This window comes from Faecalicatena sp. (assembly GCF_058819085.1).
On the sequence record NZ_JBZUUL010000018.1, the window covers coordinates 1 to 57,671 of the forward strand.

At 43.9% G+C, this 57,671-nt stretch carries 48 protein-coding genes and 1 CRISPR repeat array (1 of these 49 running past the window's edge); of the genes, 5 read left to right on the forward strand and 43 right to left on the reverse strand.

Annotation, left to right across the window (positions count from 1 at the left end; all coding sequences use genetic code 11):
- Positions 1-278 precede the first annotated feature (278 nt).
- The 14 genes from AC4OGX_RS08255 to AC4OGX_RS08320 form a co-directional block, all read right to left on the reverse strand.
- Positions 279-722 carry an MOSC domain-containing protein gene (locus tag AC4OGX_RS08255; protein ID WP_493329722.1) on the reverse strand — a complete coding sequence of 148 codons (444 nt, stop codon included), beginning with the start codon at positions 720-722 and terminating at the stop codon, positions 279-281.
- A 2-nt stretch (positions 723-724) separates the two neighbouring features.
- Positions 725-1,690, reverse strand: a complete 966-nt coding sequence (moaA, locus tag AC4OGX_RS08260; protein ID WP_493329724.1) for a GTP 3',8-cyclase MoaA — start codon at positions 1,688-1,690, stop codon at positions 725-727.
- Between the two features lie 3 nt (positions 1,691-1,693).
- Positions 1,694-2,722 (reverse strand): molybdopterin-binding protein, encoded by a 1,029-nt coding sequence (locus tag AC4OGX_RS08265; protein ID WP_493329725.1) that lies wholly within the window; start codon positions 2,720-2,722, stop codon positions 1,694-1,696.
- Positions 2,723-2,795: 73 nt separating this feature from the next.
- The gene (locus tag AC4OGX_RS08270; protein WP_493329726.1) at positions 2,796-3,884 is read right to left on the reverse strand and encodes a DVU_1551 family NTP transferase; all 1,089 of its coding nucleotides are present in this window, start codon (positions 3,882-3,884) and stop codon (positions 2,796-2,798) included.
- A gap of 72 nt (positions 3,885-3,956) precedes the next feature.
- The gene (locus tag AC4OGX_RS08275; RefSeq protein ID WP_493329727.1) at positions 3,957-4,469 is read right to left on the reverse strand and encodes a DUF1097 domain-containing protein; all 513 of its coding nucleotides are present in this window, start codon (positions 4,467-4,469) and stop codon (positions 3,957-3,959) included.
- 12 nt (positions 4,470-4,481) lie between these two features.
- Positions 4,482-5,720, reverse strand: coding sequence for a Tm-1-like ATP-binding domain-containing protein (locus tag AC4OGX_RS08280; RefSeq protein ID WP_493329728.1), 1,239 nt, complete (start codon positions 5,718-5,720; stop codon positions 4,482-4,484).
- A 13-nt stretch (positions 5,721-5,733) separates the two neighbouring features.
- A complete protein-coding gene (locus AC4OGX_RS08285; protein ID WP_493329729.1) occupies positions 5,734-6,207 on the reverse strand; it encodes a (2Fe-2S)-binding protein in 474 nt (157 codons plus the stop codon).
- 1 nt (position 6,208) lies between these two features.
- On the reverse strand, positions 6,209-7,072 hold the full coding sequence (locus tag AC4OGX_RS08290) for an FAD binding domain-containing protein (protein WP_493329731.1): 864 nt from the start codon (positions 7,070-7,072) through the stop codon (positions 6,209-6,211).
- Positions 7,066-9,405, reverse strand: coding sequence for a xanthine dehydrogenase family protein molybdopterin-binding subunit (locus AC4OGX_RS08295; RefSeq protein ID WP_493329733.1), 2,340 nt, complete (start codon positions 9,403-9,405; stop codon positions 7,066-7,068). The genes AC4OGX_RS08290 and AC4OGX_RS08295 overlap by 7 nt, the downstream gene beginning before the upstream one ends.
- A 9-nt stretch (positions 9,406-9,414) precedes the next feature.
- Complete coding sequence (locus AC4OGX_RS08300; RefSeq protein WP_493329735.1) at positions 9,415-10,491, reverse strand: zinc-dependent alcohol dehydrogenase; 1,077 nt, start codon at positions 10,489-10,491, stop codon at positions 9,415-9,417.
- 26 nt (positions 10,492-10,517) lie between these two features.
- Positions 10,518-11,408 (reverse strand): hypothetical protein, encoded by an 891-nt coding sequence (locus AC4OGX_RS08305; RefSeq protein ID WP_493329736.1) that lies wholly within the window; start codon positions 11,406-11,408, stop codon positions 10,518-10,520.
- Positions 11,409-11,430: 22 nt separating this feature from the next.
- Positions 11,431-12,456: an SMP-30/gluconolactonase/LRE family protein gene (locus tag AC4OGX_RS08310; protein WP_493329738.1), complete on the reverse strand. Its 1,026-nt coding sequence runs from the start codon at positions 12,454-12,456 to the stop codon at positions 11,431-11,433.
- 312 nt (positions 12,457-12,768) lie between these two features.
- Positions 12,769-13,440, reverse strand: a complete 672-nt coding sequence (locus tag AC4OGX_RS08315) for a GntR family transcriptional regulator (protein WP_493329740.1) — start codon at positions 13,438-13,440, stop codon at positions 12,769-12,771.
- Positions 13,441-13,674: 234 nt separating this feature from the next.
- Entirely contained in the window at positions 13,675-15,264 is a 1,590-nt protein-coding gene (locus AC4OGX_RS08320) for an acyl CoA:acetate/3-ketoacid CoA transferase (RefSeq protein WP_493329742.1), read from the reverse strand.
- A 109-nt stretch (positions 15,265-15,373) separates the two neighbouring features.
- Between AC4OGX_RS08320 and AC4OGX_RS08325 the strand changes: the two genes are divergently transcribed.
- Positions 15,374-16,552: a thiolase family protein gene (locus tag AC4OGX_RS08325; RefSeq protein ID WP_493329744.1), complete on the forward strand. Its 1,179-nt coding sequence runs from the start codon at positions 15,374-15,376 to the stop codon at positions 16,550-16,552.
- Positions 16,553-16,816: 264 nt separating this feature from the next.
- Here AC4OGX_RS08325 and AC4OGX_RS08330 read toward each other — a convergent pair whose 3' ends face one another.
- The 14 genes from AC4OGX_RS08330 to AC4OGX_RS08395 form a co-directional block, all read right to left on the reverse strand.
- Positions 16,817-18,721 (reverse strand): FtsX-like permease family protein, encoded by a 1,905-nt coding sequence (locus tag AC4OGX_RS08330; protein WP_493329745.1) that lies wholly within the window; start codon positions 18,719-18,721, stop codon positions 16,817-16,819.
- Positions 18,718-19,473 (reverse strand): ABC transporter ATP-binding protein, encoded by a 756-nt coding sequence (locus AC4OGX_RS08335; RefSeq protein WP_493329747.1) that lies wholly within the window; start codon positions 19,471-19,473, stop codon positions 18,718-18,720. Before AC4OGX_RS08335 ends, AC4OGX_RS08330 begins: the two co-directional genes overlap by 4 nt.
- 85 nt (positions 19,474-19,558) lie before the next feature.
- Positions 19,559-20,563 (reverse strand): sensor histidine kinase, encoded by a 1,005-nt coding sequence (locus AC4OGX_RS08340; protein ID WP_493329749.1) that lies wholly within the window; start codon positions 20,561-20,563, stop codon positions 19,559-19,561.
- Positions 20,560-21,225 (reverse strand): response regulator transcription factor, encoded by a 666-nt coding sequence (locus tag AC4OGX_RS08345; protein WP_493329750.1) that lies wholly within the window; start codon positions 21,223-21,225, stop codon positions 20,560-20,562. Before AC4OGX_RS08345 ends, AC4OGX_RS08340 begins: the two co-directional genes overlap by 4 nt.
- Before the next feature lie 204 nt (positions 21,226-21,429).
- A complete protein-coding gene (locus AC4OGX_RS08350; RefSeq protein WP_493329751.1) occupies positions 21,430-22,212 on the reverse strand; it encodes a DeoR/GlpR family DNA-binding transcription regulator in 783 nt (260 codons plus the stop codon).
- Positions 22,213-22,364: 152 nt separating this feature from the next.
- Positions 22,365-23,021, reverse strand: a complete 657-nt coding sequence (locus AC4OGX_RS08355) for a class II aldolase/adducin family protein (protein WP_493329753.1) — start codon at positions 23,019-23,021, stop codon at positions 22,365-22,367.
- Between the two features lie 11 nt (positions 23,022-23,032).
- Complete coding sequence (locus AC4OGX_RS08360) at positions 23,033-24,565, reverse strand: FGGY-family carbohydrate kinase (protein ID WP_493329755.1); 1,533 nt, start codon at positions 24,563-24,565, stop codon at positions 23,033-23,035.
- Positions 24,565-25,563, reverse strand: a complete 999-nt coding sequence (locus tag AC4OGX_RS08365) for an ABC transporter permease (RefSeq protein WP_493329757.1) — start codon at positions 25,561-25,563, stop codon at positions 24,565-24,567. The genes AC4OGX_RS08360 and AC4OGX_RS08365 overlap by 1 nt, the downstream gene beginning before the upstream one ends.
- The gene (locus AC4OGX_RS08370) at positions 25,556-27,064 is read right to left on the reverse strand and encodes a sugar ABC transporter ATP-binding protein (RefSeq protein WP_493329758.1); all 1,509 of its coding nucleotides are present in this window, start codon (positions 27,062-27,064) and stop codon (positions 25,556-25,558) included. The genes AC4OGX_RS08365 and AC4OGX_RS08370 overlap by 8 nt, the downstream gene beginning before the upstream one ends.
- A gap of 80 nt (positions 27,065-27,144) precedes the next feature.
- Complete coding sequence (locus AC4OGX_RS08375; protein WP_493329759.1) at positions 27,145-28,161, reverse strand: substrate-binding domain-containing protein; 1,017 nt, start codon at positions 28,159-28,161, stop codon at positions 27,145-27,147.
- A gap of 453 nt (positions 28,162-28,614) precedes the next feature.
- The gene (locus AC4OGX_RS08380) at positions 28,615-29,526 is read right to left on the reverse strand and encodes a tocopherol cyclase family protein (RefSeq protein ID WP_493329760.1); all 912 of its coding nucleotides are present in this window, start codon (positions 29,524-29,526) and stop codon (positions 28,615-28,617) included.
- A complete protein-coding gene (locus tag AC4OGX_RS08385) occupies positions 29,527-30,987 on the reverse strand; it encodes an FAD-dependent oxidoreductase (protein WP_493329762.1) in 1,461 nt (486 codons plus the stop codon).
- A gap of 67 nt (positions 30,988-31,054) precedes the next feature.
- Positions 31,055-31,960, reverse strand: a complete 906-nt coding sequence (locus AC4OGX_RS08390; protein WP_493329763.1) for a DMT family transporter — start codon at positions 31,958-31,960, stop codon at positions 31,055-31,057.
- A gap of 87 nt (positions 31,961-32,047) precedes the next feature.
- Positions 32,048-32,647 (reverse strand): PucR family transcriptional regulator, encoded by a 600-nt coding sequence (locus AC4OGX_RS08395; protein ID WP_493329764.1) that lies wholly within the window; start codon positions 32,645-32,647, stop codon positions 32,048-32,050.
- A gap of 382 nt (positions 32,648-33,029) precedes the next feature.
- On the opposite strand from AC4OGX_RS08395, the gene AC4OGX_RS08400 reads away from it, so the two are divergent.
- Positions 33,030-33,638: an HAD family hydrolase gene (locus AC4OGX_RS08400; RefSeq protein WP_493329765.1), complete on the forward strand. Its 609-nt coding sequence runs from the start codon at positions 33,030-33,032 to the stop codon at positions 33,636-33,638.
- A 206-nt stretch (positions 33,639-33,844) separates the two neighbouring features.
- On the opposite strand, the gene AC4OGX_RS08405 is transcribed toward AC4OGX_RS08400, so the two are convergent.
- The 3 genes from AC4OGX_RS08405 to pflB form a co-directional block, all read right to left on the reverse strand.
- The gene (locus tag AC4OGX_RS08405) at positions 33,845-35,053 is read right to left on the reverse strand and encodes a COG1361 family protein (RefSeq protein WP_493329766.1); all 1,209 of its coding nucleotides are present in this window, start codon (positions 35,051-35,053) and stop codon (positions 33,845-33,847) included.
- 153 nt (positions 35,054-35,206) lie between these two features.
- Positions 35,207-35,956, reverse strand: a complete 750-nt coding sequence (gene pflA / locus AC4OGX_RS08410) for a pyruvate formate-lyase-activating protein (RefSeq protein ID WP_493329767.1) — start codon at positions 35,954-35,956, stop codon at positions 35,207-35,209.
- Between the two features lie 83 nt (positions 35,957-36,039).
- Positions 36,040-38,292, reverse strand: coding sequence for a formate C-acetyltransferase (pflB, locus tag AC4OGX_RS08415; RefSeq protein ID WP_493329769.1), 2,253 nt, complete (start codon positions 38,290-38,292; stop codon positions 36,040-36,042).
- A gap of 280 nt (positions 38,293-38,572) precedes the next feature.
- Between pflB and AC4OGX_RS08420 the strand changes: the two genes are divergently transcribed.
- Complete coding sequence (locus AC4OGX_RS08420; protein WP_493329770.1) at positions 38,573-39,511, forward strand: tyrosine-type recombinase/integrase; 939 nt, start codon at positions 38,573-38,575, stop codon at positions 39,509-39,511.
- A 58-nt stretch (positions 39,512-39,569) separates the two neighbouring features.
- Positions 39,570-40,526: an ATP-grasp domain-containing protein gene (locus AC4OGX_RS08425; protein WP_493329771.1), complete on the forward strand. Its 957-nt coding sequence runs from the start codon at positions 39,570-39,572 to the stop codon at positions 40,524-40,526.
- A gap of 70 nt (positions 40,527-40,596) precedes the next feature.
- On the opposite strand, the gene AC4OGX_RS08430 is transcribed toward AC4OGX_RS08425, so the two are convergent.
- Entirely contained in the window at positions 40,597-43,035 is a 2,439-nt protein-coding gene (locus AC4OGX_RS08430) for a hypothetical protein (RefSeq protein WP_493329772.1), read from the reverse strand.
- 166 nt (positions 43,036-43,201) lie between these two features.
- On the reverse strand, positions 43,202-44,599 hold the full coding sequence (locus AC4OGX_RS08435; protein ID WP_493329774.1) for a L,D-transpeptidase family protein: 1,398 nt from the start codon (positions 44,597-44,599) through the stop codon (positions 43,202-43,204).
- A 197-nt stretch (positions 44,600-44,796) separates the two neighbouring features.
- On the opposite strand from AC4OGX_RS08435, the gene AC4OGX_RS08440 reads away from it, so the two are divergent.
- Positions 44,797-45,306, forward strand: a complete 510-nt coding sequence (locus AC4OGX_RS08440; RefSeq protein ID WP_493329775.1) for a GNAT family protein — start codon at positions 44,797-44,799, stop codon at positions 45,304-45,306.
- A 161-nt stretch (positions 45,307-45,467) separates the two neighbouring features.
- Here the strand turns inward: AC4OGX_RS08440 and AC4OGX_RS08445 are convergent, their stop codons facing one another.
- From AC4OGX_RS08445 to cas8c, 10 genes are all read right to left on the reverse strand, one after another.
- The gene (locus tag AC4OGX_RS08445) at positions 45,468-47,750 is read right to left on the reverse strand and encodes a xanthine dehydrogenase family protein molybdopterin-binding subunit (protein WP_493329777.1); all 2,283 of its coding nucleotides are present in this window, start codon (positions 47,748-47,750) and stop codon (positions 45,468-45,470) included.
- Entirely contained in the window at positions 47,747-48,211 is a 465-nt protein-coding gene (locus tag AC4OGX_RS08450) for a (2Fe-2S)-binding protein (RefSeq protein ID WP_493329779.1), read from the reverse strand. The genes AC4OGX_RS08445 and AC4OGX_RS08450 overlap by 4 nt, the downstream gene beginning before the upstream one ends.
- Positions 48,212-49,015 (reverse strand): FAD binding domain-containing protein, encoded by an 804-nt coding sequence (locus tag AC4OGX_RS08455; protein WP_493329781.1) that lies wholly within the window; start codon positions 49,013-49,015, stop codon positions 48,212-48,214.
- Positions 49,016-49,599: 584 nt separating this feature from the next.
- Positions 49,600-51,000 (reverse strand): MFS transporter, encoded by a 1,401-nt coding sequence (locus AC4OGX_RS08460; protein WP_493329961.1) that lies wholly within the window; start codon positions 50,998-51,000, stop codon positions 49,600-49,602.
- 288 nt (positions 51,001-51,288) lie between these two features.
- On the reverse strand, positions 51,289-52,314 hold the full coding sequence (locus AC4OGX_RS08465) for a zinc-dependent alcohol dehydrogenase (protein ID WP_493329783.1): 1,026 nt from the start codon (positions 52,312-52,314) through the stop codon (positions 51,289-51,291).
- A 654-nt stretch (positions 52,315-52,968) separates the two neighbouring features.
- Positions 52,969-53,922: direct repeats of the CRISPR family, unit length 32 nt; unit sequence ATTTCAATCCACGTTCCCGCGAGGGGAACGAC.
- Between the two features lie 170 nt (positions 53,923-54,092).
- Entirely contained in the window at positions 54,093-54,383 is a 291-nt protein-coding gene (cas2, locus tag AC4OGX_RS08470; RefSeq protein WP_493329784.1) for a CRISPR-associated endonuclease Cas2, read from the reverse strand.
- 9 nt (positions 54,384-54,392) lie between these two features.
- Entirely contained in the window at positions 54,393-55,424 is a 1,032-nt protein-coding gene (gene cas1c / locus AC4OGX_RS08475; RefSeq protein ID WP_493329785.1) for a type I-C CRISPR-associated endonuclease Cas1c, read from the reverse strand.
- Positions 55,421-56,083, reverse strand: a complete 663-nt coding sequence (gene cas4 / locus AC4OGX_RS08480) for a CRISPR-associated protein Cas4 (RefSeq protein WP_493329786.1) — start codon at positions 56,081-56,083, stop codon at positions 55,421-55,423. The genes cas1c and cas4 overlap by 4 nt, the downstream gene beginning before the upstream one ends.
- Complete coding sequence (gene cas7c / locus AC4OGX_RS08485; protein WP_493329787.1) at positions 56,083-56,973, reverse strand: type I-C CRISPR-associated protein Cas7/Csd2; 891 nt, start codon at positions 56,971-56,973, stop codon at positions 56,083-56,085. Before cas7c ends, cas4 begins: the two co-directional genes overlap by 1 nt.
- Positions 56,974-57,671, reverse strand: the 3' portion of a protein-coding gene (cas8c, locus tag AC4OGX_RS08490; RefSeq protein ID WP_493329789.1) for a type I-C CRISPR-associated protein Cas8c/Csd1. It continues 1,051 nt past the right edge of the window; only the last 698 of its 1,749 coding nucleotides appear in the window; the start codon falls outside the window, past its right edge — the gene reads right to left on this strand; the stop codon is at positions 56,974-56,976.

Below are 57,671 nucleotides of genomic sequence, written 5' to 3' on the forward strand. Positions count from 1 at the left end.
TCTATAAGAAATTTTCAAGGGTTTGTTGTCTATTGTTTAATTATCAAGGTTCTTTTTGTCGTTTCTGCTGTCGGTTTTTGTCGTCAGTAGCAACTTTTATAGGTTATCATATCGTTTGCTGTTTGTCAAGAACTTTTTTCATTTTCTTTTTCGCTTTAAAACCCGGTTCTTTCTGTTTTCAACCACTCTCTCAAGCGACAGCTCGATTAGATTACCATATTTTACTGGCATTTGTCAACAACAAATTACAATTTTTTTATACTTTTTTACAATACTTTTTATGCTTCATCTGGCAGGATCAATTCTACTTCATCGCCCGGCTTGATATATCCGCCATGCAGTACTTTTGTGAACACTCCTTCCCGCGGCATGATACACTCTCCCATTTTCTTAAAGATTTCACAGTGGCTGTGGCATTCCTTCCCGATCTGTGTCAGTTCCAGCAAAGCCCCGCCGATCCTGAATTTACTTCCCAATGGAAGTGTACGAAGGTCATATCCCTCCACGATCAGATTCTCCCCAAAGGCCCCAAAATCGACATCTGCACCTTTTCTGCGGAATGCTTCTATTTTCTCGAACGAAAGAAGACTAATCTGACGATGCCAGTCACCGCCATGAGCATCGTTTTCTATTCCCCATCCTTCTACAATATACGCTCCCTCAACCATATGCTTCTGTGTACCCCGTTTCTCACTGATACAGATTCCTAATAACTTTCCCATTTCTATCCTCCTATTTTTACCATCTGTCTGCACTCTGTGACTGAATCCATGGTTTCGAAACAGTGCATCTCCGGTTTTTTACTGATTGTTAATTTAAGAAGTCTCCTGATTTCATTCTCATCGCTCTGTCTTGCCGCATCACGCAATGAAATACTATCCTGATAACACAGGCAGGCCTTAAGTTCTCCGGTGGAGGTCATCCTGATTCGATTGCAGCTATCACAGAACTTTCCATGAATTGCGCTGATAAAACCGATACTTCCCTCAAATCCAGGCACCTTATAATATACCGCCGGGCCATTTCCGTGTTTCACTTCATCAGCCTCTATCCCCGGATACAGCAGCTTCATCCTCAAAAGCAGTTCTCTGTTGGAAACCATCCTGCTCTTTTTTCCGAAACCGATCGGCATCATCTCTATAAAACGTACATCCAGGCGGTGATTTTCTGCCAGCTTCATAAGTTCCGGCCATTCTTTGTCATTCACTCCACTCTGCAGAACCGTATTCAATTTCACATTCACACCTTTATCCACTGCACTCTGAATAGAGGCTTTTACCCGATCCAGCATATCGAATCCCGTAATACACCGGAACTTTTCCGCATCCAAAGTATCAAGGCTTACATTCACCGCATCCACACCCGCCAGAATCAACCGATCCAGCTGTTCAGCCAGCAGAATTCCATTTGTGGTTATCGTCACCTGTTCCACACCCGGTATCTGCTTGATTCTACCGATCAGCTCAGGACAGCCCTTTCTCACAAGGGGTTCGCCTCCTGTAATTTTGAACTTGTTGATTCCAATAGAAACTGCTGAACGACAGACTGTTTCAATTTGCTCATAGGTCAGAATCTCCTCCATCGGCATCCAGCATAAGCCCGTGGGCATACAGTACCGGCAGCGCAGGTTGCAGCGGTCCGTGATCGAGATCCTCATATAATCAATTGTTCTCCCATAAAGATCCTTCATATTCTATGCCTCCGCTTTTCCAAATCCGCAGTTCGGGAATGTGCACACCGGACAGGACAGACATAATCCGCCTTCACCCAGACAGCTTAAATCCTCTACTTTTAACTTCTCTTCACACATCAGCCGCGGCAGGACCAGATCAAAAATCGTCCGTTTCGCATACATCACGCAGCCCGGCAGTCCCATAACCGGGATCTTCCCATCGTAATATGCCAGCAGGAACATCGCCCCAGGCAGTACCGGTGCCCCATAGGTGACAATCTCAGCCCCCGTATTCTTAATCGCCAGCGGTGTGCGGTCATCCGGGTCCACACTCATCCCGCCTGTACACACCACCATGTCACATCCCATTTCCAACAGTTTCATGATGGCCCCTGTGATTATCTCGTGGTCATCATTGCAGATCTCATGTCCCAGGATCTCGGTATCATATTCGGCCAGTTTTTCCTCGATCATCGGGGTAAATGTGTCCTCGATCCGATGATGGTACACCTCGCTTCCTGTTGTCACGATCCCCACCTTCCTGTGGCAAAAAGGCAGAACCTCAAATATGGGAGTCTCCCCTGATGTCTCCTTCGCCCTCTCCATCTTTTCCTTCTCGATCACAAGAGGGATCACGCGTGTCCCCGCAATCTTGTCCCCCTTTTTCACAGGAAAGTTTCCATGCCGGCTTGCAATCATCATCTCTCCTAAGCTGTTCACCTTTTTCATCCGCTTAGAATCTACTTTCAATAAGCCGTCGCAGTCTGCAATTAACTCAATCTTCCCCTCTTTTGCCTCTGTAGGATGCATATTAGCTCCCTGGCAGATTTCCCGCAGCACCTGGGCAGCCTCATTTTCATGCAGCATTCCTTCCTGCTTTTCCCACACGTATAAATGTTCTTTTCCTACGGAAAGCAGAACCGGAATATCCTCCTCTGTCACAACATGTCCTTTTCGAAATACCGCATCCTTGGTCACACCTCGGATGATCTGTGTAATATCATGGCATAGTATATGTCCCACTGCGTCCTGTGTCCTTATAAGCTTCATAGTCCTCTCTCCTCTATCATCTCAAGCAATACCCTTATCTGTCCTTTGCAGGCCATTCCCGGTTTGTTTATCCCTATAATAAGATTTTTTCTAATTTCACTGCGTTTTCCTTGTTCTTTTGAATCTTTTGATAAACTTCGGGGTTGTCTTCAAATTCCAGTAATCTTTTTTCAAAACGTTCATCTATGCTGACTGCCCGGTCTTCCTGAACCAGCTTATCCGCCAGAAATACAACAGCTCTTTCATCAATATGTTCCATTGCATCAGATGAAATAAACATATGCTCTTCTACGATCTCTGCTACCTGATCATATCCCAGTTTTCTTAGAAGCTGAGCACCCTTTTGTGCGTGATTCGGTTTTGCCCGCTCCACATCATGTAAAAGCGCGGCCGCACTGATCAGGCTAAGGTTCATCGGATATCCTTTTTTTCTTGCATGTTCGGCTATGAGAAGTGCAATTTTCTCAACAGCAAGTGAGTGATGAACCACCTCTATCGAAACCTGATTTCTATTTAAAATATCAAAGATTGCCATTTTCCTTGGTATTCTCTTTCTTTCATAAATCATTTTTATAAATTCAAAATCAGAAGGAGTATCCATATCCACCAGGACACTGCTTTCATGCCACCTGAGAACCTGTATGTCATCCTGAAAAGGCTTCAAAGCCCCCTTTAATCCTCTTCCGCCCCCGTAAGCCAGGATATGTTCCCTGTATTTTGCCGGGATCAGTATGGGATGTCCTCCGCTTTCCTGATATCTCACCTGTACGATTCCCGGATCTTTACTGCTCTCATACTTCGCCAGCATACACTGATAACATGCTTTTGAAACAAGCGGCATATCCCCCGGTATGATAAAAAAGCATTCGATATGATCACTCAGCTTACGAATCCCACATTTTATGGACGTGAGCATATCTGATGACTCAAAATCCCTGTTTTCTACTATTTTCACATTTTTATCTTTCAGTTTTTCTGCCAGCTTCTCTTTTTCCCTGCCGACAACAACAACTGTTTCTTCCATACCGTCAAATCTTGCATTATCGATCATGTGCTCGATAATTGTCTTATTTCCAAGCAGCAAAAGAGGCTTAAACTCCCCCATTCTACGTGATAATCCTGCTGCAGTGATAATCACACCGGTTCTTTTTCTCTCCCGCATAGAACCTCCTTTTATAAAAAGGCAAAGAAAACATGCGTTTTCCGCCATTTCTCTGCCTTTTCTAATATCATTTTACTTACGTACCTTCGAGCTGATGGCTACTGTTAAATATCCTGCAAGCAGCCCTAATGCTCCATATAATATTTCTCCTAAAGCAGCGATCACATAACCTTTTGATCCTGCTGAAGTTCCCATGATTGCAAAATACATTGCTGCTCCCATGAAAATTGCCGCCACATTATTGGCATAGGGAATTTTTTCTCCCAGGCACATTAAAACTACCCCTATGACAACGGCTGCTGGCAGGGCCAGATAGGATACATTCCAGCCCATGTCCGCAAATATGTTAGTAAATACATAGATAATAATTGCACAGACGAGCCCCACGATCATACTCGCTCCACCCTTAAGCGCCCCTTTTGGATCCGCACCATACAGGAAATATGATGCCCAGCATGCAAATGTTACAAAAGTAAGACCTGCATCCACGGATATAATGTCATTTGCCTGTAAAAGATCTGTAATCAGAGTCACAACGCCTGCCAGAATGGCAACTAATATTGAGTAAATAACCAGCTTTTTCATAAAACTCCTTTTCTATGATTCCTGATAAATCTCAAGAAACTTCTCTGCCACAGCAACTGCGAACGCTTCATCATTGATGTGGTTTTCCATCTCTGTTACAGAAACTTCTGAATTCAGATTTGTCTTAATTGCATCGAATAATGGAGTCAGATACTCTGGTCCAAACCATGGGCCGCCCTCTGCCATATAGCGGTCCAGTCCGAGTAATGGCAGATAAACTGCCTTTTTAGCCGGATTGGCATTTACATGTTCTGCTACATATTCGCCCAGCCAGACCATCTCTTCCGGAGTTGCAAGCAAAGACGTTATATTTGGATTATGCAGGATCACCCTGCGCTCTGGTGTGTTATAGCATTCTGGAATAGTGTCCGGCGCCCCAAAATTGAAGGCTTCCACTGCGCCCGGTACTACGACCTCCGGAATCCCCTTTCTTGATGCCGCATCCATTCTACCCTCGCCTGCCGCAAAGATTCCTCCCAGTTTCTGGTTCAGGATTTCCGGCAGTGCTGCATCGATTACACCATCTATAATCCCTGCATCGATCAGTTCTTCCATTGCTGCACCTTCTCCTACCGCATGGAAGATGACAACATCAAAGCCTCTTGTCTCCAGGATCTCACGCATCTTCATGACGAATGGTGTTGTAACACCCCACATGGTAATGGCGATGAGCGGATTGGATTTTTCTGTCATTTTCTTTGTTTCGGCATATCCCTGGGCCATTCCTGCCGCTGCATGGGCTGCCGTAGAAAGTACTACGCGGGAAATGCTGTTCAGACCTGCAATGTCAGTTACGGAATACATCATAATCATGTCGGAATTTCCAACATAAGGTTTCGTATTATTCGATGCCATTGTAGAAACCAGCATCTTCGGAAACTCGAGAGGAAGCTGTCTGAATGCTGCGCTCAAACTGTCTGTTCCACCGGTACCGCCCATACCCAGTACAGCATCAATTCTGCCTTCTTTTACAAGCTTTTTCAGAATAACAGCAAGGCCTGCACTCATTGCCCTGTTGGCACGTACACGGGTATCCCCTTCTACACGTGCAGCAAATTCTGCCAGATCTACGCCGCCTTCTTTTGCGACCTCTTCCTTTTTGATATCCGGTTCAAATGTTGCTTCTCCTAACACGCTGGTATCAATCACAAGCACATCGCAGCCTGATTTGATAATTTCCTCTTTTACAAATGCATACTCTACACTTTTGGTATCCAATGTTCCTGCTAAAGCTACGGTTGTTTTTCCCATAATAACCCTCCTGCTATTTCCTTCTATAATCGGCTGCGAGTGTAATTGCCTGGACAATTCTTTCATACCCTGTACAACGGCAGATATTTCCCTCAATTGCTGTGCGGATCTCTTCTTCTGTCGGTGCCGGGTTTACATCAAGCAGTGCTTTTGCACTTAAGATCATACCTGGTGTGCAATACCCGCACTGAACAGCACCTGCATCAATAAAAGCCTGCTGGATCAAATCCAGTTCATCCTCTTTCTGAAGTCCCTCGATCGTGATAATCTTTTTCCCATCGGCACTGACGGCCAGTGTGCAGCAGGAATGAATAGCCTGTCCGTCCATAATGACAGTACATGCTCCGCATTCCCCTTCGTCACATCCTTCTTTTACACCTGTCAGTCCGATATCTTCACGGATCATTTCCAACAGTGTGCGGTGTACCGGCACGGTAAGATTGATATGACGGTCATTAATGTCAAAACTAATTGCGCGGGTTTCCATATCAGCACGCTCCTTTCATACGGTTTAATGCGATCTCTGCTGCTCTTGGGATATAGACCTTTACCATATCCTTAGACCACTGTTCACTGTTTCGCCATGTCTTCGGAGATGCAGCCTCATATGCTGTTTCTGCCGCCTGAAGAATCGCCTCATCACTGATCTTCCCTCCGATCAGTGCTGATTCTGCCATATGCACGCGTATCGGGGTCGGTGCCACTGCTGAAAGTGTGACTCTGGCATCTGTGCACTGTCCATTCTCATCACAGATAAATCTGACTCCTGCACTCATAATTCCGATTTCCAGCGCACCGCGCTTCATTAGTTTCAGATAAGCACTGCCTTCCGTTTTCTGCGGCGGAGCTAATTGAACACTGAGAACAATCTCTCCCTGGTTCAATACGGTTTTCTTAACACCTGTAAAGAATTCTTCGATCGGAACCTGTCTGTTTCCCTGTATTCCTGCGATATTGACAACTGCATCATAAAGCAGAAGCGGTCCTGCTGTATCTGCTGCCGGAGAAGCGTTGCAGATATTTCCGCCGATTGTTCCCTTATTGCGGACCTGAACAGAGCCGATCTTGCAGCATCCGTCAGCCAGTGCCGGATAAAACTTTTTCACATATTCATTGTGCTCGATCTGGCTGTGGGTAACGCCTGCACCAATTGTCATGCCTTCTTTTTCATCATAAGAAATTATTTTCAGGCCTTCTAATTCGGAAATATCTACTAATGCCGGGTATTCTACCCCTTTATGCATCATTACGAAAACATCCGTCCCCCCGCAGACAACCTTATAACCCTGAACTGCACTCTGTAACGCTTCTTCCAGATTCCTAGCTGTAATTAATTTAAACGGTTTTAACATCTGTTTTCACACCTCTTTCCAAATTTAGCTTCCTTCAGCGCCAGGTATACCTGATCCGGTTTTAATGGAATTTTTGTCATTCTGACACCTGTTGCATCAAAAATCGCGTTTCCAACCGCTCCCGGTACTCCAGTTACACAACATTCGCCAATTCCTTTTGCACCATACGGTCCTTCCGGATGTGGAACTTCTACTAATGTAATATTCATCGGGAAACCTGCATCCTTTACCGTTGGCACCTTAAAGTCTGCCATATTCGGATTCATCATTGTCCCGTTCTCATCCCATTCCAGTTCCTCAAGAAGTGTATGTCCGAGTCCCTGGATGATTCCGCCTTCAATCTGACCGCGTACAGAATCTTCATTGATGACCTGACCGACATCATGAGCCGCTGAATATTTCTCTACTTCGACCTTTCCTGTCTTTGGATCCACCAATACCTGTGCCGCATGTGCTGTCCAGAACCACAGGACGGATACACGTGAAGACTTACCTGTCTCACGGTCCGGTTTATCCCAGATATCAACAGTATTATGGGCTGCTACTCCGATGATCGGATCCTGCTCAATCAATACACGTGCCTTACCAAGATCATTGATCGCCAGTTCTGTAGGATTTCCCTCTTTATCGTGTCCTCTGATAATTCCGTTTTTAATTACAACATCCTCTTTCGGGCATCCCCAATGATCCCCCATTCTCTTCTTTAACTGCTCATGGATACTCTGTGCTGCTTCAATCAGGACTCTTCCCATGTGAAATGTCAGTCTGGATCCTGTAGCAGATTTTTCGTAAGGTGTATACAAGGTATCAACAGGAGCTACATTTACCTTTTTGATATCGATCTGCATCGCTTCTGCAAAGAAAATACAAGCAACGGAATTGTTTCCCTGTCCCATATCAGTACCAGATTTCAGAAGGTCAACCGTACCGTCTTCATTCAGTTTGGCAATGGCAGCGGAACCGGATGGTGTTCCCGTAATCTTACATGTCAGACACAATCCACGGCCTCTAAGTCTTCCGTCGGCAGCCACTTTCTCAATCGGCACATCCCAGTCAAGCCCCTTAGCAGCAGCTTCCAGACATTCCTTAATACCTACACTGAATAATTTTTCTCCTGTGTGAGTAACATATCCGTCTTCCCAGAGGTTCTTCTCACGGAACTTATAGTTGTCCATTTTGATTTCCTTCGCAATATCATCCATATGGCATTCACATGCCCAGGATACTTCCTGGATGCCAAATCCTCTGTAAGCACTTGTCGGCAGCTTATTCGTAATGACTGTCAGCGTATCTACTTTTACATTTTTGATCTTATATGGTCCACAGCAGGCATATGTAGACAAATAATTCAGACGAGGTGCTCCGTTTACATAAGCACCGGAATCCTGAAGATTATAAACTTCTCTTGCTACGATCGTTCCGTCCTTCATAACTCCGGATTTGATCCTGATCTTCTGTGCTCCACGGGAATAAGCTCCCTTAAATTCGTCTTCTCTGGTAAATAAAAGTTTTACCGGGCGTCCTTTTGTTCTCTTTGCAAGAGCTGCAACCAGCGGTTCCGCACGAAGCTCCCACTTATTTCCGAATCCGCCCCCGATCGGCGGAAGGATCATGCGCACCTTATTCTGTGGAAGACCGAATGCTCTGGCCAGCTGGCCTCTCATAAAAAACGGTGACTGGGCACATGTCCATACAACAAGACCGTCCCTGTCAAATTTCGCAATTGCACCATGTCCTTCCAGACATACATGCTGAATTCCCGTTGTCTCGTATTCCCCTTCAATTACATAATCAGCCTCGGCAAATGCCTTCTCCATATCCCCTTCACGTACTTTTACGTGCTGACAGATATTAGTTCCCTGCTCATAATAAAGTTCATGATGTGTATTCAGTTTAGACCAGTCATGGAACACCACATCCCCCTTCAATGAGTCTTCCAGGGTAAGAACCGGCTTCTTAACATCATACTCTACCTTTACCTTCTCACAGGCCGCCTTTGCAATCTCTAATGTTTCGGCAGCAATCGCAACGACCGGTTCCCCCCAATACATAACTCTTTTATAGGCAAGTGTCGGCATCTCTGCGGCATAATGTCCGATTCCTGTATGTTCATCTTCCCCTGTGATGACTACTGCGACACCTTCCATTTTCGCTGCTTCACTGTAATCAATACTCTTAATATCGGCATAGGCATGTGGAGATCTTACCAAAGCAGCATACAACTGATGAGGCATATTCATGTCGGCGATATACTGTGTTTCCCCGGTAACCTTACCAACGGCATCCGGGCGTTCTACCCTTTTTCCTACATAGACAAACTGTTGTTCATGCATAATATTCTCCTATTCCTGGTTCGGCTTTACGATTACTTTTAATGAGTTATCTAACCTTCCTCTGAAAATTTCAAAAGCTTTCTCATATTCTGACATTGGAAATTCGTGGGTAATCAGCTGTTCTAATTCTTCATGGTGCTGGTTTGCCAGAACAATTGCCTTTTCAAGCGTATTCGGATTTGCTCTGTTTCCAATGAAATCAATTTCATCCAGAACAAGCTTTCTGACCGGTATCGGCACTTCCTCTTTTGGAAGACTGATCGTTGAGATGCAGCCACCTCTTGCAATGACTTCCCATGCCTGTTTAATTCCGCTTGCTGTTCCTGCACATTCCATGACCCGCTTAACACCAAGTCCGTTCGTGGCCTCCATGATTACTTCTGCAACATTATCTTCTTTATAGTTGATTGGAATTGCTCCTAATTTTGCTGCCTGCTCCAGACGTCTTCCGCTTCCTGTCACAAAAATACGTCCTGCCCCGAGACTCTTACAGCAGATGATTGCCATCAATCCCTGCGCTCCTGCGCCATTCACCAGCACGTCATCTCCTGCCTCGATCTTACTTCTTTCCACCATATGTAAAGCAATACTCAGCGGATCCATGCATGCCGCCAGATTGTAGTCCATATAATCCGGTATTTTTGCAATGCTCTTGATGGATACCTTGATATACTGTGCATAGGCTCCCGGTGTAATGTGTCCGTACATATTATGGATCTTATCTTTTCCATAATTCAGGCAGATGGTCCATCGGCCTTCCATACAGTTTTTACAGAAGCCGCATCCCATATTTGCAATGCCCGCCACGCGGTCACCGGCTTTCCAGCCGTAAAGCTCTGCATTCGGTCCCAGCTGAACAACTTCTCCTGCCCACTCATGTCCGGGAACCAATGGAAAATCCTTTGGCCAGAATCCCGGAAAATCACCATCTATAATATGGGGATCTGTGCCACAGATAGAGGTAGACTCTACTCTGCAGAGCACTTCGTTCAGCCCCGGCTTTGGAATCGGCATTTCACAGTATTCCAGCTGTTTTGGTGCATTCAGACGCAGTACTTTCATTTTCTTTACGATTTTTTCTCCCATTTTCTCTCCTATCTTTCCTGCCGCTATTATAATAATTTTTCGATCTCGTCAAAAAGGATCTGAGGTGATTTTGCCCGAATCATGTAATACGGGATCGGGTCACAGAACTTCTTTAAGAACTTCCCTCTTTTCTGCCTTCTTTCATCTGTATCGAGAATCGGCATAACCAATCCTGTTTTTCCGCAAAGCAGCTGATTAAGTCCAAAGAAGTTCATCAGTGAATGGAAGGACTGATAACACTTTTCAAAACTTTCCATCTTCGTAACCTGTGTATCAAAGTGTCCGTCAATCCCCGGCATTACTGCCAGATCGATCTTAAGCGGTCCTGAGATATATTTCATTTCCGGCTCTTTGTCCCAGAACTTTGCAACTCCTTCATCCTGGTTTGGCAGGTCGCTTCTCTCTGTTCCTTTTGCACGTTTCCTGATGTATACATTGGTAGATCCATACAGAGCAACTCCGTCCTCATCCGTAACCGTTGTCTCTGTGGAGAAGATAGCACCGCCTCTTCGGCAGCCTTCCAGCTGACTCATAGACTTACCGTGGTTATTCTCTCCGCCTACCAGAAGAATTGTCTTTCCCTTATATACAACACAGGAGGAATGGAATGGGTGAAGTCCACATTTATCCATTTCATTTGCGAGCATACTTACCATGATTTTATTCAGCTCGCCTTCTTCCCACTGTCCATCGAGTGTAAGTACTCCGTCTAAATAGCTGATATTTTTTGGCTGTTTATCTACATTCCAGACAATATCTGCTTTTTCCTTTGTAATCTCTTTGCTTATCTTTACATCCGCAAGACGATAGTTCAAAAAAGTATCATCCTCAACCAGGAAATCTCTCTTTTCCTCACTGAACACGTCGATGCGGATCACCGCTCTATTGCTGCTTATTTCTTCACTATAACAATTCATTCTTTCTACTCCTTCTATGTATTTATTTCCAATGAACCATTGGGAGGCCTGCAACCGGTGCCTCAAAGTATGGTATCGATGTTGCTCTTAAAGATCCGATATAGACATTACGGAGATTTTTTCCGCCAAAGGTGAGACTGGCAATCCACGGTGCTATACCCCTTCCTGTTTCAAACAGGATCTCATTTGTAACACACTTATTTTTAAACGCCTGATCCAAAGCTTTTACTTTTTCCGGATCACCGTCATCTAAAAGTACCCGGTATTCTCCATCCGGATCAATGACCCAGATTTTGTCCGAATATACACATGTTCCCCACAGATTTCCATATACATCGAATGCGATTCCATCCGGATACGCACCTGCTCCCATATGGTTTGGTCCAAAAATCTGACGATCATGCAGATCACCGTTTTCATCACATCTAAACCGTAAGATCCTCCCGCCAGTAGTCTCTACAACGTAGAGAAATTCTTCCTTTGCATCAAATCTTACTTCATTGGTAAACATCAAACCGTCCGCTACAATCTGGGCTCCACGGTGGTCATATCTTACGATATATCCATCTGCCAGATCCGGGTCTAAGGCATCCAGCCAGTTTTTCTTCATCGTCGTGATTGTAATCCAAATCCTGTTTTTGCTGTCACGATATACGAAGTTTACTTTTCCAATTGGTTTTCCATTGATGGTATCCAGAAGTATCTTCGTTTCTCCAGTCTTCCTGTCCATGATTTCAAGACAATCTGTTCCGAAATTGGAAATCAGAATATTGCCGTCCTGATCAAAAGCCAGACCATTTGGAAGGGTTCCTTCAAAAAAACGGTTTACATTGGACGAAGAATGATCAATCTTGTCTGCATACTTCTGTGTAATGACCTCCTGACTGCCATCAGGCTTTATATGACACACACCTCCTCTGGCATCTGCTGCCCAGAGGCTTCCGTCAGGTTCAGCCAGTATACATTCAGGACGCTGCAGATCTGTACCGATGTATTTGATCTTTTCTCTGTCAATGTAAAAGTCTTTTACCGGATTATCAGCCTTCATAATTACCCATCTCCTTTCTATCGTTTATATATAATCGATTATATATTTGTTTTACCACGTTTCCGGCATGGAGTCAATGATAATTGATTATCGATTATCATTTTCGTTAAATTACTCCAAATTTTCCGGTTCATTTTTGTATATATTTTTATTCACTTCTTTTCCTATAAAAAAAGACACTGTCCTCTCTTGGGGCAGTGTCTTTTCGACTCCTGTAAATTATTCTGCTTTTAAACTATACCCAAAGGGCATCCCGTAACTCATGCCCTGCGGGCGGGTCTGCGGCAGGCCGCAGATTAAGGTATCAAATAATTACTTCTCATTTTTCATATTCTTATAAAAATCCGCACTAAAGCTCTCAAAACTATCCTCTATATGCTGATGAAGTGCATTTTCAATCCCATCAGCATCTCCTGCACGCAGAAAATCAATCATATCTTTATGTCTGACTGCCATAAAATCAGCGTCCAGTGTCGTATACTTCGAAGTGATCCTGGACCAGCTTCCAAGTCTGACATTTTTACAGACATTGATCAGCAAAGAATTATGAGAAGCTTCTATAATAGCATTATGGAACAGCTGATTGATCTCGGAACGTTTCATGTAATCTCCCGCTTTTGCCGCCTCTATCATATCGGCCAACAGGATCTCCAGCTCTTCTAACTCTTCCTTTGTAATATTTTCCGCTGCCAGTCTTCCTGCCAGTCCTTCCAAAGCAGATCTCACTACAAAATATTCATGCATGGTCTCATAACCAAATTCTTTTACTGTAGTCCCTTTATATGGTTCGACGCTGACAAGTCCAAGTGCCTCAAGACTCTTAAAAGCCTCTCTCACCGGGGCCTGACTCACTCCAAATTCTTTTGCCACTGTATTCTCAACAAGCTTCTGCCCTGGTTTAATCTCGCCGTTCAGAATAGACTCCATGAGCTGTTCTCTGATTTGTTCACTTAACACTTTTTTCTGTAATTTTACTTTAGCCATAACCAGCACCTTTTCCCTTTACAATCTTATATTATCGATAATCACATATTTATCTTACACTTTCTTAATTTATATTGTCAAGCCGAACCCCTTCATTATGTATCAAATTTCTACATATTATGATTGTTTTTAATGATCCTGAGACAATCGTGATCGATCTGCAAAAGTTTTTTATGTTAATTTGAGGTTACTGCCATAGCTTTTAAATACTGTTCTGTCAAGCCCTGCTAATTTCTATTTTCTGCCAGCTACAATTTCCTTAAGCCCAAATTTGCCTTCTCTATAAATACAGGTTGGGATTTCTTTTAAATCTTTACTGATTTTAGGGGTAAACTCCATCTTATCAAGAATATCCTTCTTTAGATCGATCCCACGGGCAACTTCTATAATCTCAGGACCATCGATTCCGATCTTAAATACACACCGTTCCGTCACATAGTATACATTCTGTCCACGTTTATTTGCCAGTTCACCATTGAATGATACCTGGAGTACATCTTTTACTACTTTGCAGATTTTTCCTTCCTGAACGATCTCCACCCCTTTCTCTTCATCGAATTTCACTTTCAGTCCTTTTCCCATGAAAGTAGAGCAGAAAACAACATTCTTTGCAGCACTGGTAATGTCCACGAAACCGCCTGATCCTGGTGCTATGTTCCCCATTTTTGTCGCATTGATATTTCCGTGGGAATCCAGTTCGCCGCATCCCATGAATGTATAATCAACGCCTGCTCCTTCATAAAAATCAAACTGATCATCCACAGGAATCAATGCCTCTGCATTCTGGGAGATTCCGAAATCCATCCCGCCTGCCGGAACACCGCCGTAGATTCCGGATTCTACCGTTACCATTATATCATTCATCATCTCTTCTTCTGCCAGGATCGGACCAACCGAATCATTCGGGATTCCGGTTCCTACATTAATGACTGTATCCGGCATAAGCTGCATCATTGCCCTTCGTCCGATTACTTTACGCTCATTAAGTGGGATAATGTCTAATTCTGCTGCCGGAGCTTTACGCTGTCCTGAATAAGTATCGTCCTGATACCATCCGGAAGACTGCCGGTGATTCTCAAATGGGTTCTCTGATACCACAACATAATCAACAAAAACTCCTGGAATCGTAACTTCCTTCGGTGGAATAGAACCGCTGGCGATCTTTTGTCTTACCTGAACGATCACCTTACCGCCGAATTTCTTTGTTGCAAGAACTGCCGGCAGTAATTCCTGAACACATCCTTCATCTATCGTAGATATGTTTCCCAGCTCATCCGCATATGTGCCCCGTATAATCAGATGATCAAATTTCGTCGCTTTATATCTGAGGTATTCTTCCCCGTCTATCTCAAGCAATTCAACCATATCTTCCCCCAGCGACTTGGTCCTGTCATTCATCTTGCCGCCTTCATATCTTGGATCCACAAAAGTTCCTAAGCCAACCTTCGTGATCATCCCCGGCTCTCTTCTTGAGACAGTGCTATGTAAATGTGCAAGTACACCAAGCGGCATACAGAAAGCTTCCACTTTGTTATTGGTAATGATGTCCATCATATTTGGTGCAAGGCCCCAGTGAGAACCTACTACCCTTTTCAGCATTCCCTCATGTCCAAGGCGGTTCATGCCTCCTACTTTGTCAGAAATCCCTGCTGCATGTACAAATGTTAAATCTCTTGGACCCCCCTCCTCCAGATAGGAACGCTCCATTTCTTTTAAAATCTCTTCTGGTGATCCGCTTAGTGTCATTCCAACCATCCCAAAAGTGTCCCCGTTTTTAATCGTACGCACTGCTTCTTTGGCAGTCACAAATTCAGGTCGTCTCATATTGTTTTCCTCCTTAATAAATTTCTTGTTGCTTTTATATTATCTATGATATATAATCGATAATATAATATATTTTATATTTTGTCAATCATATTTAGGAGGTATTCTTATGAAAGATGTTGTAATTGTAAGCGGTGTCAGACTGCCTGTTGGATCCTTTGGAGGAAGTTTAAAGAATCTTTCTGCAATTGATATGGGTGCCATGGTAGTCAAAGAGGCGGTAAAACGTGCCGGTATCACTCCTGCTTCTGTCGATGAAGTCATTATCGGCCAGGTAGGCGAAGTTGCTGAGAACGGATTTGTGGCAAGGGCAGTCAGCCTCAAAGCAGGTTTGCCCAAAGAGACAACTGCCTATTCTGTAAACAGACAGTGTGGCTCTTCTCTTCAGTCCATTGCGGAAGCTGTCATGGAGATTCAGACCGGACAGGCAGATGTGGTTGTCGCAGGGGGCACAGAAAGCATTTCACAGCTCCCGTACTATATAAAGGACGCCCGGTGGGGAGCACGGATGGGACATAAAACATTTGAAGACGGGGTCATTGACATTCTCACCTGGCCGCTGAACGGCAGCCATAATGGTGTGACAGCAGAAAATGTAGCACAAAAGTATCACGTATCCCGTGAAGAACAGGATCGGTTTGCACTTGAGAGTCATCAAAAAGCATGTGCTGCCATCAATGCAGGCAAGTTTAAAGACGAAATCCTTCCTGTAGAATTAAGGGACCGAAAAGGAAATGTTACAATCTTCGATACGGATGAGGGGCCGAGACCGGATCAGACGCTTGAAAAACTGGCCCGGTTAACCCCCTGCTTCGTAAAAGATGGCACTGTTACTGCCGGTAACTCCTCCAGCTTAAATGATGGTGCAGCTGCTGTTGTAATCATGTCCGCAGAGAAAGCCCTCGAACTGAATGTGACACCGAAACTAAAAGTGGAAGGATATGCTGTTGCCGGGTTTGATGCTGAGCTTATGGGATATTCTCCGAAATTTTCAAGTGAAAAGCTTGCTGAAAAACTTGGTCTTAACTTAAAAGAGATCGATATGTTTGAGATAAACGAGGCATTCGCGAGCCAGGCTTATGCAGTCAGCAGAGATCTTGGACTGGACAGTAAGAAGGTCAATATCTATGGAGGCGGAATCTCCATCGGACATCCGATCGGCGCCACGGGATGTATCCTGACAGTCAAAGTACTGTATGAATTAATGCGCTCTGAAAAACAGAACGCTATGATCAGCATGTGCATCGGCGGCGGTCAGGGAATTTCTATGTACTTTACGAAATGTTAAAAGGGCAATAGGAATATCAACAGGGGGATCTCTTTCATCCCCCTGCCTTTCTTACTCTCTTACAATCTTCTCAATCCAGTCAGGTAATTCCCCTTCATAATCCGCTTCACAACATAAAAACAGTGCTGCCCAACTCTTCTATCAAGAATTTTGTAGCACATATTGTCTGAACTAGGAAACTATTTTCTTTACTTAGAAACTTTCGCTGTCTCTGTTTTGAGAATATTCTGAATTCGGACCGCAAAGGGGTCTGACCCCTTTGAATTACAGCACTCTCCGCCTGAATATTTTTACCGATATCAGATACACGGCCGTGAATACTACAAGCACCGAGACCGCACTATAGATATTAACTTTAAACAGATCCTCCTTCATGACATTCCCCAGTGCCTTGATTGCAAACCATGAGGTCACCGCCATCAAAATAAAGGGGCAGTAATAGGTAAACCGGATCTCCTGTTTGATGGATCTCCCCAGCACGTCTTTGCCCACGCCAAGCTTCATTAAGATCCGGTAACGTTCTTTATCTTCATAGGAATCATTCCCCAGCTTGATAAATATAATACTGCTGCCAGCGAGTATCAGGGTCACGAACATAAAGATACATAAGGAATACATCACGCGGATCCAGGATTCTGTCTTGCTCTCTGAACCTGAGAAGTTGACTCCTGCCTGATACTGTCCATCCTGATTCTGCTGTGTCAGTGACTCAAGGTATGGCTTGGACGCGTCCAGGTTAGACGGATCTTTCAGTTTATAATTATACATATAGATCTTCATTCCCAGCGGTTCCAGCTTTTTATAAACCTCATCGTTTACCACATAGATACTCATCGCTTCCTGCAGTCCTCCCAGATATGGCGTATCAACTTCATCCAGGATTTTTAAATGCTCCTGGTTGATCTGTGCCTCCCTCTGCCCGTCATTTCCAACAAAGCTCATTAATATGACATGAGACAGTTCAATCGCCTCATCTTTCCCAAGCTTCTGATAATCAAGCGGAAGGCCTGACTGCTCTGCCGTACGCTTTAACTGCGAAAAGGGAATGACTGCATAATTATTGTTTACATATTTTGTATGAAAATAACCCGGGTCCAGCATCAGATAGGAAACCTCTGCACTGTATTCCACCTCATTTTCCTTTTCGATCCCCGCTTCGATCTCCTTTAGATCCATTTCCTTCTGTGCAACGACCTGAACGGTAAAGGTATCTTTAAAATGAACGATCTTATCATAGCGCTGCTTCATTGCTATGGAAATTCCCAGCACCGTAACTGCACAGATCATCAGAATCGTTACCATTGCATAGGTCCGGTAATTGCGCTGGATCCGGTAGGACAGATTATTGACCCACAGCGTGCGTTCCTTTTGGTAGAGGAAACTTTTTCGCTCTGTCAGTTTCCTGACAAAGTAGGGGATCGCCCCGCCGTATAACAGATATGTTCCCAGAATAACCAGCACGACTGCCAAAAATGCATACCATAGCGTATCGATCTCTCCTGTTTTCAGTGCACATACAAATCCAGCTGTCAGGACAGCGATTCCAAGGATTACTTTTATCAGAGTCAGCCAGGATCTCTCCTGCTTCATCTCCTTTTGTTTCGCTCCTGAAAGCATGTTCAACACACTGCTTCTAAGGATTGAAATATATCCTTTTAAAATCATCAGTCCGAAAAACGCAAAAAATATAATCATCGTGATCAAAGCCGGTTTCAGTGAAAAGGAAAATCGTATATCCACCTTAATATCGGAAAGCTTCATTAACAGCATCTGGAACAATTTTGAAAAAACCGTACCAGTCACCAGTCCGGCAGCCACGGAGAACAGGCCGATGAACATAGCCTCAAGCACATACATTTTTCCAATCCTTACATTGTCCAGCCCCATAAACGTATATATCCCTATCTCTTTTTTTCTCTGGTTCAAAAATACATTTGTGGCATACCAGATGAAGAAGAATAAAAATACGCAGAAGACCACGGAAGCCGCATGAACTACCATATCAATATAATCTTTATTCATACTCTGCAGCACATCCATTGAATCCGAGTACAGGATGTTTTGAAAATTGAAAAAGATAAATACGGAAAACGACAGTGAAATGATCAATGCTCCGAATTCATGTACACTCCTCTTAAAATTAGAGAAAGCAAGCTTTATCAGTGTCATTCTCTCTCACCTCCCATTGAGGCAAGAAGATCCATGATCTCTTCGTAAAATTCCTTGCGGCTTCCCTTGTTATATACCCTGCACTGAACCTGACCGTCTGCCAGCATATAGACCTGTTTTGCATAGCTTGCAGTGTATGCATCATGCGTCACCATCAAAATTGTAGCCCTGCCGGATTCATTTGCCGACTGTAAACTCATCAGCAGGTCACGGCTCGATTTGGAATCCAATGCACCTGTCGGCTCATCTGCAAAAATGATCTCCGGATTGGTAATGAGCGCCCTTGCACTGGCCCCTCTCTGCTTCTGTCCGCCGGAGAGCTGATACGGATATTTGGAAAGATGATCTTTCAGGCCGAAAAGCTCCGCCATCGTTTCCACACGTTTCTTCACCTCACTGCTTTTGACACCGTTTAAAGAGAGTGGCAGCGCGATGTTATCCTCCAGACTCATGTTATCCAAAAGGTTGTATTCCTGGAATATGAATCCGATCTTATCCCTGCGGATAATGGAAAGACGCTTGTTGTCCACCTTTGTCACATCCTCCCCGTCCAGAAAAATCTGGCCCCTCGTGGGTTTGTCCAGAGTGGAAAGCATATTCAGCAGTGTGGACTTTCCTGCCCCGCTGGGTCCCATGATGGCGATAAAATCATGCTCCTGGATATCCAGATTGATCCCCTTTAACACCTGCACTTCATATTCTTTTTTTCCATAACTTTTTACAAGATTTCTGATCTCAACTATTTTTTTCATATTATGAAGCCTCCTTTATTTACTAAAATTGTAACAAAAAGTCTGTCAGAAATCCTTTCATCCAAATAACAGTCCGCTTTTATTTCTAACAATTCTGCAAGGTTACATAAGCAGCATTATCCAGGAAATACAGATCAAACCGTGTCCATTCCCCTGGTTTTGAGCAGACCCGGATCTTGATCCCAAGCCTTTTTGCCGTTTCTTTTACAAAATAAAGCCCCATGCCAGTAGAACGATAATCTCCGTTGCGGAGATTGCTCCCGATATATCCCCTTTCAAAAAGAAAAGGAAGTTCCCCGGGCTCGATACCGATTCCATGATCCTCTATGCTCAGTAATGTTTCTCCCGCTGCGATCCTTTTCGCCTTGAACAGAAGCACGGGCTCTTGATCCCTGTATTTGACTGCATTTCCGATCAGCTGGTCCAGGATATAGACCAGCCATTTCTTATCACTGTAAACAAAGAGGTCCACGCCCTCCTTTTCTATTTGAAAATGCTCCTGTATCAAGAAATAAGACTGATTGCGCAGTGCTTTATTGACACAGGCCTCCAGACTGACCTTCTCCAGCTTGATGTCATTCTCCATGTTCTTGAGCTTATTTCCCATCATCATCGTATTCAAAAGCTGCTGCATTCTCTCCAGACAGTCCTGCATCTCTTTCTTAAGCTCCCAGTCCTGATTTCTTTCATTCATCAGAGCCAGCGCTGACAGCGGGAGCTTGATCTCATGGGACCACTTTGTGATATAATCCGCCATAATATCCGTCTTTTCTTCAAGGGAATGCTTTTCCAGCTCATACTCCTGCTCGATCTTTCCTAAGACATCCGCTGCCTGTTTTCCTAAAATGTGCTCCACCTGTCTCCTTTCTGACCTGACATCCACGTCTAAAAGTGAGGGGATTCTTTTCCACTTCCGATAATCACCTGCTGCCAGCAAAATCAATATCGTTAGTATCATCGCATCTAGATAGACTAAATCCGGAAAATAAATACTGCTGGCACACAGGACCACCAGATAAAGATTTACAGAAGCAAACAGCACACATACTGCCAGAATCGGCATTCTACGTTCTTTACAATACTGTCTCATTCGATATAATACCCCATTCCCTTTTTTGTAACGATCACATCCTGACCATCCGTAATCTCATTCAGCTTAGAGCGGAGTCTGGAGATCAGTACTGTCAGCGAAGCATCCGTCACAAATTCATCCGTATTCCAAAGCTGCTGCATTAGCTTCTCCCGGCTTACGATACCTCCCCGTTTTGACAGCAGCATCGACATGATCTTACTCTCCGATCTCGTCAGTTCCACCGATTTTCCATCGCACACAAATATTCCGTTCTCATAGTACATTCCGTCGTTCAGATACTCTCTGTCATTCGCCTTATATTCATAAGCACGGCGGAGCATTGCACGGATCTTCAACAAAAGCAGCTCCGGATCAAACGGTTTTTCCACATAATCATCCCCGCCTGACGCCATTGCCATCACTTTATCCGCATTCTGTTCACGGCTCGACAAAAACAGGACCGGTACGTTCGAAATTTTCCTGATCTGTTCGCACCAGTAAAACCCGTCAAAATACGGCAGGTTGATATCCATCAGCACAAAATCCGGCTGACAAAAGACAAATTCTTCCCGTATCTCTTGAAAACACTTCGCACAGAAGGCCTCAAATCCCCAGCGCCTGCATAACAAGGCCAGCTCATTTGCCAGCGTCAGATCATCCTCTATTATCAAAATCCGCATTCATCATCACCTCTGTATCATATAATCTCCGATGTTTTTATTGTACCATACCTTTCGAAAAAACAATGTTACATTGCAAAATTGTAAGAAAGGAAAGTTAAACCAGCCCTCTATACGCAAAAAAAGATTTGACTCCAAACAAAGGATATCAAATCTTTTCATTGCCAGAGGATTTTTATCCATCCTCTGCTTCTATTCCCATTATTAATAGAGAACTTTTACCTTATTTTCCGAAAAGCATTCCAGATATTCCGTTTCCAGCTTTCCGTCAGTGATCACTATATCCGGCATGGAAAGCTCTCCAATACTAATAAATGTAGGCTTCCCAAACTTAGACGTATCTGCGACGATGATCAATTCCTGTGTAATATTCTTGATCCGGTCATATACTCTTAACTCTGCGTCATTGCTCACTGTGAATCCACCTTTGAAGTCTATGCCGCTGACCCCCATAAATGCCTTGGATATAAAAATATTTTCCAGAGAGCGCAGAAGCATATCTCCGGCCAAAAACATATGCTGATGAATCAGGCTTCCGCCAGTAACCACCACTTTGGATTTTGGGTTCTGTGCCAGTACAGCAGCTACACACAGATTATTGGTCAGAACATTCAGATTATCTTTTGCTACTAATTCCTTCGCCACAAAGTAGCAGGTGCTTCCCTGCCCAATGAAAATCCATTCGCCTTCCTGTACCAATTCCGCTGCCAGCTTTCCGATATGTTCCTTATGTTCATCATACTTAAGGTATTCACCAAACAGCATCTCCTGAATTTGGTTCTGGTCCTTGTCTGACTCTTCTTTCTTTGGAACTAACGATGCGCCCCCATGGGTTCTGTATAACACACCTTTGTTCTCCAACTGCTCCAAATCTATGCGGATGGTAACCTCCGATACTCCTAAAGCCTTGCTTAAAGCTTTTACTGATATCCTCTTTTCATCCTGAAGCATTTCTGTTATCTTTATCTGTCTCTCTGCTTTTATCATGAAACGTGCCCTGCTATTCCATTTCTATTTTTATTATTATTCGTGTCTGTTCAGAATCGTGTACAGATACGGCGTAAGCATATCCGTTTAGTCTGCGTTTATTATAGCACAGACTCCCAATAATGGGAAGTCTCGCCATTATTTTGCACCTTTTACGTGTTCTCCTTACCATACTGATACAAATACCGGTTTCGTTCGGAACTGATATATGGTTCCGGAATTGGACAGAATTTATCCGGACATGACACGGACAGATAAATCTGACATACTTTTTCTATAATCTCAGTCGTAAGTATGGCTTCTTCTATGTCCCGCCCACAGGACACCGGACCATGGTTTTTCAGTAGTACGCCACTTTTATTACCAATTGCCGCTGCCGCTGCCGCTCCAAGTCTTGCATGTTCCTTTGCGGGGACATAGGCCTGTGTAACCGGAATACTTCCGCCAAGAAGCTGTGACATCTCCTCCACCAGACAGGGGACCGCCTCAATTTCCATGGCAGATACCGCCATCGCATATGGCGTATGCGCATGTACGATGGCATAGACGTCCTCACGCTGCTGATATATCTGTCTGTGGACCTCCTTTTCCGAACTGGGAGGATGTATCCCCTCTGTTATTTTTCCGTTGATATCTATGACTGTCAGATCTTCCGGTTTCATGGTATTATAACAAATTCTGCTTGGAGTTATGATGATGGCATCTCCACAGCGAATGCTGACATTGCCCCATGTGCCCGGAAAATATCCTGCCTTCTGCATTCTGAGACAGGTTTCAATAATTTTATTCCGCTCTTCTTCATATGTCATTCAATCATAACCTACCTTTCTTTGATCAACTCTGCCCTGGTCTTCCAGGTCGGCATCAACCTCTGGCAAGTCTGCCGATATAATTCATAATATTTTTGATATTTTTTATGGTTCTTCTCATTTGGAATGTAGCTCTTGTCCGGTTTTACCGTCTTTTCCACAGCTTCCTCATAGCCTTGATAGATTTCCTGGATCACCATATTGTGTATGACAACTCCCTTTGCTCCCAGTTCGTCCCCTTCTACAGTGATGATTCTTGTTCCCAGAATATCAGCAAACATCTGACACCATACGGCACTGTTTGCACCGCCTCCGCAGACTGTCACCTGTGCGATATCCTGCGGCATATGCCTGTAGCAGTCCAGCATGGCAAATGCGACCCCCTCATAGGTAGCTCTCACGATATCTGCAAGAGTATGACGGACGCTGATTCCCGTGTAGGATGCTCTTGCCTTTGCATCTGTGAAGGGTGCCCGCTCTCCGCCTGCCAGCAGATACGGGTGGTACATTAAACCTCTTGCACCAATGGGAACCTCACGGATTAATTCTTCCATGTAACTGTAGACATCTTGATTCCGGGCTGCTGCATCTTCCTTTACTTGTCTGCCCAGAGTGCTGAGCATCCATTCCAGATTCGGAGTACCAGCCAGAGATGCCATAAGGCGCAGCCAGCGGCCTCCCCCGGCATGTGTCACAGTCATCCCAGCCCTAATGTCGTCTTTTAAGGGTTCACGAATAACCATTTCATGAAGTGCAGCAGTGCCGATGATGGAGCAGCAGTGCCCCTCCTCGATCACCCCGCTTCCCAGCGCACAGGCGACCACATCCATTGGTCCCGAGGTGACCAGTACATCTGCGGGAATCAAGAGTTCTTCCGCCAGTCTTTTTTGTACGGGAAATGCATTTTCTTTTCCGCTCCTGATCGGAGGATACTTCTCCATATACTTTTCGATCCCGCAGAGCCTGAAGGCCTCAGGCAGATACTCCCCTGTCTTCTGATCAATGCAGATCAGGGACTGGTCCGTAGCATCTGTTGTTACCTCCCCGGTAAACTGATAAAAAAGGAAATCCTTTAAGTGCAGAAAATATTTACTCTTTTCGACGCTTTCCGGCTCATATTTTTCCATCCAGCGGACAATCCCGTTCTGATTTCCGGTAAAAATCCGAGTCCCCGTCAGATCGAACAACCGATCGCAGGTCCCGTCAGAACACCACTGATCTACAAATTCCGCAGCCCTTCCATCGCAGAAGCAGCAGCCGTTTCGCACAGGCTTTATCTTATCATCTACCATCCAAAGCCCATCTCCCTGAGCAGTTATACCGATACCTGCCACCTTTTTCTCAGGAAAGCGAATCGCAACCTCACGGACACATTCCTTACATTTATCCCAGATTTCCTCCATGTCTTCTTCGTACTGATCCTCTTCAGGAAAAATTCCATGAAGCACTCTTGCTGCTTTTCCAATCTCATTTCCTTCTGAATCAAATAATACAGCTTTGATACTTGTAGTTCCCGAGTCAATACCGATGAAATATTGTTCCATTATGCCTCCCCCTTCCCGGCTTGCTGAAAATGTTCTGCATTCCCTTTATGGAATTTTTTCTTGCTGCGTATAATCGTAACCAAAGATGGTAATGCAATTGCAGCTACGATAACGATACCGTTTACCGCCTCCTGCCAATATACATTTACACCAAATAATACAATCACATTCGAAATCACACTGATGATTGCTGCCCCCAGCAACGCCCCAAGCGGACTTCCCACACCGCCTGTAAGAAGTATCCCTCCGATGACGCAGGCAGCAATAGAATTCATAGGCCAATTATTGCCGATTGCGGCCTGGGCGGAACCAAGGCGTGCCACATATAAGATTCCGGCAAGGGCTGATATAAACCCTACGATTCCGAATAGCATGATGCGGATAAACTCCACCCTGATCCCCATAATCCGGCTTGCCTCCCGGCTGTTCCCGATTGCATATATATAACGCCCTGTCTTAGTTTTCTTCACAAGAAACAGGATAATTGCCAAGATCAGCAGTGCGAATATAAAGGGTGTGGGAATTCCTGCCACATTGCCTTTCCCCAGAAAACTGATGGCCGGAGATATATCTGTAATTGCTTTCCCCTTTGTTAATACCAATGTGATACCGCCATAAAGAGACTGCATCCCGATTGTTGCGACCATGGAGTTCAAACGCAGCTTTGCTACTAACAGCCCATTCACGACCCCAAGCATCGTCCCTGCTAAAAGTCCGATCAAAAACGCTAGAAAAGGATTACACTTAAGTACAGACATCAATATCCCGCTGAGAACTCCTGATAAAGTAGCGATTTTCCCTACAGAGAGATCCAGCTCACCAATCAGTAGCAGAAGGGACTGTGCGACTGCAATCATACCGATGAAAGCCAAGTCCCTCATAACCGACTGTAGATTGAACAAGGTTAAAAAATGCGGCGAAAAAGCCGTAGCTATCACCATAAGTAATACCAGCACACCTGTGGTTAACGTAATATTGTTTTTCAATAGTTTATTCATTCACTTCTTCCCCCTCTGTCTTAGAATTCAAGCCCAAAATGGAACTCAATACAGCTTCTTTGTTTGTACCGCCCCCGAATTCTCCGGTCACCCGGCCCTGATGCATACAGATGATACGGTTGGCACATTTTTTGATTTCATCCAATTCACTGGATATCAGGACAATACCTATGCTCTGCTGCTGAGCCAGCTTTTTCATCAGACGGTATATCTCCGTTTTCGTACCAATATCGATTCCTTTTGTCGGCTCATCAAAAATTAAAATTCTGGGGTCAGCACTCATGGAGCGTCCGATGATTGCCTTTTGCTGATTGCCTCCGCTTAAAAACTTTATTTCCTTTTCTATATCAGGTGTTTTAATATCATAATCTTCTACCACCTTATCCGCCAGCTTCTGTTCCTTCTTTTTTGATAGGCCGAGTTTTCCTCTAAGCTCCTTAAGAGCACTGACAGAAATGTTTTCCCTGACGCTTAAGTCCGCCAGTATCCCCTGTGCTCTGCGCTCCTCGGGAATATATAAGAGTCCTTTCCTTACGGAATAGCTGGTGTCTCCCAGTTTCCAGGGACTTCCATAATATGTAACACTTCCTTCATAAACAGGCAGATATCCCAAAAGTCCCTGCATTACTTCACTGCGCCCGGCTCCTACTAAACCGGCGAATCCTAATATTTCTCCTTTTTTGAGACAAAAGCTTACGTTGTGGAACATATCACCTGTCAGGTTTTTCACATCCAGAATCACTTCATCCCCCACTTTATCCGGTGAATACGATTCTACTTCATCCATGGACTTTCCTGTCATCTGCTTTACAACCCAGGGAATATCCACTTGATTCAAGGGTGCATGTGAAACTTTTTTCCCGTTGCAGAAAACAGTAATCACATCTCCGATCTCAAATATTTCATCCAGTTTATGTGAGATGAAGATAATTGCCTTATTCTGCTTTCTAAGTGTATGGATAATATCAAAAAGTTTGTCCGTGTCCTTCGTGGTCAGACTTGTGGTAGGTTCATCCAGCATCAGAACATCACAGCCTTCCAATGCGGTAGCCCGGGCTATCTGCAAAAGCTGCTGCTTGGAAACAGGAATATCCCTGACCAGAGCCTCCGGCGATACTCCAATGTCCAATTGTTCAAGAAGCGGGCGTGCTCTTTCTTCCACCTTTGACTTATGTACAAGACCATGCGTTCCAGACCTTTCATATGGAATAAACAGATTTTCCGCTACACTCATGTCCATGAACAAATCAATTTCCTGCGGCACATACGCAATTTTCTGAAATAATTTTCTGTTTTTCGATGCCGATTCTCCTCCTATGAACACCTCCCCTTCCTCCGGTGTATACACGCCTGTCAAACACTTAATCAGTGTACTTTTCCCTGCCCCGTTCTCCCCCATGATACAATGGACTTCTCCCTGGCGAAAAACAACATCCACAGAATCTAACGCTTTTACACCTGGAAAAACCTTTGTAATATGCTTCGCTTCTAATATATCCATATGTTCACCTTCCCTGCTCTGAATGTGTCTTATGATTCGGGCGGCACAACCATCGTCATGCCGCCCTATAGTAATACACCTTATTTCTGAGTTCCATCTCCAACAATATCGATCCACTCGTCCACGTTCTCTTTGTCGATATATAGGATTCCGGTATCTACAAATTCCGGGATGTCCTGTCCCATCGTCATCTGCCACAGCATTAGTATAGCCATGGAGCCCTGCATCTGAGGCATTGTAGAATAAGAACAGACCATGGTGCCGTTTTTAATATACTGTAATATCTGCGCCAGATTTTCTGCACCTACAAATGTAATGTCACCTTTCTTGCCGGCTTCCTCAATTGCTGCTGAAATTCCGATAGGCGCTGCCCCATCTACACACAAATATCCGTCCAGATCCGGGTTTGCTGCGATAACCGCTGCTGCCTGCTGCTGAGCCGTCTGCACATCATCGCTGGACGCGCCTCCGTCTATAATTTCGATACCAGGATATTTCTTCAATACTTCCATATGTCCTTCATATCTTTCGATGTGGGTCGGTGCAGTAGTAACACCATGCATTACTGCCACTTTGCCTTTTTCTCCAAGCAATTCTACTAATTTCTCTGCTTCCATCATTGCCTGCTGCTTAAAATTATTACCAACAGAAGATAACCCGGAGTCTTCAACTACTGCATCAAATAACATAACCGGAATCCCCATAGACTGAATCTCTTCAATTACTGTCTTACTGCCCTCATAATCGATAGGGTCAATTGCAATACCATCCGGTTTGGTAGCCGCAGCCTGCTCCAAAATCGTATTTTGTTCAGTGACATCAGCAGTAGATGGAGCCCGGTAATCCGCGTTTACCTTCACTCCCAGCTGCTCACTCAAAACCTCTGCCTGAGATACGGCACCTTGATTAACTGCATCGAACCATTCGTGTACACATTTCGGAATAATAACAAAGTTCAATTCTTTTTTTGAAGGATCTTTCGCCTGGGCCTCACTCTGCTTCGCAGGCTTGTCAGATCCTGTGTCTTCTGTGGAACAGGCCGAAAGTCCGATTACCATTGCTGCTGTTAACAAAATAGCCGTTAATTTCTTTTTCATAAGAAATCCTCCTTTTTTCTTTTGAATTGAAAGTTTTTACTTTCATTTCCTCTTTGTTTCCATAAGAATATCATATATATTTTCGTTTGTCAAGCTTATTGATTTCGAATATTTTTATTTCAAAATATATTATCTTTCATTTCGAAACTTTTAAATCCACGGCACAGACCATAATAGAAAAAGTGCGTAAGTCCAGACACTGGGGACTTACACACTTTATTTGATATGTTTATTCTTCGAATTCCTTTTGTGACTAAAGTATAATATAAGGATCCAACCCTTCTGGTAAGTCTGGATTACATCCCTTTACAATTGCTTTTTCATAAGCCAATATCTGAATAATTCCAATAAAAACAATTCCTATTTACTCCATAAATCTTATGGAAACTTTTTCCATACTAAATTTCCAACGAGCGGGCGCAAAAGAAAAGGGCCGGCAAACGCCCCTGGCCCTCATTTTCCCAGTTCCTCCTCATAGGATCCCCGGTCTGACACAACATCAAACACATTCACTCTACCCATCCAAAACTGATACCGCACCAAACACGACGGGCTCTCCTTGATCATCCGCTGCATCCTCCCGCTCTGCGGTGCATGCAGAGCGAAGCTGTGATCGCTTAATCTTGTCACCTTGACCGTCATGATTCCCTGCGTGATCGTCACAGTCCCCGGGCCATATTCCTTGATCCGGGCCCCGTAATAAGTCCCCAGTCTGAATTCCCTGCCTCTGTAGTGAATCGCGCAGATACATCCCGGAAGATGGAATCCAAACACCGGAACATCCGCCGCTGACACCATGATACTGTTTTTCTCCTCCATTCCAAAGCCACACTGGCTCCAGATATAGGACGACGGGAAGGAGCTTCCCCAATCTGTCTCGATATACCCTCGCCCTCCGGTAAACGAAATTATTTCTTCCCTTGTATTACTTCCGCAGAACCTAAGACTCCCTGTCAGATCATGAGCCATGCTGATGATCCCATGGCGGCACTGCAAAAAGGGGACCCACCGGAAGAACCCCATAATATCTCCTTTGATCCTTTGGAATTTTCCATACCGTATCCGCCCCTCTACGGAAATTTCCTTACTTTCAATCTTGATCCTGATCCCTTTTTCCGAGAAAACATTTTCCCCGATCCGAACACAGAACTTTTGTCTGTTGATCTTGCAGAGTTCTGCCGGATACGTGAAATACCACGCTCCATCCTCCGTCACGACCTGGATGGAGGCAGACCAGCCGCCCTTCTTATCTGCATGAAGAGCCGGTATAAATGCGATAGTCCTCCCCTGGTTCTGATGCTTGAGATACCAGCCCTCGAAATACGGATACTTTTTCCCTATTCCATGAAAATATTGCTGCTGCATCTACTCCCCCTCCATTCTGTGACACGCGATGTCTTCCTGCGCCGGTTCATCCAGGTGACGCCCCTGGTAATCGAATCTGGAACCATGGCATGGGCAGTCCCAGCTTTTCTCATGTGGGTTCCATTCCAGCTGGCATCCCAGATGAGGGCAGTGTGCAGATACTGCATATATTTTCCCTTCCTCGGATCTGTACACACCGTATTTATGTCCTTCATGCTCTACAACAGCGCCCTCTCCCGCATGCACCTGCTCCAGTTTTTCCTTTGGAATCCATGCTGCCCGTTTTAAAAGGCCGGCAGCTGCATGTCCTGTATCCTTAATAAAGTTTACAGCAGAGGCCTGGACATTATATCTCAGGGGTGAAAAAACTTCTGCATAGGGATTTTTTCTTTTACAGATCAAATCTGTTAAGATCATGGCAGACACCATGGAGCTGGTCATCCCCCATTTTCCAAATCCAGTCGCCACATACCAGTTTGGGCGGGAATGGCTGAACTGTCCGATATATGGGATATGATCCAGCGTCATGCAGTCCTGTGCCGACCACATGGCAGTCTGCACACATTCCGGCCAGTAAGTCTCTGCCATGTGCGTCAGATATTCGTACGGATTTCCGGTCGGCGCTTTTCCGGTACGGTGGCCGCCTCCCCCGATCAACAACTCCTCACCAAAGCTCCGGTATGACAGGGTATCCGGATCGATCCCATAATACATTCCTTTCATCATTTTGGCGTTCTTTACAGATACAACATAGCTCCGTTCCTGATGCATCCTCATAAAATAATAACCGGGGATATTTTGAAATGGGTAGTGGCAGGCAAACACGATATGCTTTGCACGCACCTTCCCTTGATCCGTGATCACGATATCGTCTTTTACCTCTTTTACTTTTGTATTTTCATAGATTTCTAAGCCTGCTGCAATCATGTATAAAAATTTTAGGGGATGGAATCTGCCCTGATCTTCAAATTTCAGCGCCAGCTTCACAGGACAGGGAAGTTCCGTCTTCTCTGTCATCTCTGCCGGGATCCCCAATCTTTTTACCGCCTCATATTCTGTCCGTATCTTCCTGGTATCACTGGCGGTATACAAATAAGCCGGACAAGTTTCCCACTGGCAGTCGATCCGGTATTTATCCACCAGGATTTTATACCTGTTGATAGCCTCCTGATTGGCTGCGGCATATTGTCCGGCCTGTTCTTTTCCAACACTCTCGATCAGATCCTGATAGATCAACCCATGCTGAGAAGTCACTTTTGCTGTTGTATTTTTTGTCTGTCCGCTTCCGATCCTGTCCGCTTCCAGGATCACGCAGTTTATCCCTGAGTGTTCCAGGAAATGCGCAGTCAGCACGCCCGCCAGGCCTCCGCCTATAATCACGGTATCTGTTGTCAGATCTCCACTTAGCGCGCCGCGCCTTTGTGTAGATGCACTGATACTCCAAATCGATTTTTTCACCATTTATGTTCACCTCATAAATAGGATTAACCAAGCCGGAAATCTTATACATCTGCCTGAAAATAATATTCTATGCCATGATACTATTTAAAACCATCCCTGCCACTATGATGCCGATCCCGATGAGTGCCATCCCGTCCGGCATGCTGTCTTTCAGAATAAGCACGCCCATGATCACGGTAAATATGACCTCTCCCGATTGGGTAGCTTCTATCACTGCCAGCTTTTTCGGATCATGGCGCATGAGGTCTGTGGCTGCAAAAAACAGGACCGTAGCTACGACACCGGCCAGTAAAGCGATCAGAAAGGACTGGAAGCATTGGGAAGCAGTCGGAAGGCCTGCCTGGCTGTAAGACCACACAGCGCAGATACCCCAAAATGGCATAGAGCATAATGTCATCCCGAATACACGCTGCACCGTAGTTAATCCTTCTCCTTCCGTCACCTGCATCATCTTCCGGTTTCCCAGAGGATAGGAAAATGCAGCAATCCCCATGGTGATAAGGAGCATCGGCCAGTCAGCCTGCACTCCCATTCGGATCTTAGATGCCTGCATAACGAGAATCCCTGCTACGATCACGCAGGAACAAAGTAAATTTTTAACTGGGACCTTCTTTCCGAACAGCGGTGTCAAAAGGACTCCCGCTACGATCGTAAACTGCCATACAGCTGCGGTAAACCAGCTTTCTCCATATATCGCAGCGGCTGAAAGCGGTGCGTAGAATAGTCCAAATCCCACAGTACTCCAGATAAACCATTTGACAGGCTTTTTCGAGATACTCTGAAATACCTTTGTAAAGCCGTTTCCCTTTATGAGCAGAACAGCCATCAACGGCAGCGTAAAGAAATACCTCAAAACCGCTGTCCATAGATAATAACCACCTTCCAAATTCATGCTTCTTATCAAAATAAAGTTAAATGCAAAAAAGAAGGCTCCGATAATTCCAAGTAGTATAGCTTTTGCAAAATTTTTCATTTCATTAATCTTCCTTTATAACAGTTTAGGGGTCTGACCCTTTTGCTTTTCGTATTCAGAATATTCTGAATATGGTGAACAAAAGGGTCAGACCCCTTTGCGATAATCCGACAGCATCAGTCCCACCTGGAGGGAAAAGCAGTCGTTTGGATTTTCAAAGTCAATGTTCAGGATTTCTTCGCACTTCTTAATCCTGTACTTGATTGTATTCCTGTGGAGAAACATCATCTCAGCGGTCTTACTCACGCTGCACCGGCAGTCCAGATAGGTGCGCAGTGTCTTCTTGAGCTCCTCAGTCATCTCATCCCCGGGATATGCCAGCTCCTTTAATGTATAGAGGCACAGCTCCTGAATCTGGTTGCCGGACACGGATTTGAGAAGCTCCATGATGTTCTTGGGACGATAATAGGAAATGTATTCTTCCACTTCTTCGTCCGCCCCGCCCTGGAACACCTCCAGTGCCTCCATGTAGGAGCGGCTGATTTCTTCAGGACGTTCGGTACTGTTGCCGAATGAGAATCGGAGCCTGATCCCAAATCCCCGGTCAATCCTCTGGTATATCTCATTCAGCACGTTTTCGATATCCTTTAATTCCTCCTGCATGATCATGACATACCGCCAGCTGTCCGTCTCAGGAAGGAACATCACCTTATTCCCGTACTTTTTGCGGAGTTTTTCTTCCATCATACAGATTCGGGAAAATAAAGTCAATAACTAACTTCTATACGGCGCAGGGGGAAATCTGTACCCAGGCACCGCCGAAACAGCCATATGCACTCTACGCAGATGCAAGACAGACCGACTTTTCCCAATATCCGCCTGTATTTCTGGCACACAGCCTGAGGGATACAATGCAAAGGGGTCAGACCCTTTTGCAACCCGTTTTCAGAATATTCTGAATATAGATAATAAAAGGAACTAATCTCTTTACTTCCTCTTTTCTTTTGTTTGATTTTCATGTACTATTATGGGGTACACATAATTATATATGCACGCTGATACATCACTGGATCGTCTTACCTGGTAGATGTTACGTGGAAGTATACCTTAAAAGAGATGGAGGTACCTTATGATAAAAACTATAATCCTTGATATTGGAAATGTGTTGGCAGAATACAACTGGAAAGCGTATCTGGACACATTTTCTTACCCGGAAGAAACCAAAAAGATTCTGGGCGATACTTTGTTCTTAAGCCCGCAGTGGAATGAGTTCGACCGCGGCGCACTTTCCTATGAAGAACTAGTGGAGCTTTTTATCAGAAAAGCACCGGATTACGAACAGGAGATCCGGGATGTATTGAAAGGTGTGGGCGGATGCATCCATCAGTTTGAATATGCGATTCCCTGGATCACTACTCTCAAAAAAGCGGGTTATCATGTCTATGTTCTTTCGAATTATGGGGAATACATGTATGAACACACACTGGAAGCATTAAGCTTTTTAGAATATATGGACGGCGGAATCCTGTCATACCGTGAGAAAATGATCAAGCCGGAACCGATCATCTATCAGACTCTGCTTGAGCGTTATAATATCAAACCAGATGAGGCCGTATTTTTAGATGATAGTCTGCCTAATGTTGAAGCTGCCAAAGCATTGGGAATACATGCAGTGCATTTTACCTCCTATGAGAAGGCTTTAAGAGAGTTAAAGAACCTAGGAGTCATTACAGAATAAAATCATAGACAAATATCACCTGCAATTTCACATTATAATCTGCAAAAAGGGACGGTAATCTAGCACCGTCCCTTTTATGGTTATTTAAACCTTCACTTTTTCATTTCCAATAGACTTATTCTTCATTTGTATTAATACATGACCTTAGTCCTCTACCAAACTGACTTTTGTCGTGTACTTAAGATATTTATTTCGTGGATGCTGTACTAGCAACGATCCCCAAGCTCTATTCTCTTCATCGCCGCAATCACGGCTCCCCCTGCACATACCATCAGCATCACCCAGCCTGCTGCCCCGGCTTCATCCCCTGTCTGCGGAGACTTTGCAGATAACTTAACCGGCTGCACCTTGGCAGGCCTTATGACTGGCTTCACTTCTGGTATTGGCTTTGTATCCGGGATTGTCCCCGGAGTCGGAGTTTGGCCTGGCGTTGGCTTAGTCTCTGGCGCCGGAATTGGATTCTGTGCATCTAGGATCTTACTGTTCAAAATGACCATACCCTGAGCAACGCTGGCGCCTGTCAAATCCGGTGATTCAAATGCCCCTGCTCTCAGATATAGATTTGTATACTCCTGTGCATATTCTTTTGGAATCCTACATTCAAATGTAAGCTCTTTTGCATCTCCAATTCCTAATTCTGCCAAATATGCACTCCCGTCATCCAGGACCGTAAAATCGCCTTTGGATACGATCGTTCCTGATTTCAAGAAATCTGCCTCTTCCATCTCTTCCGGGTCTTTGCCTGAATAAGCAGCATCCACCTGTATATTCTGCAGTATCATATTTCCAGAGTTCGTTACCTTCAAAGTTATCTGAAAAGCTTCTTCCTTTGTAATGCCTTTGCTAAGATCGATAGAAGGAACAGCGTCTATTGTAATTGAAGGCTCTGGTGTTTCCACTTCCTCTGCAGCAACGCTGAAAACTGACTGGGCAGTGTTAGAAACGATCGGTTTATCTTCACCAGAATCAATGCTTAAAAATGCAGTTACAACCACCTGTTTTCCTGCCATATCTTCCGCTACTTTTACATAGGCAATTGCATCACTTATACTTTCCCCTGGACCAAAGCTCTTTACAAAAGCAGAGGAGATTCCTTTCATATTACCATTCGCTTTGTCCCCTAAGGCTTCTGGATTTCCTTCCTCCGGGATCACGACTTCCCCCGCCGGCTCCTCATCCATGCTTTTCGCAGTTACCACAAGTCTGCTGCCTGCCAGGTCAGCATTTGTCGTATTGTCCATACTGATATGGAAATACACAACATCTCCGACTTTCACCTGATCTAAGTCCGTTCCATCGATAGCAGCCATACTGATCAGCGCCGCCTCCTCCGGTAATGCTGCCAAAGCCTGCGTTCCAAACATCATACTAAATATCAAAACCAAAGCTGCTATTACTCTACATTTCCTTTTCATATGCCCTCCCAAAACAAAAACGTTAAAATGCTCTTAGCTTATATTTTAATATTTCCATCTGTCAGATACAAGCATTGCTTCACACATTTTTCACGATTTGTTCATCTTTACCAGGCAAGCCTATTCTATCAGTCCGCTCTAACTAAGAAGGCGCTATTCTTTGTTCACATGCAGCAATCTCTCTGCATTCTCCACCCGCTCCTTTGTTGGCGGTTCCACCCCCTCCAGCGGATATTCCATGCCGAGTTCCTTCCATTTAAAAGTTCCCAGCGTGTGATAAGGCAGTACTTCCACCTTTTCCACATTGTTTAGCGTCTGGATAAACGAATCCAGCTTCACCAGAAATTCATCATCGTCACTTCTTCCCGGCACCAGGACATGTCTGATCCAGGCCGGTTTCTGAATCTCGGACAGACATTCCGCCAGATCCAGGATGTTTCTATTCGTACATCCTGTCAAGACCTGATGCTGCTCATCATCAATATGTTTGATATCCAGCATAACCAGATCTGTATACTTCATTAATTCCTGAAACTTTCCGAAAAACGGCTCTTCTTTTGTAAATGGATTCCCGCTGGTATCCAGTGTAGTGTGGATTCCCTCTGCTTTTGCTTTTCTAAACAGTTCTGTCAAAAAATCGATCTGCAGAAGGGGCTCTCCCCCACTTACTGTAATACCGCCCTTACTTCCCCAGTAAGCGCGGTATTTTTTCGCTTGTTTCAGCAGCTCGTCCGCCGTGTAGGGCGTACCGGTCTGCATATTCCATGTGTCCGGATTATGACAGAACTGGCAGCGCATGGCACAGCCGCTCAAAAAGATCACATACCGGACACCGGGTCCATCTACAGAGCCAAAGCTTTCCAGGGAATGGATATATCCCTTAAGTTCTTTCTGCTCTGCCATATTTACACCTCGTTATGAAACATTCTCTTTGTTATTGGTTTTTGTTAACTTTATCGTTTCCTATATACACTAGATACTTTCTATTACATACTTTCGTGGCATGTTCTGGAAATAACATCCATCTGCTGCTCACGTGTCAGGTCGATGAACTTTACAGCGTATCCGGATACACGGATCGTAAAGTTTGCATACTCCTCTTTCTCCGGATGCTCCATAGCATCGATCAGCTTCTCCTTACCGAACACATTGACATTCAGGTGATGCGCTCCCTGCTCAAAATATCCGTCAAGAACGTGTGTCAGGTTGTCGATCCTTTCCTGATCATTATGTCCGAGTGCTCCCGGATTGATGGTCTGTGTATTAGAAATTCCATCCAGTGCCTCTTCATATGGAAGCTTTGCAACAGAGTTTAAGGATGCCAAAAGACCATTCTGCTCTGCTCCGTAAGATGGGTTGGCACCTGGTGCAAGCGGCTCTCCTGCCTTTCTTCCGTCCGGAAGTGATCCCGTAGCCTTACCGTATACAACATTGGATGTAATCGTAAGGATAGAGGTGGTAGGCTCTGAATTTCTGTAAGTGTGGCATTTTTTCAGTTTGCCCATGAAAGTCTTTAACAGCCAGATTGCGATCTCATCTGCACGGTCATCATCGTTTCCGTATCTTGGGAAATCACCCTCTGTCTCATAATCTACAGCGATACCTGTCTCATCGCGGATCACTTTTACCTTTGCATACTTGATCGCACTTAAGGAGTCTACTACATGTGAGAATCCAGCGATTCCTGTTGCAAATGTACGTCTTACATCTGTATCGATCAGAGCCATCTCTGCTGCTTCATAGTAATATTTATCATGCATATAGTGGATCATGTTCAAGGTATCTACATATAACTTGGACAGCCAGTCCATCATCTTGTCATATTTATCCATAACCTCATCGTAATCAAGATACTCGGAGGTAACCGGCTTGTAAGCTGGCGCAACCTGCTGTCTTGTCTTCACATCCACACCACCGTTGATCGCGTACAGAAGACATTTTGCAAGGTTTGCGCGTGCTCCAAAGAACTGGATCTCCTTACCTGTCTGTGTTGCAGATACGCAGCAGCAGATAGAATAATCATCTCCCCATACCGGACGCATCACATCGTCATTCTCATACTGGATGGAGCTTGTTGTAATAGAAATATGAGATGCGTACTTTTTAAATGTCTCCGGCAGACGTGAGGAGTATAATACGGTCAGGTTCGGCTCCGGTGACGGTCCCATATTCTCCAGTGTGTGCAGGAAACGGTAGTCATTCTTTGTTACCATAGAACGTCCGTCCTGTCCAAGACCTGCCACTTCCAGAGTCGCCCATACCGGATCACCGGAGAACAGCTCATTATAGGAAGGAACTCGTGCAAACTTTACCATTCTGAACTTCATAACCATGTGGTCGATCAGTTCCTGAGCCTCATCCTCTGTCAGGATCCCTTTTTCCATGTCTCTCTGGATATAGATGTCAAGGAATGTGGAAATTCTTCCGACACTCATTGCTGCACCGTTCTGTGTCTTGATCGCTGCGAGATATCCGAAATACAGCCACTGTACAGCTTCTCTTGCATCCTTTGCCGGCTTGGAAATGTCATATCCGTAAACAGCTGCCATTTCCTTCATCTCTCTGAGAGCTTTCAGCTGATCAGCAACTTCCTCTCTGAGACGGAAATCTGTTCCCTTCATTCCGTGTCTTTCTGTCTCATCAAAATCCACCATCTTCTTCTCGATGAGGTGGTCGATTCCGTACAGTGCAACACGACGGTAATCACCGACGATACGCCCTCTTCCGTATGTGTCCGGAAGTCCTGTGATAATCTTATTGTGGCGGGCTCTCTTCATTTCTGGTGTGTAGATATCAAAAACGCCCTGATTGTGTGTCTTATGATACTTTGTAAAAATCTCATGCAGCTTTTCACTTGGCTGATATCCATAAGTTGTGCATGCCTGCTCCGCCATATTGATACCACCATATGGCATGAACGCTCTTTTTAACGGTTTATCAGTCTGAAGACCTACAACCTTCTCTAAATCCTTCATCTCTTCATCAATATATCCAGGGCCATAAGCTGTCAGACCGGAGACAACCTCTGTCTCCATATCCAGGACTCCGCCCTTCGCACGCTCTTCCTTCTGAAGCTCTTTTAATTTTCCCCAAAGCTTGTTGGTAGCCTCTGTCGGATCTGCCAGGAAACTTTCATCCCCGTCATAAGGTGTGTAGTTGTGCTGAATAAAATCACGTACATTAATGTCGTCTTTCCAAAGTCTTCCCTGGAAACCTTCCCACTGCTCGTACTGTGCCATATTATAAAATCCTCCTTTAGTAAATCGGGTTATCTTTTTTCCTCGCATAGTATAGCATTACGTGAAAAAAAAGACAAGCTTTTAAATGATAATATCTCTCATTTACGCGCTTGTATCTAATTTTATACAATATGTAGTGGTAAAAATGGAAACTTATACTATTTCAGGTATATCAGATGAGTATGCGATTGATTATACAAAGTATAAAACACAAGAGGTGATACTCGACATTTTTTTGTAAAACATTCATAATGATAAAAAAACTAAGGAGCTTCTACTTATGAAAAAACTAGACAAACTGCTGAAGGATTATCTGAAATACTGCAGGACTATCAAAAAATTGGATCCTAAGACATTAAAAGCATATCAGATTGATTTGACACAATTTCAAACCTTTGTGCTGACCCAGTCCGACTTTACCGACAAAACCGCTATTAACGAATTTATTTCCTCCTTACACGAAAAATATCAGCCTAAAACAACGAAACGGAAAATTGCTGCTCTAAAGGCCTTCTTCCGCTATTTGATCTACGAAGAACTGATTTCTTCCAATCCATTTGATAAAATAAGTGTAAAATTTCGCGAACCAGTCATATTGCCCCGTACGATCCCTGAACCCATCATTGAAGACCTTCTTTCCGCCATGTATCACTGTCAATCACAATCCAGAACCGAATATCAACGAAACTCCGTCCTTCGGGATATCGCTGTGATTGAATCGCTATTTGCTACAGGGGTCCGGATTTCCGAATTGTGCTCTCTGCGCCTGCAACAGGTTGATCTTGTTTCATTCAGAATTACCATCTATGGAAAAGGCTCCAAGGAAAGGATGATCCAGATCACTAATCCCGACGTAAAAAAAATATTGCTGGAGTACTACTCCGCTTTTAAGATGGATATCGCATCTACAGGATGGTTTTTTATAAACCGTTTACACCAAAGATTATCTGAACAATCTGTACGTTCTATGATTGTTAAATATCTGAAACTTGCAATGGTGGATATGCATATTACACCCCATATGTTCCGCCATTCCTTTGCAACTTTGCTTTTGGAAGCTGACGTTGATATCCGCTATATTCAGAAATTGCTGGGGCACAGTTCCATCAAAACGACCGAGATCTATACCAGTGTATCTATGACGAAACAAAATAATATACTGATGACGAAGCATCCGAGGAATACGATGAAGTGTGGGGGTGATTGCTTGTGTTCGTGACAGGGTGATTCATAAACCGACGATAATATATAGTTATCTATATATAGGAGGTGCTATTGTGAAGATTTTACTGCCTCAGGTGCACTATTTTTCAGCTATATGCATTTTAAAAATGTTACGGAAACTCCCTGCTATTTCACCCCAAATAATAGGCTGTTCTCAATCCCCTCAAAATATGGTCAACGGGGGATTACTGGTTGATGAATATTATGTAAGCCCGCCATTATCAGATGAAGGAGCATATGTTAGTTTTCTGGAAAAAATATGCAGACAATGCAGCATAGATATTCTTATATCTTCTGATGAGGACGAGCTGAAATTACTCAAGAAAAATGAGCATTTATTTCAATGTCTCTTAGTAATCCCATCGCTCAAAATACTGGAACTATTTACCGACAAGTTCGCAGCCAGTATAGAAATAAATAAGCTGGGGATTCCCATACCGCAAATCTATACCGATTTGTGTAATGTTGATAAAAATAGAAATAGCAAAATCATATTTCGTAAAAAAACCTCTGTCGCCAGCCAGGGGATATGGATAGCTGACTTAAATGATAATTACATTGAAAATCATTTTTCCAAGGATAATTTTATTCAAGAATACATAGGTGGTTATGAGTATACTGTGGATGTATTTTGTGATAAAAATGGCAACATGAAACTAGCTGTTCCGAGAAAACGACTCGATGTCCGAAATGGTGTTACATACAAATGTCAAATAGAGAAAAATGATTCCATTATTGCGGCCTGTGAAACTATTTATTCACATTATAATATTCCCGGGTTTTCGAATGTACAATTTAAGTTTCAGAACGGTACACCCTATTTTATTGAGTTAAATCCACGTTTTGCAGGGACCGGGATTGCAAGCAGCTTAGCATCTTTTAATATCATGCTTCCCTTTTTAGAACACTTCTATTATGATAAGCCCTTGGAATCTTATGAGTTTTATATGGGAACAGTTGCGTGGGATTCTATTATCACAAGATTTTATGAAGAGCTTATTTCTCTCTAATTATAGTGAATAATATTGTCAAGAAATAGCATCCAGCATTTCTTGACAATATTACAAATATACTCACATTTTAATAGAGAAGATCATATGTCCAATATTCTAGATAGAAGAGAACCCATTTTTTGTTCAATACAAATGCGTATTCTGGGTCAGTATAGTTATGGAATTTTGCCTTTACTATAGGGCACCATTCTTCTAATTCCTGTGCTTTTCTTTTATATTTGTTTGCTAAGTCTTCTTTATTAGTTATCGAATAATAATAGTAAACATCATAGTAAGCTGCAGAAACAATGGATTTATCCGGTTCTATATCAGTATATTCCAGTATTTTTTGAAGGATAGGTTCGCAATTGTTACATCTGTTATTTTCTATCATCCAAACCAATTTACAAATTTGTACCGCAATCTTATCGTAGGAAACCCTGGCAGACATTTCTGCTATGTCCAGATAATCCCATACTGATTCATCATACATACTCATATGCATACTTATAACAGCCTTATTTACCAAAAACATATGCTGCCCCATCTGTTTATTTAATAAAAGATTCTCTGCTTGTAATATGTAAGATAAAGCTTTCTGTGGACTGCCTAAACTCGAAGTAAAGTGTGAACATGTTATGAGGGATTTTCCTGCCTGCTGAAAGTTCTCTCTTTTTACAAAAAAGCGATAACTTCTTTTAATAAATTTTAGTGCCTTTTTACGTGGCAGATACATACATGTAAGCCGTAAAAAGTATCCATATTCATCATAATTACGATAACTTCGATTTTTCCTTATTTGCTTATAAATAGATATACACTCATCTGCTCTATTCAAAGATTTATAGCTTGATTGGACAATGATCATTAAATTCAATTTTTCCTGCGTTCCACAAGAAAAATTATCATAATATGTCTCGTAGATATGAATATTTTCCTCATGACGATCTAGGGCTGATAGATACAGCATTTTATAAAATAATAGCCTTGGTTCTGAAAGCAGAGAAAAAAAGGTCTCCATTATATTTAAGCACTTATATCCCTCTTGGTAAAGTTCAAACTCATAACATAGATCTAAGATTTCATAGTAACTATGTTTGTATTTTTTAACTTCTGTTTTAGTTTTCTCAATAAATGCTTCTAAAAATATCCAGGCTGTTTCCGGAGAAATATCAGTCAGAATACCACCCCTTAAATGTGAAATCAAGGTTCCTATTTTTTGCGGATATTTAACTTTGTATATTTCTAATAGAGCCAGCCAGGGAATGTCAGCTATCTCCTGTTCCGATACAGTAACAACTTTATTTATTAATAAATTCATATAATACTGTTCGTATCTTTGCAGAGCAATTATATTTGAATTCACTATTTCACGAGCAGAGCTATTTTTCCAAGAATCAGTAATTGATGCATGATGTATTGCAAAAGTATCTGTGTCCTTACTATCCAAGAAGCCTTCACCCGTTAATTCGTGGAAGGCATTTTCGATATCAGTTTGTGCGATATCTTTCGGAATAAGCCTTTTCAATATACTTTCCTTTAATTCCCCATTATTATGGATTATTATACCCAAAATCAAAAGGCTTGTTTTTGAAAGGAGCAGCAGTTTTTTGAGTACTTCATCATCCTTTTCACCGTCAACACATTCATTTCCATTATTAAGATTTGATGCATGAGCTATGATCTGTATTAGATTTCCATTTGGATGCTTATCGTAAAAATCTAATATTTTATTGCTGTATTCGTATGAAGATGGAATAATGTTTAATGCACGGGAAACAACATCTATGATATATTCCTTTGGTATCTGTTTTAACTTTAGTTTTTCTGTTCTCAGATCGTTTCTTCGAATATAGTTTTGTAAATCTATTAGCTGCTTTTCTGTAGTATTTTTGGTTAGTGTGTACTCAAATAGTAAAAAATGTTTTTTATACCTGGCAGAATATGCAATATCTATGATACTTTTCAAAGATGAATGATCTATATTTTGTATGTTATCAATAATCAGAAGAATTCTTTGCGTAGAAAAGATATATTTTAAATAATTTTTTCGAATATGCATTCCCCTGAGGCCACTGTCATATTGGATATTTTCGTAAGGACCTAATTTCCCGATTCTTCCAAAAGACATTTTTATAGTGTGTTTTAGTATAGATTTGGGCTTATCAATACAATCCTCAATATACTGTTTGGTTATGTAACTATTCATGATTTCATCATGAGAAATATATGAATTATAATCAATAAAACAATTATTTATCTCTTTTGATTCTTTATCGATCTCGTCAAAAAGTTGATTAAATACTTCCCATTCATTATACTTATTTCCACTATTTTCCGGAAAAGTTCGAATACAGATCGGTTTAATTTCATCTGTATCTATTAGTGATACTATTTTATTTGTCAGGGTAGATTTTCCTACTGCCGTAGTGGCATATAAAAATTGTACGATAGTTGAATCCGCATCATATATTCTCCTCAATATTTCCCCAGACTCAATATCTCTGTCTAAACATTCATCTACCATTGCCAAAATTCTCCTTTAGTGTATCGGAATTATCTTTTTGTAAAGAGGATAACTATATATTATCCGTCGTTCATAACCCAGTTACAATTATAGTCCTGAACATTGACCATTACAATAATAACTTCTTACTAAACAACACGGAAATAACATGTTCATCCCCGTATCTTTAATAATGCATCACCACCGGAGTCCCCGGTGAGATCATACTATAAAGCGCTGCCGCCCCATCCAGCGGCATATTGATACACCCATGTGATCCTATGCTCCAGTACAGATCCCCTCCAAATGCCGGCTGCCAGGTCGCATCATGGAATCCGACTCCGCCCCAGGTTACCTGCATCCAGTAAGACACAGGTGTCCGGTATTCCGGCTCTCCTGTCTCAGGCACAATGTTACCGACCAGTGTAGCATTCGGCTGCATGTATAAAATATCATACACACCTGACGGTGTAGAATGCTCATATGGTTTCCCCGTCACGACTGCAGTCTCAAATGCCACATTTCCATCCACGATATACCACATATACTGCTCACTCAGATCAACCTCGATGAAGGTCTTTCCCCAGTCCTGCGGCTCATGAGTTGCTGCCCGCTGTTCATACGCAGGTTCCTTAGTTACTGTCTCCCCTGCTTTAATACTGGCAATCAAGGCTTCTGCTTCCGCCGCTTCGTCGAAAGCCCAGCCATATGTCCCGCCATACACTTCGGTTGCTTTCCCCCATGGGGTCGTCAGTGGCCTGGTTGCATAGAGAGTTTCATATTTGGCAGCAAAATTATTCATATATTCTCTGGCCTTATCTTCATGAAACGTAACATTCATATTTTCATCAAATGACACCCACTCTGAGATCAGCTTCTTGTCCACCACTTCCTTCTGAGGTGCCATGTCATAAGTGATGCTCGCTTTACAATATTGGTTGAGCGCATCACAGGCAGCCGCTACCTCTTTAGAATCTTTAGTATACTTTGGTTTCTGATAGCAGTCCTCTTCTTTCAGGTTGACTGACTCTGCTAAATTGCAGACTGCATTTTTGATTGTTTCTTTTACCTTTTCCTGATCCACCTTTGTTCCGAGCACTTCCGGTTTTACCTCAAACTTTTCTCCGTTAAATTCGGGTTTCGCATTCTGCGGCTCCGTTTTCCCCTCATTCTGAAAGCAGTCGAGTAACTCCACCTTCTCCTCCAGCTTTTTTTCATCGAAGGAAAAATCTACTTCCACATCCAACTGGTTTTTCTTCCAGAACATAGACGGCCATAAAAAGGCATTCTGCCTCTCCATCGCATGTTTTAAATCCTTATTTTTAACATACTTTATTGAGATTTCTTCTCCCGACAGTGTTTCCTTCTCCCCTTCGTTTGGCAGAATAGTTAAACGATAATTCTCTATTTGTTTCTTAAAAAACTTTTCTGCATCCTCCGTTGTCTTCATGGAAAAGTCAACACCATTGATCTGTGTACCATTATAGAAATGATTCATAAAATAAACAGATACACCTATATATGCACAGGTTAAAGCCCCCGCTGTGATTCCTAATGTAAGTAATAGTTTCCTCCTGCTGCCCATCAAATATGTCCTCCTCATTTGTATACTTCTATCATTACATTAAATAGACAGTTTTTCAAGCAAAAAGGTTTCATAATTCAGCTTTTTTTCTAATTGCTTAATAAAAGAATCCGTTTTACAATAATAACATGACACCAGGGTCAAAAGGTATTTTGCCCCATGACCTCTATGAGAACATTTGAAAGGTTATTATCATTATGAAAATCAGAAAATCACAAATGACAGATCTTGATACATTGCTGCATATGTATGAAAAGGCCCGTGCCTTCATGTCAAGCCATGGGAATCCACATCAATGGGGGAATTCATATCCACCCAAGCAGATGGTTGCACAGGATATAGAAGATGGCTGCAGCTATGTATGTGAAGAAGACGGGAAGATCATCGCAACTTTCTATTATAAAGAAGGGCGGGATGACACCTATATGAGAATCTATGACGGACAGTGGCTCAACGATTCTCCTTATGGAGTCGTACACCGTATCACTTCGGACAGGACAGTAAAGGGAGCTGGAACCTTCTGCCTCAACTGGGCGTTTGAACAATGCGGGAACTTAAAACTCGACACCCACAGAGATAATGTAGTCATGCAGCATACTCTGGATAAGAATGGTTTTAAATACTGTGGGATCATATACACGGATGACGGTACCCAGCGCCTCGCCTATCAGAAGTCAGCCAAAGAACAAGAAACAGGCAGTAAATAACAAGCTGCAAGGCCGCCCAAATTATTCTGCCAACATTTCATCCAAAACGAAAAGAGACTGTTACAAAATAAAGTCTGGCGACGGATTGGGAGATCGGTTCGATCTCCCAATCTTTCTGTCTTAAACTCATATTTTATAACAGTCTCTTCTTTCTTTTCCTATCAGATATTCTGTCCGCGCATCCCCCAGTAGATCTTCTCAGATGTGATCGGCAGTTCACGGATCATCACCCCTGTGGCATTCTGTACCGCATTGGAGATTGCCGGCGGCGGAGTGTTGATAACGATCTCACCGATAGATTTTGCACCAAACGGACCTGTCGGCTCGTAACTGCTCTCGAATTCCACCCGTATCGTTCCCACATCCAGGCGGGTCGGTATCTTATACTGCATAAAAGAATTACTGAAATTCTTTCCTTTTTCGCTGTATACAATATCCTCATACAAAGCCATGCCGATCCCCTGTGCAATACCGCCCTCTGTCTGAAGTCTTGCCAGATTCGGGTTGACGACGGTTCCACAGTCCACGACTGCCACATAATCAAGAAGCTCGATCTGCCCTGTCGCCTTGTCGATCTCAACCTCTGCCATACCCACCATAAACGGCGGCGGGGAAACCGGTGAGCTGAACGCCTCGGTTGCATACAGTGCTTCTTCATTATTACACATCACCTGGTTACCGATATCCATTCTGGAAATACTCTCGCCATTGTTCAGATTCGTTACCTGCTTTCCGTCAAATTCTACATCTTCTACAGAACAGCCCAGGTATGCCGCACCCTTTTCGCAGATTTTCTCCCGCAGTTTTTCACAGGTCTTCACAACAGCCATTCCCGTCACATATGTTGTGCTGGATGCATAAGAACCGCAGTCATATGGGGAGGCATCCGTATCTACACCATGCACAATGATGTCTTCCATCTCACAGTCCAGACACTCTGCCGCCATCTGGGCCAGGATCGTGTCACATCCGGTTCCCATGTCGGTTGCACCGATCATCAGACTGTAGAATCCGTCATCATTAACCTTGATTCCCACGGATGCCGTATCCACGGCGGAAATACCGGAACCCTGCATCGCCATTGCTACACCCACACTTCTGACTTTTCCATTTCCCATATCGCGGCACGGATACTTCTCGTCCCAGCCGATCATATCCTTGGCACGCTGCAGGCAGCGGTCCAGTGCACAGCTGTTCGCTGTCTCGCCATAGTAAGCAGGCATAACCTGACCTTCCCTGACAATATTTTTTTCGCGTAAGGCAACCGGGTCCATACCCATTTTCTCAGCCAGCTCATTGACCGCCGACTCCACGGCAAAAATCCCCTGGGTCGCACCATATCCTCTGTAAGCCCCGGCAGACATTACGTTTGTATACACGACATCATAGTTAAAACGGTAAGCCTCTGTTTTTCCGTATAACGGGATAGACTTGTGGCCGGACAGCCCCACCGTTGTCGGTCCGTGCTCACCAAATGCCCCTGTATTGGACAAGGTATAGACGTCGATTCCCTTGATGATCCCGTCCTGATCTGCTCCTACACGGACATGGATCTCCATCTCGTGACGCGGAGAAGATGCGATAAAAGACTCCTCTCTCGTGTAAATGATCTTCGCAGGCTTCCCTGTTTTCCATGTTACCAGTGCCGGATAGACCTCTGTAACAACCGTCTGCTTGGCTCCGAAACCGCCGCCGATCCTTGGCTTGATCACGCGGATCTTTGACTTCGGAACATCCAGTGCATTTGCCAGGATACGGCGCACATGGAACGGAACCTGTGTGGAGGACACGATATTCAGTCTTCCATATGCATCCAGATATGTATAGGTTCGAAACGTCTCCATCATGGCCTGCTGGTTCGCTTTTGTATGATAAACTCTGTCTACCACATACTCACAGGATTTCAGAACAGCATCCACATCTCCTGCAGAGTCCTCCTCATGGGCACACAGGTTCCTCTTGTTGTCCGCTCCAACCGGAACAAGGCTCCTCCAGTTATCCTCAGGGTGTACCAGGATCGGATTGTCTTTCGCCTTACAAAAATCCAGAACCGGCTCCAGAACTTCATATTTTACCTTGATCAATTTTAATGCTTTAGTGACTGCTTCCCTGCTTGTCCCAGCCACGATCGCAACGGCATCTCCTACAAACCGCACACGCTCATCCAGGATCAGCCTGTCATAGGGGCTTGGCTCCGGATAGGTCTGGCCTGCCATGGTAAAGCGTTTGTCCGGGCAGTCTTTATAAGTCAGGATACACTCGATCCCCTCCACAGCTTCTGCCCTTGATGTATTGATGTCCTTAATCAGGGCATGGGCATGAGGGCTGCGCAGAATTTTTACGATCAGACAGTCGGACGGAGCCAGGTCATCCGTATAGACTCCTTTCCCAGTCACCAATGCCTTGGAATCCACTTTGGGGATTGGCTGATTTACCACTCTCATGAGCGCACCTCCTTTTTAAACTGCAGATACTTCTGGATGGCACGAAGCTGTCCCATATAGCCCGTACATCTGCATAAATTACCTGCCAGATACTCTTTGATCTCATCAATATCAGGATCATCCAGCTCCCGCATCATCGCCAGCACATTCATGATAAATCCCGGTGAGCAGTAACCGCACTGCTCTGCCCCTTCCTTTGCCAGGAATTCGCCAAACGCTTCTGCCTCAGCCTTCACTCCTTCTAAGGTAGTAATCTCCTGTCCGTCCACACTGGCAGCCAGGATGGAACAGGAAAGCCGGGATTTCCCATTGATCCACACGGTACACAGACCGCAGTTGGTGGTCTCACATCCGCATTTGACACTGTGGCATCCCAGATCCCTCAGTACATCTAACAGAATCGAATCCGCGTTCACCTCTGTGGTCATCTGTTTTCCATTTAACTTGATCTTTATCTCCATCTATTTGTCCTCCGCTAAAATCGAACGCATCGCACGCATGATCAGGACCTCTGCCAGATGCTGCCTGTACTTCGCACTGCCTCTCATATTCGTACCATATTTAAACTGCGCTGCTGCTTCTTTTGCATAGATTTCCAGCTGTTCATCGGAAATATCTTTCGAAATCTCCCATTCCTTTTCCAGAACCTCCGCCTTCATCGGCCGGGCACCGATGGAAAAATACCAGGTTTCCTTTCCGTGTACCGGTCCTGTCACAACTGCACATGCCAATACCGGAAAATCCGTCTTTGTCTGGCGGATAGAGCTGTAATGCAGCTTTCTCTTACTTTTTCTGATAATGATCGAAACAAGAATGTCCTTATCCCGTTTATGATTCACAAACTCAGACAGACGGATCGTGCCGCCGTCATATAATTCTACAAATGTATCCAGAGCCAGGAGGCAGGTCAGCACATCGGAAAACCCGAATCTTCCGTAAATACTTCCCCCCACAGTGGCCTGATTGCGGAACTGCACACCCACAATATGGCGAACAGACTCTGCAATAGAATCCCCATAGGCTTCCCGAAGCCCTTCATGGAGCTCCAGCTGCCTCAGTGTACACATCGCACCGATCTTAAACGTATGCTCCGTCTCCTCAATCTGATCCAGTCCCAGATCCGATAAATCTATCAGCGTCTGTACCTTTGCATTTCCAAGCCGCATCCACATCATACCGCCCATCACACGGGCATTCCTGGCCTGATTCAATTCATATGCCTCTTCCAGGGATTTCGCTTTCACATAATTGTTAATCGTAAGCAAAATAGCTCTCCTTTCTCCTACACCAATCCTCATCTGCCTGCTGGTAACGTCAAAACGGGGATTCTCACCCCGCCTGCACTCTCCTCATAATCTCATAACCGCCAGCGCGAAAAAAAGGTGTAAATGCTGATTGTCATTCACACCTTGTCGTTTGCTTATCATATCATAAATGTCTGAATTTGTCAAAGAATGACATTTGTTTAACGAGTGGGGGACGATGCGGAAAAGGGGTCGCCTGAGGGAAAGCAGGGAGGCGGGGGGTGGAGGAATGCCATCGGATGTTTTTGGGGCAGGGCGCTTAGTGAAGAAACACTAAATGTCCCGAAAACATCCGATGGCATTCCTCCACCCCCCGCCTCCCTGCTTTCCCTCAGGCTGCGCCTATCGGATCGGTAGGTTCCACTCGCTAAACGTAGGGATGTCGCGGAAGGGCAACGGAAGGAAATGCAGCCACACACAGCATCTGCTATGTGGCGAGCTCTCTGGAAACGCCTGGAGGAGTGAACTTTCCTTCTGACCGGATGAACCAGCCTGCCGAAAGCCCCAGCGGGTGCGCCTGGGGCTTTCGGCAGGCGTCCCCCCTCTTATAATTTTCGTTCCTGGATTTCGCTTACGATCTGGTTATAGCGTTTTTTATTTAGGCGGTAGAAGAACAGTACGCCCCCGGTTACTACCCACAGGATTCCCGGGATGGTTGTGAAGGAGTGTTTCATGACTGCGAGCACTGCCTCATTCTGCTGCTGATTTGCCACATAGCCGGCTGCGCCGAGAACCAGGGCCAGAAGGGAAGTTCCCAATGCCATTCCGATTTTATTTCCAAGGGAAATGAAGGCATATTGGAATCCATCGTTGCGCAGTCCGGTCTTCCACTCTCCGTATTCCACGCAGTCGGGAATGATCGCATAGATGGCGGTGTTGAAACCAGAGAAGAAAAACTGGGTCAGTCCGGATACTCCATAAAATAATACCGGGGAGGTGCGGACGCTGAACAGGTACAGGCTCAACATGCTGATCCCGGTCAACAGCGCAAATATGGAGGCTGCCCTGCCTTTGTTATTGGTCCATTTAAAGAGCATTGGAAAACATGCTGCTCCGATAATGGATGGGATGATGATGCACATGGAATAGGTGGTAAAGAAGGCTTTATTTCCTTCCACATAGGTAAAATAATAGAGTGCGTCGGCGTTTCTTCCATATAAGGTAAATCCGAATAACAGCTGTCCGATCAAGGCTAGTATGTATGGCTTATTCACGAGGACTGACTTTAACTGGCGTTTTAGTGACACCTTCTGTTTCTCAGGGATCGTAATAACCTCTTTTGTTTTCGAAAAACAGAAAATGTGGCAGGCAGCGAAAATACATCCGTAAATGACAGCGATCATCAGATATCCCCTTTTCTCATCTCCGGCCCCAAGCCTCGTGATCAGCGGGACTGTGATAATATTGATCACTCCAATCGCGATCATGGCTGCAACAGAGCGGAAGGTGTTGATCTGGGCACGTTCTTCTATATTCTGTGTCATAGCTCCGCATAATGTTCCGTAAGGGATATTCACACAGGTGTATCCCAGCACTAAGATGCAGTAAGTCACTGCCATGTAGACAATCTTAGCTGTGGATGACCAGTCCGGATGCGCCCAGAAAGTGAGCATCAGGATGACTGCGGTCAGCGGCGCGGCAATCAGAAGCCATGGGCGGTAACGTCCCCATCTGGTCTTTGTCTTATCTGTCAGACTGCCGATCACCGGGTCATTGATGGCATCCCAGAATCGGGAAAACAACATCAGTCCCGCAACCGCGCTCATGCTGATACCGAATACATCTGTATAAAAGATCATTAAAAAATTTCCTACGAACATCCAGCTGAAGTTACATCCCACGTCTCCCATTCCATAGGCAAGCTTACTGATCAGCGGGACTTTTACATTTGTATTTGTGGCCTGTTTATCCGGCGCATATTGATCCGGCCTGTTTATATCTGACATATTTTTCTGATCTCTGCCCCTCGAAGATATTTTCTGATCGATAGGATTCCGATATGCTTCATTCACATTTACAGACTTTCGTTCTGCTATACCTGCACTGCGTGCTCCGATACCCATTTTACTTTCTCCTTCCCTTTCTTACCTGCGACATCTATCTGATATTCTCCCGGCCCCTCGTTGTTATGAGCGGACGGGAAAATACTTCTTTAAATTCTCAAAACGTATTCTGAAATCTACTCCGCAGTTTCCTTGATAAAACGTTTTGCCGCTTCCTTGATACGGTTAAGATTACTCCTGAACGTTAATGATCACCTTCATCGTCGTCTCTCTGTTTTCATCTATGTATTCATAGGCTTTTGCATAATCACGGAAGGAAAATGCCTTAGAAATCAGCGGTTTCAGGTGCACTTTCTCCTCATTCACCAGGCGGATAGCATCGATATAATCTTCATTCCGGTACATCATAGTCGTATTCAGATCCAATTCATGGTCATTGAGTACGGCAAGATCCACCTGTGCCATTCCCGCAAAAACTGCAACCAAGATGATCGTACTGCCTTTTCTTGCGTACTGTATAGCCTGCCCCATTGTGATATTATTCCCGGCACAGTCATAAATCACATCCGCTTTGTCTGGGCCAAATACTCTCAGCATGGCATCCCCAAAATTCTCTGTTTTTGTGTTAGCCGTGTACTGGATACCGCATTCCTTCGCTTTTTCAAGCCGCACATCACTGATATCTGTAACCAGGACAGTTTCTGCCCCCATCCCCAATGCAGCCTGAGCTACCAGGTTGCCAATCGGACCTGCCCCTAATACAGCAATCTTCAGTCCACTCACATCTCCGGCACGCCTAACTGCATGAACTGCTACAGCCAGAGGTTCGATCATAGCTCCCTCTTCATAACTCATTCCTTCTGGAAGAAGTGTTACTTTATGTGCATCCACCGCAAAATATTCGGATGCTGTCCCTGTTGTCTGGAATCCCATAACCTTGAGCTGTTCACAAAGATTGTACTTTCCGTGGCGGCACGGGTAGCACTCCCCACATACAACCTGGGGCTGGATAGTCACCTTTTGTCCCACCTCAAAACCTTTTACACCTTCTCCAAGCTTTACAATCTTAGCGGAAACCTCATGTCCCTGTGTAACAGGATAAGATGTAAAAGGGTGCTGCCCATGATAAACATGGATGTCTGATCCACATATCCCGATATTCATCACTTTTACGAGTACTTCTCCTTCTGCCGGTTCTGGTGTAGGTACTTCCTGAAATGTAATCACTTTTGGTTCTGTCATAACTTGCTGTAACATATTCATATCCTCCCTGATTTTATTTTTTCTTTCTTGTTTATCTTTTATTAAATGTTTTATTAAAGTAATTATATTATTGTATTTAAGAAGTAAAAAGTCAATATATTTTTTAAAATTTTACCTGTTTCGGCTAATTGTACAAAAAACAAAAGGAAAATTTATGCACTTTTTCGTAGTTCTGCAGCACCCCACCTGCAAGACATATATCGCACAACATTTTCTAGGTTTATATATTGCAAAGTGTGATTAAACTTATAGTTTTCAATAAAATTAAACTTCATTTTCTCAGAATACAACGATATTGTTATAGTCCCTCTATGACTCGAGTGTAGCCTTCTGTTCAAAGCACAAAGGGAATAACCATATTCAAAAAATAATAGGGAATTTCAATCGAAGAAATATTTTCTATTGATATTAGAATGAGAACTACTTTAAAAGAACTGTAAACAGAGAAAGAAGAAGTATGACATGCTTATTATGTGAGTTTTCTTGTAGAGGCTAGATGTAACACATGTATAGGCCAAAAACTAATTCTTCTTTCCCTGCCTCAAGAGGGTTAATTATACAAAGGGAGTAGATAAGTTTTTCAAACTTCAACCGCTTTCCTCGAAGGAGCGGCTCATCGGCCAGCGAGTTTGCCAGGGCAATACAGACATCTCAATCCTCGTTCCTGCGAGGGGAACGACCAGTATGAAGTTACTACTTGATAAAATAATGTATACTTCAATCCACGTTCCCGCGAGGGGAACGACTGTATTCTGCTTTCTTTCCAAATGCCACACATTCATTTCAATCCACGTTCCCGCGAAGGGAACAACGCTTGCATTTTCGATTGCAATGGGAATATTCATATTTCAATCCACGTTCCCGCGAGGGGAACGACCCACCAGGGCCGTGTGATGCGTTTCATTCAGAAATTTCAATCCACGTTCCCGCGAGGGGAACGACGGACAAGCTGGAGCAGATGGATCTGAATACATTATTTCAATCCACGTTCCCGCGAGGGGAACGACTCTTTGCAGGTAATTCAGAAGAATATGATTTGGTCATTTCAATCCACGTTCCCGCGAGGGGAACGACGGGAAACATACTCATGTTTATTTCTCCTTCCTAAAATTTCAATCCACGTTCCCGCGAGGGGAACGACTATCGGTACGGGTATTTGTTTTTATATCGTTTTATTTCAATCCACGTTCCCGCGAGGGGAACGACTATCATGCCAGACGGTGCGATATACGCTTGATAATTTCAATCCACGTTCCCGCGAGGGGAACGACAATGCTGGAAGAAATAATTTCTGTGAAATGGACAATTTCAATCCACGTTCCCGCGAGGGGAACGACCTAATGGAGTTTCTTTTTTGTATTCAAACTATGGAATTTCAATCCACGTTCCCGCGAGGGGAACGACTTTCCGATCGGTGATATTATGCCTGAAATACAGATTTCAATCCACGTTCCCGCGAGGGGAACGACTGCCACGGTTCCCGGATGTTCGTAATCCAGAAAGAATTTCAATCCACGTTCCCGCGAGGGGAACGACGAAAGGATGCGAAAAGAACTACCAAACCACGAAAATTTCAATCCACGTTCCCGCGAGGGGAACGACAGCAAATATATCCAAATATCCTATCTTAGTCCTCTTACTATTTGTGCTATATCACAGTTTTCTTCGGATATATTTCCATTTTAAATCTTTTTACTAATAATATCTATAGTTTTTGTGCAGTTTTTCTGGTGCGAATCCCCCGGGATTTTCATGTGTGCTTCACATTCGCACTACAAAATGAGAGGTTCATCCACAGCAATTCCCCTATCAACACCCACATGCTCCACCTTAGTCTTATACTTGTTTCCTAAGTAGTAAAATCTCAGGCTGTCCACTTCTTCATCTATGATTTCTGTCAAAATAGACTTCAGCATTACACATTGTGCATTGTCCAGGATACACTCAAAAACTGAGTTCTGCACACGTCTCCCGTAATTAACACATTGCTTTGCAACCTTCCTCAGTCTCTTTTTACCACCTGCCGTCTCTGTATTAACATCATACGTGATCAATACCAGCAAAGTATCACCTCACTTCCATAAAAATGGCGGATACGCATCCAGGTCCCCCCGCAGATATCTTGCCAAAAGCATTGCCTGCACATAGGGAACCATTCCCCACTCTACCTTCTCTTTTAAATATGGATGAGTCAGCATTTCTTTTTTCCTGTTCTGCCATTCTGAAAGAAAACGTTTCCTGGCATCATCTTTCATCAAAACAGCACCATTCTCTTTCTTTAGAAAGTCCTTCGCGCTGACTACTTTTTTATTGATGACCGAAAGGACAAAACGGTCTGCCAGCACAGGACGCAGCTCCTCGATCAGATCCAGGGCTAATGATACTCTTCCCGGACGTTCTGTGTGCATCATTCCAATATAAGGATCTAATCCCACTGTTTCCAGTGCAGATGCAATATTGTTTGCCAATAACGTATAAACAAAAGACAGCATTGCATTCACATTATCTGTCGGCGGCCTTTTATTCCTGCCTTCAAATGAGAAATCCTTCTTCTGCTGCAGAATCATCTCATCGAATACACTAAAATAAACACTGGCGGCTTCTCCCTCATATCCTCTCAATTGATCCATAGATTCGCTATTTTGCACTGCAACAGCCGCATCCTTGAGCATCCCGGAAGCATGTTTCACTTTTTCGGTATCAATTTGCATACTGTGGTCTCGTATAGACCTCTCTAAGACCCATCTTGCATTATATACTTTTCCAATAATACAGTTTTTCGCTATCCCAAGGCTCACTGTTTCATCCCGCACCGCCTCAAACTGCTTTCTTCTCAGTACGACATTTCCCTTCACATTTCCAGTCACACGCGCCAGAAACTTTCCGCTTGGACTTACATAACAAAGAGAGATATTTCTGTCAGCACATGCCCCCATTAAGGCCGGGCTCGTTCCCCTGTAGCCGAATGAAACAATGCCTTCCAGGTTATGCAGCGGAAGCCTGCCAATCTCCTTATCTTTATCCAGCACGACAATATTTTCACCATCTAAAGCCAGGTAACTATCCTGTGATGTGACATATAAGGTATTCAAAAGTTTCTTCATTCCTCTTCCTCCAAAGCCAGCTTCACATATTCTTTTGCAGACATTGTTTTTCCAAGCCCCGGCAGACAGATGTCTTTCAGTGAACACCCATTGCAGCTTTTACTCCACTTGACCTTAGGGGTATACTGCCGCTCATAATATTGATGCATCTCCCTGAACATGTCCCGAACCCGTTCCCTTAATTTGGCTGTTATCTCTACTACTTCACGCCGCCTTGTTTCGCCATAGAAGACAGCACCCTCCGGTATTTCTGTAGAAAACATTTCTTCTAAACACATGACCTGGGCCGCCATCTGCAGAATATCCTCATCTGAGATCTTTGGTTTTCCTTTTTTATATTCAACCGGATAGATACGGTAAAGACCTCGATGCCCCTGGATATGTACGCCCTCTTCGCTCTTATGAAATTCTACTACATCGCACTCTCCGCTTATGCCCAGTTCCCGGGAGGATACCGGCAGTGATCTTGTGATCAATAGATCTTTTCTGTTTTCCGCCAGATACGGATCATGTACTTTCTTGTGCATCAATTCACCTACTACTGTATGTACATTTTCCGCCCATTGCTGTTCTATATGAATTAAGGCCCACTGCCTGCGGCAAAACTGAAAATGTTGGATACCGGATATCATCAAATAATCTTCTTCCTTATATTCCATTATATTTTCCTTATCATCTCAACTGTTTCCGGAATCTGTTCCTTATGGACCGTCACTTCATAATCCTGGTATTTTCTTGGATAAATCACATCCTCTTTCCGCTTCACTTCTACAGCCTCAAACAGTTTATAGGCAGGACAGTCTCCCAGTTCCCTGCTGTGCTTGAATACGATCAGTTCTCTGACCGACATTTTTCCTCTTGCTGCTGAATGGTCGTGTTCAAACATATTGATGACTGCCTCCCACAAAAGTTCGAGATCATCCTCTGAAAATCCGGTGACCTTTCTTGCAAGATTTGCGGAAATATAGCCTTCTGCCCTGTAAAGTCCATAAGGTACGATATTCTTTCTTCCCATCTCTGTGCTCTTATTTCCCGCATCCTTTTCTGTTGTGATCGCCACCCTTGTGATCGTCACCTCCTGGCTGATGATCGGGTCAATACTCCTGGCAAATCCAAGCTGTACCGGTCCCCTGACTTGTCCGCAGTTTAAAGAGGCCTTTACAAATGTAGTCATTACAGCCCCGAAGGTTCTGATATCATAGAAGTTTTTACACATAAAGTCTCTGATTTTCTGATCTGCTTCCGGATCATTCTTTTTCAAATCTTTTTTCTGATCTTCATCAATTCCCAAATACTCAAACGCCTTATTATCACTTCGATTCAAAGGCACATTTTCTTTGATATATATCTGGTACCCCTCCTCCTCTTCTTTTACCATCTCCACATAATTACGGATTTTCCTCTTCAAACATACATCAGTCACCAGACCGTATCCGCTTTCCGGATCAATTCTCGGCATATTTCCCGCATCAGGGTCTCCATTGGGATTGCCATTCTCTACATCGAATAATACAACAAATTCATACCTGTTCTTAATCACTTCACTCATTTACTTTTCCTCCTTTTTCTCGTAGCGTTTCTGAACCTGATGGTAATATCCTAAAATAAACATCCCCTGCTCTTCCAAATTAAGCCGGCGTGGAAATGCGGCAGATGGCCCGTCATTCACTTCTATCTTTCCCTGCAGTTCGGTCAGTATTTTTTCATAATAAATCTTTTTCCTGGGCTCAAGTTTCCGAATATGACTGTTCTTAAGTTTTTGAAGAATAGGAAATACTGAAGCCGGCGTCGCACATGCCGAGTTAAAATACCGGTCTTTGATCGTTGCGTTAATTCCCGGATTTGCATCCTCCTGAATCGCCTCCAGTACAGCAAATTCCCTTCCTAATACATATGCTGCATCTTTACACTGTTCGTTTAATCCCACAAATGTGCCCTCCTTCATCCATTGCTTTCCATGATTCCGTATCAAACATGCCCTGATAATTGCTGCTCTCCCCCAGGTAATTCTTCCTTGTTCTGCACGTATCCGTATCATCACATTACTATATAAACTTTCTGGATACCTTCTCCCGGATAAAATTGCTTCAAACACGGATGCCGCCATATTAGGCTGTGGCTTTTTATCTTTTGATTTCTGGTTTACCGTCTCCATCAGCATTCTCCAGACACCTAAAAACTCCTGAGTATCCCAGGATGGCTTTACAATTTTCATCTCCTCATAATGTTCCTGCAGATTAGATAAAA

What these genes read in the sequence shown, in the direction of transcription:
- AC4OGX_RS08255 (WP_493329722.1), bottom strand. Translation starts at nt 722, where the DNA reads ATGGGAAAGTTATTAGGAATCTGTATCAGTGAGAAACGGGGTACACAG.
- moaA (WP_493329724.1), bottom strand. Translation starts at nt 1,690, where the DNA reads ATGAAGGATCTTTATGGGAGAACAATTGATTATATGAGGATCTCGATC.
- AC4OGX_RS08265 (WP_493329725.1), bottom strand. Translation starts at nt 2,722, where the DNA reads ATGAAGCTTATAAGGACACAGGACGCAGTGGGACATATACTATGCCAT.
- AC4OGX_RS08270 (WP_493329726.1), bottom strand. Translation starts at nt 3,884, where the DNA reads ATGCGGGAGAGAAAAAGAACCGGTGTGATTATCACTGCAGCAGGATTA.
- AC4OGX_RS08275 (WP_493329727.1), bottom strand. Translation starts at nt 4,469, where the DNA reads ATGAAAAAGCTGGTTATTTACTCAATATTAGTTGCCATTCTGGCAGGC.
- AC4OGX_RS08280 (WP_493329728.1), bottom strand. Translation starts at nt 5,720, where the DNA reads ATGGGAAAAACAACCGTAGCTTTAGCAGGAACATTGGATACCAAAAGT.
- AC4OGX_RS08285 (WP_493329729.1), bottom strand. Translation starts at nt 6,207, where the DNA reads ATGGAAACCCGCGCAATTAGTTTTGACATTAATGACCGTCATATCAAT.
- AC4OGX_RS08290 (WP_493329731.1), bottom strand. Translation starts at nt 7,072, where the DNA reads ATGTTAAAACCGTTTAAATTAATTACAGCTAGGAATCTGGAAGAAGCG.
- AC4OGX_RS08295 (WP_493329733.1), bottom strand. Translation starts at nt 9,405, where the DNA reads ATGCATGAACAACAGTTTGTCTATGTAGGAAAAAGGGTAGAACGCCCG.
- AC4OGX_RS08300 (WP_493329735.1), bottom strand. Translation starts at nt 10,491, where the DNA reads ATGGGAGAAAAAATCGTAAAGAAAATGAAAGTACTGCGTCTGAATGCA.
- AC4OGX_RS08305 (WP_493329736.1), bottom strand. Translation starts at nt 11,408, where the DNA reads ATGAATTGTTATAGTGAAGAAATAAGCAGCAATAGAGCGGTGATCCGC.
- AC4OGX_RS08310 (WP_493329738.1), bottom strand. Translation starts at nt 12,456, where the DNA reads ATGAAGGCTGATAATCCGGTAAAAGACTTTTACATTGACAGAGAAAAG.
- AC4OGX_RS08315 (WP_493329740.1), bottom strand. Translation starts at nt 13,440, where the DNA reads ATGGCTAAAGTAAAATTACAGAAAAAAGTGTTAAGTGAACAAATCAGA.
- AC4OGX_RS08320 (WP_493329742.1), bottom strand. Translation starts at nt 15,264, where the DNA reads ATGAGACGACCTGAATTTGTGACTGCCAAAGAAGCAGTGCGTACGATT.
- AC4OGX_RS08325 (WP_493329744.1), top strand. Translation starts at nt 15,374, where the DNA reads ATGAAAGATGTTGTAATTGTAAGCGGTGTCAGACTGCCTGTTGGATCC.
- AC4OGX_RS08330 (WP_493329745.1), bottom strand. Translation starts at nt 18,721, where the DNA reads ATGACACTGATAAAGCTTGCTTTCTCTAATTTTAAGAGGAGTGTACAT.
- AC4OGX_RS08335 (WP_493329747.1), bottom strand. Translation starts at nt 19,473, where the DNA reads ATGAAAAAAATAGTTGAGATCAGAAATCTTGTAAAAAGTTATGGAAAA.
- AC4OGX_RS08340 (WP_493329749.1), bottom strand. Translation starts at nt 20,563, where the DNA reads ATGAGACAGTATTGTAAAGAACGTAGAATGCCGATTCTGGCAGTATGT.
- AC4OGX_RS08345 (WP_493329750.1), bottom strand. Translation starts at nt 21,225, where the DNA reads ATGCGGATTTTGATAATAGAGGATGATCTGACGCTGGCAAATGAGCTG.
- AC4OGX_RS08350 (WP_493329751.1), bottom strand. Translation starts at nt 22,212, where the DNA reads ATGATAAAAGCAGAGAGACAGATAAAGATAACAGAAATGCTTCAGGAT.
- AC4OGX_RS08355 (WP_493329753.1), bottom strand. Translation starts at nt 23,021, where the DNA reads ATGACATATGAAGAAGAGCGGAATAAAATTATTGAAACCTGTCTCAGA.
- AC4OGX_RS08360 (WP_493329755.1), bottom strand. Translation starts at nt 24,565, where the DNA reads ATGGAACAATATTTCATCGGTATTGACTCGGGAACTACAAGTATCAAA.
- AC4OGX_RS08365 (WP_493329757.1), bottom strand. Translation starts at nt 25,563, where the DNA reads ATGAATAAACTATTGAAAAACAATATTACGTTAACCACAGGTGTGCTG.
- AC4OGX_RS08370 (WP_493329758.1), bottom strand. Translation starts at nt 27,064, where the DNA reads ATGGATATATTAGAAGCGAAGCATATTACAAAGGTTTTTCCAGGTGTA.
- AC4OGX_RS08375 (WP_493329759.1), bottom strand. Translation starts at nt 28,161, where the DNA reads ATGAAAAAGAAATTAACGGCTATTTTGTTAACAGCAGCAATGGTAATC.
- AC4OGX_RS08380 (WP_493329760.1), bottom strand. Translation starts at nt 29,526, where the DNA reads ATGCAGCAGCAATATTTTCATGGAATAGGGAAAAAGTATCCGTATTTC.
- AC4OGX_RS08385 (WP_493329762.1), bottom strand. Translation starts at nt 30,987, where the DNA reads ATGGTGAAAAAATCGATTTGGAGTATCAGTGCATCTACACAAAGGCGC.
- AC4OGX_RS08390 (WP_493329763.1), bottom strand. Translation starts at nt 31,960, where the DNA reads ATGAAAAATTTTGCAAAAGCTATACTACTTGGAATTATCGGAGCCTTC.
- AC4OGX_RS08395 (WP_493329764.1), bottom strand. Translation starts at nt 32,647, where the DNA reads ATGATGGAAGAAAAACTCCGCAAAAAGTACGGGAATAAGGTGATGTTC.
- AC4OGX_RS08400 (WP_493329765.1), top strand. Translation starts at nt 33,030, where the DNA reads ATGATAAAAACTATAATCCTTGATATTGGAAATGTGTTGGCAGAATAC.
- AC4OGX_RS08405 (WP_493329766.1), bottom strand. Translation starts at nt 35,053, where the DNA reads ATGAAAAGGAAATGTAGAGTAATAGCAGCTTTGGTTTTGATATTTAGT.
- pflA (WP_493329767.1), bottom strand. Translation starts at nt 35,956, where the DNA reads ATGGCAGAGCAGAAAGAACTTAAGGGATATATCCATTCCCTGGAAAGC.
- pflB (WP_493329769.1), bottom strand. Translation starts at nt 38,292, where the DNA reads ATGGCACAGTACGAGCAGTGGGAAGGTTTCCAGGGAAGACTTTGGAAA.
- AC4OGX_RS08420 (WP_493329770.1), top strand. Translation starts at nt 38,573, where the DNA reads ATGAAAAAACTAGACAAACTGCTGAAGGATTATCTGAAATACTGCAGG.
- AC4OGX_RS08430 (WP_493329772.1), bottom strand. Translation starts at nt 43,035, where the DNA reads ATGGTAGATGAATGTTTAGACAGAGATATTGAGTCTGGGGAAATATTG.
- AC4OGX_RS08435 (WP_493329774.1), bottom strand. Translation starts at nt 44,599, where the DNA reads ATGGGCAGCAGGAGGAAACTATTACTTACATTAGGAATCACAGCGGGG.
- AC4OGX_RS08440 (WP_493329775.1), top strand. Translation starts at nt 44,797, where the DNA reads ATGAAAATCAGAAAATCACAAATGACAGATCTTGATACATTGCTGCAT.
- AC4OGX_RS08445 (WP_493329777.1), bottom strand. Translation starts at nt 47,750, where the DNA reads ATGAGAGTGGTAAATCAGCCAATCCCCAAAGTGGATTCCAAGGCATTG.
- AC4OGX_RS08450 (WP_493329779.1), bottom strand. Translation starts at nt 48,211, where the DNA reads ATGGAGATAAAGATCAAGTTAAATGGAAAACAGATGACCACAGAGGTG.
- AC4OGX_RS08460 (WP_493329961.1), bottom strand. Translation starts at nt 51,000, where the DNA reads ATGTCAGATATAAACAGGCCGGATCAATATGCGCCGGATAAACAGGCC.
- AC4OGX_RS08465 (WP_493329783.1), bottom strand. Translation starts at nt 52,314, where the DNA reads ATGTTACAGCAAGTTATGACAGAACCAAAAGTGATTACATTTCAGGAA.
- cas1c (WP_493329785.1), bottom strand. Translation starts at nt 55,424, where the DNA reads ATGAAGAAACTTTTGAATACCTTATATGTCACATCACAGGATAGTTAC.
- cas4 (WP_493329786.1), bottom strand. Translation starts at nt 56,083, where the DNA reads ATGGAATATAAGGAAGAAGATTATTTGATGATATCCGGTATCCAACAT.
- cas7c (WP_493329787.1), bottom strand. Translation starts at nt 56,973, where the DNA reads ATGAGTGAAGTGATTAAGAACAGGTATGAATTTGTTGTATTATTCGAT.